Origin of the sequence: Paenibacillus typhae (assembly GCF_900099765.1) — a bacterium.
In the GTDB taxonomy this organism is placed as follows: domain Bacteria; phylum Bacillota; class Bacilli; order Paenibacillales; family Paenibacillaceae; genus Paenibacillus_AQ; species Paenibacillus_AQ typhae.
On the sequence record NZ_FNDX01000019.1, the window covers coordinates 1 to 57,211 of the forward strand.

59 protein-coding genes and 1 pseudogene (1 of these 60 cut by a window edge) are annotated in these 57,211 nt (G+C 51.8%); 52 read left to right on the forward strand and 8 right to left on the reverse strand.

Going from position 1 to position 57,211, the window contains the following annotated elements:
• The coding region (locus tag BLR64_RS16160; RefSeq protein WP_139172000.1) for an integrase core domain-containing protein at positions 1 to 260 on the forward strand (260 nt) is incomplete at its 5' end.
• Between the two features lie 335 nt (positions 261 to 595).
• Here BLR64_RS16160 and BLR64_RS16165 read toward each other — a convergent pair.
• Positions 596 to 1,966, reverse strand: a complete 1,371-nt coding sequence (locus BLR64_RS16165) for a cryptochrome/photolyase family protein (protein ID WP_090715698.1) — start codon at positions 1,964 to 1,966, stop codon at positions 596 to 598.
• Positions 1,967 to 2,057: 91 nt separating this feature from the next.
• Complete coding sequence (locus BLR64_RS16170; RefSeq protein WP_090715700.1) at positions 2,058 to 2,429, reverse strand: hypothetical protein; 372 nt, start codon at positions 2,427 to 2,429, stop codon at positions 2,058 to 2,060.
• 212 nt (positions 2,430 to 2,641) lie between these two features.
• On the opposite strand from BLR64_RS16170, the gene BLR64_RS16175 reads away from it, so the two are divergent.
• Genes BLR64_RS16175 through BLR64_RS16195 form a run of 5 tightly spaced genes read left to right on the forward strand, consistent with a single transcriptional unit; the run spans position 2,642 to position 6,164 of the window.
• A complete protein-coding gene (locus tag BLR64_RS16175; protein WP_090715702.1) occupies positions 2,642 to 3,613 on the forward strand; it encodes an ABC transporter ATP-binding protein in 972 nt (323 codons plus the stop codon).
• Complete coding sequence (locus BLR64_RS16180; RefSeq protein WP_090715704.1) at positions 3,606 to 4,355, forward strand: ABC transporter permease; 750 nt, start codon at positions 3,606 to 3,608, stop codon at positions 4,353 to 4,355. The genes BLR64_RS16175 and BLR64_RS16180 overlap by 8 nt, the downstream gene beginning before the upstream one ends.
• Positions 4,355 to 4,735, forward strand: coding sequence for a GntR family transcriptional regulator (locus tag BLR64_RS16185; protein WP_068725831.1), 381 nt, complete (start codon positions 4,355 to 4,357; stop codon positions 4,733 to 4,735). The genes BLR64_RS16180 and BLR64_RS16185 overlap by 1 nt, the downstream gene beginning before the upstream one ends.
• Positions 4,736 to 4,737: 2 nt before the next feature.
• Positions 4,738 to 5,439: an ABC transporter ATP-binding protein gene (locus tag BLR64_RS16190; RefSeq protein WP_090715706.1), complete on the forward strand. Its 702-nt coding sequence runs from the start codon at positions 4,738 to 4,740 to the stop codon at positions 5,437 to 5,439.
• Positions 5,433 to 6,164, forward strand: coding sequence for a hypothetical protein (locus BLR64_RS16195; RefSeq protein ID WP_090715708.1), 732 nt, complete (start codon positions 5,433 to 5,435; stop codon positions 6,162 to 6,164). Before BLR64_RS16190 ends, BLR64_RS16195 begins: the two co-directional genes overlap by 7 nt.
• Positions 6,165 to 6,247: 83 nt before the next feature.
• Here BLR64_RS16195 and BLR64_RS16200 read toward each other — a convergent pair whose 3' ends face one another.
• Positions 6,248 to 6,625 carry a PilZ domain-containing protein gene (locus tag BLR64_RS16200; protein WP_244157730.1) on the reverse strand — a complete coding sequence of 126 codons (378 nt, stop codon included), beginning with the start codon at positions 6,623 to 6,625 and terminating at the stop codon, positions 6,248 to 6,250.
• 125 nt (positions 6,626 to 6,750) lie between these two features.
• Between BLR64_RS16200 and BLR64_RS16205 the strand changes: the two genes are divergently transcribed.
• Positions 6,751 to 7,356 (forward strand): pentapeptide repeat-containing protein, encoded by a 606-nt coding sequence (locus tag BLR64_RS16205; protein WP_090715834.1) that lies wholly within the window; start codon positions 6,751 to 6,753, stop codon positions 7,354 to 7,356.
• A gap of 88 nt (positions 7,357 to 7,444) precedes the next feature.
• On the opposite strand, the gene BLR64_RS16210 is transcribed toward BLR64_RS16205, so the two are convergent.
• Positions 7,445 to 7,729 carry a hypothetical protein gene (locus BLR64_RS16210; protein WP_090715712.1) on the reverse strand — a complete coding sequence of 95 codons (285 nt, stop codon included), beginning with the start codon at positions 7,727 to 7,729 and terminating at the stop codon, positions 7,445 to 7,447.
• A 210-nt stretch (positions 7,730 to 7,939) separates the two neighbouring features.
• On the opposite strand from BLR64_RS16210, the gene BLR64_RS16215 reads away from it, so the two are divergent.
• The 14 genes and pseudogenes from BLR64_RS16215 to coaD all read left to right on the forward strand — a co-directional run bounded on the left by BLR64_RS16215 (position 7,940) and on the right by coaD (position 18,454).
• A complete protein-coding gene (locus BLR64_RS16215; RefSeq protein WP_090715714.1) occupies positions 7,940 to 9,571 on the forward strand; it encodes a sensor domain-containing diguanylate cyclase in 1,632 nt (543 codons plus the stop codon).
• Between the two features lie 491 nt (positions 9,572 to 10,062).
• Positions 10,063 to 10,860: a glycoside hydrolase family 73 protein gene (locus tag BLR64_RS16220; protein WP_090715716.1), complete on the forward strand. Its 798-nt coding sequence runs from the start codon at positions 10,063 to 10,065 to the stop codon at positions 10,858 to 10,860.
• A gap of 5 nt (positions 10,861 to 10,865) precedes the next feature.
• Entirely contained in the window at positions 10,866 to 11,147 is a 282-nt protein-coding gene (locus BLR64_RS16225; RefSeq protein ID WP_208607187.1) for a holin, read from the forward strand.
• Positions 11,148 to 11,262: 115 nt separating this feature from the next.
• A complete protein-coding gene (locus tag BLR64_RS16230; RefSeq protein WP_090715717.1) occupies positions 11,263 to 11,685 on the forward strand; it encodes a hypothetical protein in 423 nt (140 codons plus the stop codon).
• A gap of 493 nt (positions 11,686 to 12,178) precedes the next feature.
• The gene (locus BLR64_RS16235; protein ID WP_167360701.1) at positions 12,179 to 13,597 is read left to right on the forward strand and encodes an alpha/beta fold hydrolase; all 1,419 of its coding nucleotides are present in this window, start codon (positions 12,179 to 12,181) and stop codon (positions 13,595 to 13,597) included.
• Positions 13,533 to 13,886, forward strand: coding sequence for an alpha/beta hydrolase (locus BLR64_RS16240; protein ID WP_090715721.1), 354 nt, complete (start codon positions 13,533 to 13,535; stop codon positions 13,884 to 13,886). Before BLR64_RS16235 ends, BLR64_RS16240 begins: the two co-directional genes overlap by 65 nt.
• A 246-nt stretch (positions 13,887 to 14,132) precedes the next feature.
• On the forward strand, positions 14,133 to 14,645 hold the full coding sequence (locus BLR64_RS16245) for a hypothetical protein (protein ID WP_139172002.1): 513 nt from the start codon (positions 14,133 to 14,135) through the stop codon (positions 14,643 to 14,645).
• Complete coding sequence (locus BLR64_RS16250) at positions 14,638 to 15,198, forward strand: accessory gene regulator ArgB-like protein (protein ID WP_090715724.1); 561 nt, start codon at positions 14,638 to 14,640, stop codon at positions 15,196 to 15,198. Before BLR64_RS16245 ends, BLR64_RS16250 begins: the two co-directional genes overlap by 8 nt.
• Positions 15,140 to 15,301 carry a cyclic lactone autoinducer peptide gene (locus BLR64_RS31245; protein WP_090715725.1) on the forward strand — a complete coding sequence of 54 codons (162 nt, stop codon included), beginning with the start codon at positions 15,140 to 15,142 and terminating at the stop codon, positions 15,299 to 15,301. Before BLR64_RS16250 ends, BLR64_RS31245 begins: the two co-directional genes overlap by 59 nt.
• A 26-nt stretch (positions 15,302 to 15,327) precedes the next feature.
• The gene (locus tag BLR64_RS16260) at positions 15,328 to 15,714 is read left to right on the forward strand and encodes a LytTR family transcriptional regulator DNA-binding domain-containing protein (protein ID WP_244157734.1); all 387 of its coding nucleotides are present in this window, start codon (positions 15,328 to 15,330) and stop codon (positions 15,712 to 15,714) included.
• A gap of 277 nt (positions 15,715 to 15,991) precedes the next feature.
• Positions 15,992 to 16,387 (forward strand): hypothetical protein, encoded by a 396-nt coding sequence (locus BLR64_RS16265; protein ID WP_244157731.1) that lies wholly within the window; start codon positions 15,992 to 15,994, stop codon positions 16,385 to 16,387.
• 190 nt (positions 16,388 to 16,577) lie between these two features.
• Positions 16,578 to 16,961: a hypothetical protein gene (locus BLR64_RS16270; protein WP_090715728.1), complete on the forward strand. Its 384-nt coding sequence runs from the start codon at positions 16,578 to 16,580 to the stop codon at positions 16,959 to 16,961.
• Between the two features lie 376 nt (positions 16,962 to 17,337).
• A pseudogene (gene rsmD / locus BLR64_RS16280) lies at positions 17,338 to 17,952 on the forward strand (16S rRNA (guanine(966)-N(2))-methyltransferase RsmD); the annotation flags it as partial.
• On the forward strand, positions 17,936 to 18,454 hold the full coding sequence (gene coaD, locus BLR64_RS16285) for a pantetheine-phosphate adenylyltransferase (RefSeq protein ID WP_068725855.1): 519 nt from the start codon (positions 17,936 to 17,938) through the stop codon (positions 18,452 to 18,454). The pseudogene rsmD and the gene coaD, both read left to right, overlap by 17 nt.
• Here coaD and BLR64_RS16290 read toward each other — a convergent pair.
• On the reverse strand, positions 18,426 to 19,655 hold the full coding sequence (locus tag BLR64_RS16290) for a nucleoside recognition domain-containing protein (protein WP_090715733.1): 1,230 nt from the start codon (positions 19,653 to 19,655) through the stop codon (positions 18,426 to 18,428). The two genes, coaD and BLR64_RS16290, sit on opposite strands and share 29 nt — an antisense overlap.
• Before the next feature lie 137 nt (positions 19,656 to 19,792).
• On the opposite strand from BLR64_RS16290, the gene BLR64_RS16295 reads away from it, so the two are divergent.
• On the forward strand, positions 19,793 to 20,842 hold the full coding sequence (locus tag BLR64_RS16295; protein ID WP_090715735.1) for a SepM family pheromone-processing serine protease: 1,050 nt from the start codon (positions 19,793 to 19,795) through the stop codon (positions 20,840 to 20,842).
• On the opposite strand, the gene BLR64_RS16300 is transcribed toward BLR64_RS16295, so the two are convergent.
• On the reverse strand, positions 20,820 to 22,058 hold the full coding sequence (locus BLR64_RS16300) for a nucleotidyltransferase (RefSeq protein ID WP_090715736.1): 1,239 nt from the start codon (positions 22,056 to 22,058) through the stop codon (positions 20,820 to 20,822). The genes BLR64_RS16295 and BLR64_RS16300 overlap by 23 nt on opposite strands.
• A gap of 150 nt (positions 22,059 to 22,208) precedes the next feature.
• Between BLR64_RS16300 and BLR64_RS16305 the strand changes: the two genes are divergently transcribed.
• From BLR64_RS16305 to BLR64_RS16405, 21 genes are all read left to right on the forward strand, one after another.
• Entirely contained in the window at positions 22,209 to 22,730 is a 522-nt protein-coding gene (locus BLR64_RS16305) for a YceD family protein (RefSeq protein WP_090715738.1), read from the forward strand.
• 53 nt (positions 22,731 to 22,783) lie between these two features.
• Positions 22,784 to 22,957 carry a 50S ribosomal protein L32 gene (gene rpmF / locus BLR64_RS16310; RefSeq protein WP_019911234.1) on the forward strand — a complete coding sequence of 58 codons (174 nt, stop codon included), beginning with the start codon at positions 22,784 to 22,786 and terminating at the stop codon, positions 22,955 to 22,957.
• 1,046 nt (positions 22,958 to 24,003) lie between these two features.
• On the forward strand, positions 24,004 to 24,600 hold the full coding sequence (gene fapR / locus BLR64_RS16315) for a transcription factor FapR (RefSeq protein WP_068725862.1): 597 nt from the start codon (positions 24,004 to 24,006) through the stop codon (positions 24,598 to 24,600).
• Complete coding sequence (gene plsX, locus BLR64_RS16320) at positions 24,584 to 25,573, forward strand: phosphate acyltransferase PlsX (RefSeq protein ID WP_090715739.1); 990 nt, start codon at positions 24,584 to 24,586, stop codon at positions 25,571 to 25,573. The genes fapR and plsX overlap by 17 nt, the downstream gene beginning before the upstream one ends.
• A gap of 8 nt (positions 25,574 to 25,581) precedes the next feature.
• Complete coding sequence (locus BLR64_RS16325) at positions 25,582 to 26,571, forward strand: beta-ketoacyl-ACP synthase III (RefSeq protein ID WP_090715837.1); 990 nt, start codon at positions 25,582 to 25,584, stop codon at positions 26,569 to 26,571.
• Positions 26,572 to 26,645: 74 nt separating this feature from the next.
• The gene (gene fabD, locus BLR64_RS16330; RefSeq protein ID WP_090715741.1) at positions 26,646 to 27,569 is read left to right on the forward strand and encodes an ACP S-malonyltransferase; all 924 of its coding nucleotides are present in this window, start codon (positions 26,646 to 26,648) and stop codon (positions 27,567 to 27,569) included.
• A gap of 42 nt (positions 27,570 to 27,611) precedes the next feature.
• Positions 27,612 to 28,361, forward strand: coding sequence for a 3-oxoacyl-[acyl-carrier-protein] reductase (gene fabG, locus BLR64_RS16335; protein WP_090715742.1), 750 nt, complete (start codon positions 27,612 to 27,614; stop codon positions 28,359 to 28,361).
• 122 nt (positions 28,362 to 28,483) lie between these two features.
• Positions 28,484 to 28,717 carry an acyl carrier protein gene (locus BLR64_RS16340; RefSeq protein ID WP_019911228.1) on the forward strand — a complete coding sequence of 78 codons (234 nt, stop codon included), beginning with the start codon at positions 28,484 to 28,486 and terminating at the stop codon, positions 28,715 to 28,717.
• Positions 28,718 to 28,939: 222 nt separating this feature from the next.
• Positions 28,940 to 30,178, forward strand: a complete 1,239-nt coding sequence (fabF, locus tag BLR64_RS16345) for a beta-ketoacyl-ACP synthase II (RefSeq protein WP_082707985.1) — start codon at positions 28,940 to 28,942, stop codon at positions 30,176 to 30,178.
• A 15-nt stretch (positions 30,179 to 30,193) separates the two neighbouring features.
• A complete protein-coding gene (rnc, locus tag BLR64_RS16350) occupies positions 30,194 to 30,898 on the forward strand; it encodes a ribonuclease III (RefSeq protein WP_090715744.1) in 705 nt (234 codons plus the stop codon).
• A 205-nt stretch (positions 30,899 to 31,103) separates the two neighbouring features.
• The gene (smc, locus tag BLR64_RS16355; RefSeq protein WP_090715745.1) at positions 31,104 to 34,673 is read left to right on the forward strand and encodes a chromosome segregation protein SMC; all 3,570 of its coding nucleotides are present in this window, start codon (positions 31,104 to 31,106) and stop codon (positions 34,671 to 34,673) included.
• Positions 34,674 to 34,702: 29 nt separating this feature from the next.
• Positions 34,703 to 35,707: a signal recognition particle-docking protein FtsY gene (ftsY, locus tag BLR64_RS16360; protein WP_090715746.1), complete on the forward strand. Its 1,005-nt coding sequence runs from the start codon at positions 34,703 to 34,705 to the stop codon at positions 35,705 to 35,707.
• A 385-nt stretch (positions 35,708 to 36,092) separates the two neighbouring features.
• Positions 36,093 to 37,556 (forward strand): circularly permuted type 2 ATP-grasp protein, encoded by a 1,464-nt coding sequence (locus BLR64_RS16365; RefSeq protein ID WP_090715747.1) that lies wholly within the window; start codon positions 36,093 to 36,095, stop codon positions 37,554 to 37,556.
• 73 nt (positions 37,557 to 37,629) lie between these two features.
• Positions 37,630 to 38,583 (forward strand): alpha-E domain-containing protein, encoded by a 954-nt coding sequence (locus BLR64_RS16370; RefSeq protein ID WP_090715749.1) that lies wholly within the window; start codon positions 37,630 to 37,632, stop codon positions 38,581 to 38,583.
• Positions 38,580 to 39,446, forward strand: coding sequence for a transglutaminase family protein (locus BLR64_RS16375; protein WP_090715750.1), 867 nt, complete (start codon positions 38,580 to 38,582; stop codon positions 39,444 to 39,446). Before BLR64_RS16370 ends, BLR64_RS16375 begins: the two co-directional genes overlap by 4 nt.
• Positions 39,447 to 39,797: 351 nt before the next feature.
• Positions 39,798 to 40,607, forward strand: a complete 810-nt coding sequence (locus BLR64_RS16380; RefSeq protein WP_090715752.1) for an SDR family oxidoreductase — start codon at positions 39,798 to 39,800, stop codon at positions 40,605 to 40,607.
• A gap of 152 nt (positions 40,608 to 40,759) precedes the next feature.
• On the forward strand, positions 40,760 to 41,104 hold the full coding sequence (locus tag BLR64_RS16385) for a DUF1801 domain-containing protein (protein ID WP_090715754.1): 345 nt from the start codon (positions 40,760 to 40,762) through the stop codon (positions 41,102 to 41,104).
• Positions 41,105 to 41,131: 27 nt separating this feature from the next.
• Positions 41,132 to 41,521 (forward strand): DnaJ family domain-containing protein, encoded by a 390-nt coding sequence (locus BLR64_RS16390; RefSeq protein WP_090715755.1) that lies wholly within the window; start codon positions 41,132 to 41,134, stop codon positions 41,519 to 41,521.
• A 134-nt stretch (positions 41,522 to 41,655) separates the two neighbouring features.
• Positions 41,656 to 44,151, forward strand: a complete 2,496-nt coding sequence (gene hrpB, locus BLR64_RS16395) for an ATP-dependent helicase HrpB (RefSeq protein WP_090715757.1) — start codon at positions 41,656 to 41,658, stop codon at positions 44,149 to 44,151.
• 206 nt (positions 44,152 to 44,357) lie between these two features.
• A complete protein-coding gene (locus BLR64_RS16400; RefSeq protein WP_090715758.1) occupies positions 44,358 to 45,017 on the forward strand; it encodes a general stress protein in 660 nt (219 codons plus the stop codon).
• 714 nt (positions 45,018 to 45,731) lie between these two features.
• Positions 45,732 to 46,091, forward strand: coding sequence for a replication termination protein (locus BLR64_RS16405; RefSeq protein ID WP_068726179.1), 360 nt, complete (start codon positions 45,732 to 45,734; stop codon positions 46,089 to 46,091).
• A 2-nt stretch (positions 46,092 to 46,093) separates the two neighbouring features.
• Here BLR64_RS16405 and BLR64_RS16410 read toward each other — a convergent pair whose 3' ends face one another.
• Positions 46,094 to 46,657 carry a TraR/DksA C4-type zinc finger protein gene (locus BLR64_RS16410; RefSeq protein ID WP_090715760.1) on the reverse strand — a complete coding sequence of 188 codons (564 nt, stop codon included), beginning with the start codon at positions 46,655 to 46,657 and terminating at the stop codon, positions 46,094 to 46,096.
• 188 nt (positions 46,658 to 46,845) lie between these two features.
• Between BLR64_RS16410 and BLR64_RS16415 the strand changes: the two genes are divergently transcribed.
• The 9 genes from BLR64_RS16415 (at position 46,846) to BLR64_RS16455 (ending at position 57,036) form a co-directional block, all read left to right on the forward strand.
• Positions 46,846 to 47,229: a DivIVA domain-containing protein gene (locus BLR64_RS16415; protein WP_090715762.1), complete on the forward strand. Its 384-nt coding sequence runs from the start codon at positions 46,846 to 46,848 to the stop codon at positions 47,227 to 47,229.
• Between the two features lie 130 nt (positions 47,230 to 47,359).
• Positions 47,360 to 50,143, forward strand: a complete 2,784-nt coding sequence (locus tag BLR64_RS16420; protein WP_244157732.1) for a CHASE3 domain-containing protein — start codon at positions 47,360 to 47,362, stop codon at positions 50,141 to 50,143.
• Between the two features lie 186 nt (positions 50,144 to 50,329).
• Positions 50,330 to 51,196 carry a PRD domain-containing protein gene (locus BLR64_RS16425; protein ID WP_244157733.1) on the forward strand — a complete coding sequence of 289 codons (867 nt, stop codon included), beginning with the start codon at positions 50,330 to 50,332 and terminating at the stop codon, positions 51,194 to 51,196.
• Positions 51,197 to 51,218: 22 nt separating this feature from the next.
• Positions 51,219 to 51,725, forward strand: a complete 507-nt coding sequence (locus tag BLR64_RS16430; protein ID WP_090715764.1) for a PTS sugar transporter subunit IIA — start codon at positions 51,219 to 51,221, stop codon at positions 51,723 to 51,725.
• A 47-nt stretch (positions 51,726 to 51,772) separates the two neighbouring features.
• Complete coding sequence (gene nagE, locus BLR64_RS16435; RefSeq protein WP_090715766.1) at positions 51,773 to 53,227, forward strand: N-acetylglucosamine-specific PTS transporter subunit IIBC; 1,455 nt, start codon at positions 51,773 to 51,775, stop codon at positions 53,225 to 53,227.
• 269 nt (positions 53,228 to 53,496) lie between these two features.
• Positions 53,497 to 54,018, forward strand: a complete 522-nt coding sequence (locus BLR64_RS16440) for a sigma-70 family RNA polymerase sigma factor (protein WP_090715768.1) — start codon at positions 53,497 to 53,499, stop codon at positions 54,016 to 54,018.
• Between the two features lie 41 nt (positions 54,019 to 54,059).
• Positions 54,060 to 55,190 carry a hypothetical protein gene (locus BLR64_RS16445; protein WP_090715770.1) on the forward strand — a complete coding sequence of 377 codons (1,131 nt, stop codon included), beginning with the start codon at positions 54,060 to 54,062 and terminating at the stop codon, positions 55,188 to 55,190.
• Positions 55,187 to 56,155 (forward strand): ABC transporter ATP-binding protein, encoded by a 969-nt coding sequence (locus tag BLR64_RS16450; RefSeq protein WP_090715771.1) that lies wholly within the window; start codon positions 55,187 to 55,189, stop codon positions 56,153 to 56,155. Before BLR64_RS16445 ends, BLR64_RS16450 begins: the two co-directional genes overlap by 4 nt.
• Positions 56,152 to 57,036, forward strand: a complete 885-nt coding sequence (locus BLR64_RS16455) for an ABC transporter permease subunit (RefSeq protein ID WP_090715773.1) — start codon at positions 56,152 to 56,154, stop codon at positions 57,034 to 57,036. Before BLR64_RS16450 ends, BLR64_RS16455 begins: the two co-directional genes overlap by 4 nt.
• A gap of 96 nt (positions 57,037 to 57,132) precedes the next feature.
• On the opposite strand, the gene BLR64_RS16460 is transcribed toward BLR64_RS16455, so the two are convergent.
• Positions 57,133 to 57,211: the 3' end of a winged helix-turn-helix transcriptional regulator gene (locus BLR64_RS16460; RefSeq protein WP_090715774.1), read on the reverse strand. The gene runs 248 nt beyond the window's last position; only the last 79 of its 327 coding nucleotides appear in the window; its start codon lies beyond the right edge, outside the window; its stop codon occupies positions 57,133 to 57,135.

Sequence of the window (57,211 nt, forward strand, 5' to 3'; positions counted from 1 at the left end):
CGCCGCTTATTCATGAACGAATTCCGCCCAAAACGCCGAATATGAACGCATATATTGAGTCTTTCCACAGCATTTTAGAGCGAGATGTATACAGTAAAATGTACTTTGAAACCTTTGAAGAAGCGTACGAGAGCGTTACCGAGTATATTCGTTTTTACAACGAGCGACGGTTTCATGGCAGTTTAAAACGATTGAGCCCCAACCAATACCATGCAGCGTGGAAAGCAGGCCAATTGGAGGAAGTAAAGATTTCACTTTAAGAAACTGCGAGAAACAGAGAATTTAAGAGAATGACTCCATAATTAAGGGGCCGAACCGGTTTAAGAAATGTAGTTGGAAAAACGGCACTTAATAATCCGCTTTCTGCCCAAAATGAGGGTTGCAGCCTTAATTAAGTAGCGATTTCACAACTAATTACCGAAAAAGTTGAGCTTGAATGAGATTAAACAGCAAAAATCCAACTAAATGTTTTGGAGAATCAGCGTTATCTCCATAAGCCCGACATTGAGGAAGCTCTGACTCTCTCAACAAACTAAACAGCTGCAGCATAGGACCCCTGGAAATAAGTTTAGGGTTCTTGCTGCAGCTGTTTGATTTACCCGCTGATCACGTCTGGTGTACCTCTTAGTATTTCCTTGTAGGTCTCAATTGCCAAGGCCCGTGAACGCTTCAGGTCGACAATGGCCTCCGGGCGGGGCAGATGGATCTCTTTGTCGGACAGCCCGGACAGCTCCGGCAGCCAGGCCCGGATATAGCTGCCGTCCGGGTCATGGGTCTGTGACTGCGTGACCGGATTCATCACCCTGAAGTACGGTGAGGCATCGTATCCAAGCGAGGAGCTCCACAGCCAGCCCCCGCGGTTCAGCACATTATCGTAATCCTTCAGCTTGAGGCGGAAGTACCGTTCCCCGTAAATAAACGGACAGCCCAGGTTTTTGGTCAGGAACATGGCGGTAATCATCCGCAGCCTGTTCGGCATCCAGCCGGTCTCGTTCAGCTGGCGCATAGCTGCATCTATTACCGGAATGCCGGTATTGCCGCTGGACCAGGCTGCAAAATGATCTGTGCTAAGCGCTGACAGGTCATACACTTTTTCATAGCTGAAAAAATCCGGGTCCACCCGGGCCTGATACAGGTAGAAATCCCTCCAGCCCAGCTGCCTCAGCCAGTCTTCCCCGCTTCTGCCGTCCTCTGTCAGACGGCTGTAAATCGTCCGCACCGAGATGGCTCCGGTGTTGAGATGACGGCTGATCATGCTGGTTCCCTGCTGCGCATATTTGTCGCGTGCCACCTGGTAGTACTGCAGCTCGGTCTGCAGGAAATCATCCAGGATTAGGCCGGGACTCATGCTGCGTGCCGATAAGGTCAGCTGAGACAGCTGCCGGGTGATTTCCTCGGGAAGCCTGAATTCAGCTACGGCTTCGGCATCGAGTGATGCGGTGTCCAGCTGCTGCAGTCGGGCAGTATAAGGCGGGCGGAAGCGTTCAGCGAGAAAGCTGCGCCAGCGGCGGTAAAAGGGAGTGAATACCTTGAACGGTTCGTTCCGGCCGCTCCACTCCATAAAATCATTGTGGTCACAGAGCATACTGTCCTGGCAGGAGAGAAAGCGGATGCCAAGGCCTGCCGCTGTGTCACTCAGCAGTCTGTCTCTTTTTAGCGCATAGGGCGTATAGTCGTTATGGGTTATTACGAGATCAATCGGGTGGATCTGGGACAGCTTGCCCACAATGACCTCGGGCTCACCGTAGAGAATGTGAAGCAGCTTGCCTTCCCGGGCATACTCCTCCTGTAACCTGGCTACATGTGTAAGGAAGTTGATGCCGCTGTGTTCAAGATGGCGACCGTTGCGCAGAAGAAAAGGTTCGAGGATCAGTACATGCAGCGAACGATCTCCGGCAGCTTGAATGAGGTCAAACGCCGGCAGATCATAAGTCCGCAGATCCTTGCGGTGGATGAATAGAATCATATGGGCAGCTTCCTTTCACAGACGAACAAGTAATACTCATTATTAAACTGTGAACCGGGCAATGAACTATCGCAGCGGATAAATGATTCAGCTAGATCAGCCTGTATCCTGAAGGCAGATCGCCGGTTCTGCGGATTTCCCGGATTTGCGCGAGGGTAAGCCGCTGATTGGTTGATATAATGGATTCTACATCATTACCGCGGATGAAGTCATCCAGATCACGGATGTTAGTATTGCCGCGAAGTACCCGGAAGCTGCCTCTGAACCGGGTTCTGCTGAACAGGACCAGAGTTGCATTGCTGCTGGTAGAGAAGAAACGCAGGCTCTCAATACCATCAAGGATATTATCTGTATTGCGGATGCCCAGGTTGCCGGTATAGGTTCTTCTGCGGCCCAGGTAATTTTCTTCCTCATAGACTCTCAGGCGCGGATAGGTCTGGGATATATGAACGTCTGGCTTCATCTTCATTCCTCCTAAGGTTGTCAACTCTGATGCAATTCTATTTTATGTAGAGGCAACATTTTGGTGTGGTTGATAGACTAGTGATCCATTAATAGGGCACCAACCTGAAATAACAGAATCGGAGCCGGAATCATCCGGAAGTTGGGCTTTACTTTACCATTATCCTAGTGTACTATGTAACTAACACACCAGTACAGGGAGGTAAATCGGAAATGGAGCGGACTTCAGTTAATCAGCTACAGTCAGATGCGGCAGGCGATCTGCCGGTTCTGCAAATGAAAAGTGTTACGAAGATGATCAAAGGGAAGGCGATCGTCAACCAGCTGTCTTTTGAGATCCGTAAAGGGGAGATTGTAGGGCTGCTTGGGCCCAATGGGGCGGGCAAGACGACGGCGATCCGCCTGATGACCGGACTGATCAGAATGACTGAGGGAGACGTCCTGGTTCACGGGCACAGCATCCGTCATGATTTTCGGCAGGCTATCGCCCATATCGGGGCCATTATTGAGAATCCTGAATTTTACTCTCATATGAGCGGACTCGATAATCTGAAGCAATATGTGCGGATGAGCGACGGGATAGCGGAATCGCGGATAGCTGAGGTGGTAGAGCTGGTAGGGCTGCAGAATGCGATGGATAAAAAAGTGAAAGCTTACTCTCTCGGGATGCGTCAGCGGCTGGGGATTGCCCAGGCTCTGCTGCACTCGCCAAAGCTGCTGATACTGGATGAGCCGACCAATGGGCTTGATCCGGCGGGTATCCGGGAGATGCGTGAGTATATGCGGAAAATCGCCGAAGTGGAAGGTATTTCAATCCTGATCTCCAGCCATATGCTGGGCGAAATCGAGCAGATCTGCCATCAGGCAGTCGTCATCCAGAACGGAACACTGGTCAAAGTTACCCGGCTTGGCGCGCAGGATAGTACAGAGAATGAGGTGTCACTGAGCGTCAGGGTTGATAATCTTGCTGCGGCGGCCGCTGTGATTCAGGCGGAAGAAGGAGTCCGGCTGACAGGCACAGATGAACAGCATTCCGAGCTGATTATCAGCCTGCACGACCGTAAAGTACCTGAGCTGGTTGCTTCGTTCAGTGCAGCTAAGGTCGGCCTATACCGGATTACGGAGCATAAACAGAGCCTTGAAGATGATTTCCTGAAATGGACTGGAGGGAACCGGATTGCGTAAATTTCATTTGCTGGTTATTAATGAATGGGTGAAAATGGTAAAGAAACGCTCCTTTGTTGTACCTTATCTGATTCTTCTGCTGTTCCCGCAGCTTTTGGGATATATTATCCATTCTGTGTCTCCCGGCTCCTTTGCTTCTGCAGCGGGTTTTACGAGAGAAATGCTGCTGCCGACCGGAATGGGCCAGGTGATGACGATTCTGTCCATCATCGGAACTGCGGGGATTGTGGCCAAGGAGCATAGCCGCGGGACCATCAAGTTCCTGCTGATCCGCGCCCGCAGCCGTACAGCCATCCTGGCATCCAAATATGTGACTGTTCTGCTCTATGTTCTGAGTCTGACCGCCGTTGCGGCGGCAGGTATTCTCCTTAGCGGCATGATATGGTTTCAGACAGGAGGCGGAGACACGGGCATAGCGGATATACTGCTGGCGCTGCTGTACGGGTGCATATACTCTTTTGTATATGTGACGCTGGCCTTTATGCTAGGTGTGCTGACCCACTCGACAGGTGTTGCTATCGGTTTGTCTATGTTCCTGTTAACCATAGATAAAATGGTGATTTCCCGCAGCTTCTATAAGTATTTCCTGTTCCCGAACCTTGATTTGTCCGTATACGGAAGCGGTCAGCAGCCTCCGATGCCCGGCATGACACTCGGCTTTTCGATTGCAGTTCTGGCTGTTTATATGACCGTATTTCTGCTGGCGGGCTTTCTGGTGTTCAGACGAAGGGACGTTGCTTGATGACGATTGAATTTGACAACAACCAGCCGATTTATTTACAGATTATGAACTATCTCAAAGGCGAGATCATCACAGGCAAGCTGAAGCCCGGTGACAAAATCCCCTCCGTACGCGAGCTTGCTGCAGAACTGCAGATTAACCCGAACACGGTGCAAAGAACCTTTCAGGAACTGGAGCGTGAAGAGATCGTGGAGACGCGGCGCGGCATGGGGAGATACGTAACGGGGAGGGAAGAGACCATTATGAAGATCAAACGGGAGATGGCCCAGGACATTCTTGAGCGGTTCGTCCGCGGCATGCAAGAGCTCGGCTTCCAGAGTGAAGAGATCGTTAAGGCTGTGGCTGACAATATTGCGGCAAAAGAAAGCAGGGGGATGTAAGGGTGGACAGTATACTACAGGTTCGGCAGGTATCCAAAACATACGGCTCCAGGCAGGTGCTGCACAATGTTTCTTTTGAACTGGGCCCCGGCAAAATTGCCGGACTGCTGGGCAGCAACGGAAGCGGAAAAAGCACAATGATGAAGTTAATCGCAGGGCTTGCACAGCCTTCCGCCGGCAGCATCTCGGTGCTGGACACACCCGTAGGGGAAGAAAGCAAGCTACTTGTATCCTTCATGCCGGATCGTCCGCTGACAGAAAAATGGATGAAGGTTGGCGACGCACTGAAATTTATGAGAGACTTCTACCCTGATTTTGATCCGGAAAAAGCCCGCCGCATGCTGGACTTCATGACGCTCAGTGAAAAAAGTAAAATATCCTCGCTGTCCAAAGGGATGAACGAGCGCCTGCAGCTTACGCTTGCCCTGTCCCGAAGGGCCAGGCTGTATATGCTGGATGAGCCGATTGGCGGCGTAGATCCGGTGGCCCGGACCAAAATCCTCAATGCCCTGATGGAATTTTATGAGGAGGACAGTACGATCCTGATCTCTACCCATCTGGTATCGGATATTGAACGGATTTTTGATGAGGTGATCTTTATTAAAGAAGGGGAAATAATCTTGCATAGTGATGTTGAGGAATTGCGGCTGCAGCGCGGCAAGAGCATTGATGAGCTGTTCAGAGAGGTGTATGCAGAATGCTGAAGCTGATTTCCTATGATTTTCGGCGCAGCCGTGACCGGATCCTTGCGGCGTTTGTCATTATGGCAGTGTTTCAAATCGGGGTCTGGTTTTCTTCGGGTACCACGGTGAAAGAGACCGTCTCTATTCATTTTATCATCTACTTTATACTGGGAATCGTCTTCCTGTTCTTTGCTGTCTTCAGCTACAGCCGGAATCTTATATCGTATCCGCGCAGACTGATTCCAGTAAAAACGATATATACAGTGCTCTCGCCGCTGCTTCTGTATTGGCTGCTTCTGCTGTCTCTGCTGCTTACCGCAATGATTCATCTCGGTCTGTATGTGCTGCTTTATTCAGCTGATTTCCTGCCCGGGAACTTTTGGCCGGTGGCGGCACGCAGCGTATTGCAGTGCACCTGGTCAGCAGGCTTAGTCCTGCTGATGATCATGTTCGCCTGTACCGTGGCCAGAAGCCTTCCTATGAAGGGTAAGGTATGGATCACCCTTGCGGTGCTCTTTGCAATAGAGAATGGGGTGGCTTACCTGGAAAAGATGCTGTTTAACAACTATTTCATTGGCATAGACGATGCGTTCCGCTTTGAGGTTGTTAAAGCGTCTGAGCTTCCTAGCGGACTGGAGCTGGTGTATATCGGCTCCAACCCGTGGGCACTCGTCTTTGAAGCCGGGGTCGCTGTAATCCTGGTCTATGCGATGACCTTGCTGATTAAGAAAAGAACAGACATTTAACACAATAAGACAGTTGCAAAAGCAGAGCTGCACCGCAGCTCTGCTTTAATGTTTTCATGAGGGTTGTCGTTGTGCAAGGGAGTTCACAGCGCCGTGCGCGTATTTGTCCACAATTCCAGTTCACGCACCAGCTGCTCTTCTTCCTGTTCGTTCAGCTCAAGCCGGATTCCGTATTGGAATTGTCCTATTCCAAACATCCAGCCCCAGCGCACGCTGCCCTCAAACTGCAGATTCACTTCGGCCAGCCTGAAATGGATGATCAGCTTGGTATCGCCTGATGTAAAGCGGAGGTTCAGTGAAGTGCGCACCTTGCAGCCCGAGCGGCTGAGATCAAGCAGCACACCCTCGGTTAATTTGCCGGCGCCAGGACCGGTATTGCCTGCAGGAACTTCAAGCCAGCACTGTATAGGCTGGTTCATAACATATCGGAATGGTTCTTTTCTGCTGGAGTCGTCCATCATTTACCTCCGCCTGTTTTTTTGCTATTATAGCGGAATGACACGATGAGAACAATCTACTATAGTGCCATTTTTAAGAGAAATAATCTTTTATTTATTCAGCAGGGGATAAAAGGGGCGTGCAGGTCTTGTATCAGTATGATAATAAAAGCTTTCTGGAGCAGAAATTTGATTACGCATCTCTGCAGGACGGAGAGCTGAACGGCTGTACCTTTGAACGCTGCTCGTTCAGGGGAGCGTCGATGGAGGAGATGAACTCCAGCGGCTGCAGATTCATCGACTGCGATTTTTCAGGGGCACAGCTGAATGCATCACTGCACCAGGGAGCAGCCTTTACGAACTGCAAATTTACGGGGGCCAACCTGTTTGTTGCGAAATTTCAGGACTGTAAAATGACGGGTTCTGATTTTGCCAATGCCTCTATGGACGGTATTACACTGGACGGCGGGGACTGGTCATATACAAATCTGCGGCATATTAATCTGGCGCGCCAGGATTTGCGGGGCATCCGGTTTACAGAGGCGGATATGCTGGGCTGCAATCTGCAGAAATGTGACCTGCGCGGCGCGGATCTGAGCCGTGTACGGCTAAGCCAGTGCAAGCTAGAGGGCGCCGATCTGCGGGATGCAAAGCTGGAGGGAATTGATCTGAAGAGCCTTGATCTGAAGAACGTGCGGATTGACATCGAACAGGCTGTGCTGCTGGCCCGCTCACTGGGGGCCAAGGTTGGCTGAAGGATAGGCCGGAACAGGGCTGCAGCCCCGCTCTAATGAAGAGGCGGGGCTGCTTTTTTAGTGCGGTCTGTCATTTTCTGCTGATGGATCAGAGCTTGTAGAGCGAAGCCATGCAGTCAACAAACATTTTGTTGTACTCCGAACGGGTAAGGTCTTGAGTTGAGGCTATATCCCGGCCAAGGAACTCGAACCAGGTAATTTCAGTGCCGTCTTTTTTATAAACAAATCTCTCATGCCGGATTGAAAAGGTATCATTCTCGTAAGAGGGGACTTGCCCATAGTCAAGCTCGGTACCCTGTTTCTCGCAGACCAGGGTTGCCAGAAGAATCAGCATTTTAAAAGGATCATCATACATTTCGAATTGTTCGCTCACGGAATACCACTCCTTGGTTTGGGCATGTGCTGCTGAGCAGAGTATACTACAGCATCCTTGTTGTAGCACTAGCCCCGGAAGAACTCAGTATTATTTTGATACAACATATCAGCTTAATCAAGAAAAGCACATCATCGCAGGCTTTCTTATTATCAATACGGTTTTATCCGATATATAATTATCGACTTTCTTCGACAAGGGGACATATGTATGTCAATTAACCTGCGCACTTTTTTTTCAGGCGCATTCGCTGTCATAATTATTCTGCTTACAGCCCTGCTGATCTGGATGATCGGCAGCGAATCAACGAAATCAGTGGAAAAGAGCATTGGCGGCTCACTGGCCGGAGAAGCGAACCGGATGGCCGAGAAGCTGGATCATTTCATGTGGTCACGCTCAGGTGAAGTTCAGGTGCTCAGCAAGCTTGCCGCTTTTCAGGAGCCCTATGACAAGGCCGAAATCAGCGGTTTGCTAAATGAGCTGAAGAGCAGCCTGCCGGTGTTCACCTGGGTGGGATTTCTGGATTCGGATGGTAATGTGCTGTCGTCCACAGATAATATTCTGTCAGGCCAGAATATCAGCCAGCGTCCTGTTTTTCAGGAAGGAATGAAAGGTCTGTTCATTGGGGATGTCCACGATGCCGTGCTGTTATCCAAGCTGCTGCCGAATCCCGGCGGCGAACCGCTGCAGTTTGTTGATGTCAGCGTGCCTATATACAATAAACAAGGACAGACAACAGGGGTACTGGCAGCACATCTCAGCTGGGAGTGGTCGCGTGAGGTGGAGAGGTCGATTGTTGACCCGCTCAAAGAACGGATGAACGGTGTCGAGGTGCTGGTTATCAGCCGGAAGGATGATACCATACTGCTTGGGCCAGACAATCTTATCGGAACGAAGTTTTCAGATAAAGTGCTTCAGAAGGTAAGGGCGGGGCAGAATTCCTGGATGGTGGAGCGTGAGGGGGGGGATGACGCTTATCTTACCGGATACGCCTATGGTGACGGGTATCTGAATTATCCCGGGCTCGGCTGGTCGGTCATTATCCGCCAACCTGCGGAAATTGCCTTTGCCTCCGTTCATCAGCTGGAGCGGTTCATTATTCTGAGCGGCCTGGCTGCTGCTGTTGTGTTCGGTGTTATCGGCTGGTTCCTGGCGGGATGGATATCCCGGCCGCTGAATGCCATTTCCAAGGCAGCGGATCTGCTCAGCTCCGGCGCTTGCGTGGACATTCCTACTTCGGCCAGAATCACAGATGTGGCGGTTCTCTCCGCTTCCATGCAGAACCTGGTGGATAACCTGACCAAGACAGAGAGCAAGCTCAGCTATATGTCAGATATGGCTATGCATGATTCACTGACAGGGCTGCCTAACCGTGCGGCACTTGATGAATTTATGGCCCATGCGGTCAGCAAGACCAAGCAGAATCAGACTACACTTAGCATTCTGTATCTGGATCTGGATGGATTTAAAAGGGTGAACGATACATACGGCCATGGGACAGGCGATGTGCTGCTCCAGCAGGTTGCAGGCAGACTGCTGGAGTCCACACGTGATCACGAGATCGTTGCCCGGCTGGGAGGGGATGAATTCGTTGTCATTCTTCATACCTCGGCCGGCAAGCCGATGCAGGAGTCGGAGATCGTGGCTACACGTATCATCAACAAAATTAATCTTCCGTTCCTGATCGGCGGCGAGAGTCTTCATGTCGGCTGCAGTGTAGGTGCAGCCGTATGGTATCCGGATGCGGGGGAGCCGGCCGAAGCAATGCGGCTGGCGGATGAGGCACTTTATATTTCCAAGCGCAGCGGTAAAAACCGGATAACCTTTGAGGCGGCAAGCTGATGGTCAGCGCCTTGCCGCTTCTGAGCAGAAGAAAGCTCTTTTGGCCTGCAGCGTTCTAAACGTCCTGCAGTTCAAAAGAGCTTTATATATGTAGAAGAGTAATTAAAAGCTGCTAGAAACCATTAACGCAGTCTTTTACGCGGATTAGACCACCATTTGATCCACAGATTGTTTTCGTCGTCATGAAAGAATTTGATTCCAATCCACTTCAGAGGTGTCCACACCTCTTTAAAATAATATGAAGGCATAGTCTATTATACCCTCCTTCTAGTTAAATTTTACTATATAATACGCCTAAATTTTGGATTTAACAAGCCAATCGGAAACAAAATCTAAAATAATAAATATTAAAATTGTAGTAATGCCGCCGGAAGATTCGCTCCGGCGTTTATTTGCGCTGCAGTAAAAGGTGTATGCTGCCGGGGCCTTTAGGGATAAGCACAAGCCTTTCAGCAGAAGGTGCATTTAATATAGAGAAAGGATGTGAGAGCATGACCAATGCCGAATTTATCGCGCGGATTGTGCCCTTTGCAGTAGCGGATATGCAGCGCAGCCACATTCCCGCTTCACTTACCATAGCCCAGGCTGCACTCGAGTCCGGCTGGGGGAACAGCGGATTAACGGTAAAGGCCAATAACCTGTTCGGGATCAAAGGCAGCGGACCGGCAGGAAGCATTGCTGTCCGGACAACGGAATATATAAACGGCAAGCCGGTTCAGGTAACTGCAGCCTTTCGCGCTTATAATGACTGGGGTGAATCCGTAGCGGACCATTCTGCGCTTATCATCGGGGGCGTCTCATGGAACCGCAATCTGTACAGCAAGGTTATCGGTGTCGACGGTCAGACCGCCGCCCGGGAAATTGCTGCTGCCGGATATGCGACAGACCCTAATTATACAGCCAAGCTGATACAGATTATGGATACCTTCAATCTGTACCAATATGATGAGATCAAGGAGGATGATGAGATGTCGGCTGAAGATAGACAGAAGCTTGTGAATCTGGAAGCGGAACTTAAAGACCTGCGTGTACTGCTGGCCGGACTTACGGTCAGCCGGGATACACTCAAAACCGGAGTGCAGGAGCAGGGCCAGGCAATCAAAAATGTCACAGACCGGCTCGGCGTCATTGAAGGGCGGGCAGTTATGAATGTTCCGGCCTGGGCGGAGCCGGCGGTCAACGCCGCTGTGGCTGCCGGGCTGCTGGATACGCCGACGGGGGGGAGCTATGACTTTTACCGTCTCCTAACAGTGCTTCAACGGGCGGGACTACTGGTGACCGGGAGGTGAATGTGATGGTTAACGAGGCGCTGAGCAATGTACTCGCCTTCGCATCCGTACTCGCTGTATTTGTCATGGCGCTTGTCCAGCTGGTGAAAAACAGTGTAAATCTTCCGAAGCAGCTTGTTCCGGCGGTTGGCCTGGCAATCGGCCTTGTTGTCGGGGCGGTTTCTTATCCTTTCACCGATATGACGCTTGTGCTCCGGCTGTGGGCCGGCGGGCTGGCCGGTCTGTCAGCTACCGGACTGTTTGAGCTTGCTTTTAACAGGCGGGACGGAAATACAAAGGACAAATAGCATAGGCAGGCGACCAAGCAGCAAGGATATGCTCCTGCCTGTAGGTATTATGATCAAGCAATTGTCGGTTGCAGTTAATATGATGAAATATTAATGAAAGGAAGGAGGTGCTTTTTTGGGAACTTATCTTGATGCAAGAACCTCTCAGAATGCCAGTGCAGCGAACTCAATCGCCATTCCGATTCTGGTCGTTAACACGCCTCAGCTGTTCGGCCAGATCGGCTTGTTAAGCGAAGGGGTTACGACTAACCCGCGAGTGCTGTTAAAAGGAATAATCTCGGTACAGCTACCGCTTGCGCTGGTCGGTATAACCATTACGATTGTTAGAGGAACACTGCCAACAGACCCGGTCGTTTTTTCCGCTACATCCACCTTCAGTCTCAGTGTGCTTGCGCCTCAGGTCATTACATTTTCTGCTGACGACTTCGATCCGCCGGTAACCCCGCAGCTGACTTATACAGCCTTTGTATCCTCCAACCTGCTCGGTACGATTCGTGTAGGTCCGGAAAGCTTCGACGGTATACTGGTTTCAGACTAATGCAAGGCAAGAAGTGCATCTTGTCGTACCTGCAAGCAGGTGTGGCAAGATGCATATCTCTTTCCAGCCTAAAAAAAGTCCGTTCTGCCCAAACTGCGCCATGTATTCGTACATATTCTATTCTGTAGTCATTATCTTGAAGGAGGTTATCTCATGGGTGCAGATTGCGGATACGGCGGTAATGTTGGTGGCGCTAATGTAGGTCCTGTAGGTCCTGTAGGTCCTTGGACTTCTACTGGCGCGATTCTTGTTCTTTATATCCTGCTTGTTATTATCTTGAGTGCCTGCTTCATCTAAAGGGGGTCCCCTCAGGCGTGTTTCCGGTAAATCCGGGAGCACGCCTTTTTTGCTGCATCGGGATTAATGTTTTCTCTGTACGGAGGTAGGGCATTAGTGCAGTGTTGAGTTATAATGGAGAATAATGGATGAATTATCAGGAGGAGCTTATGATCATCAGACAAACTCAAGTGTGAAACTAAAGGAGAGATCATCTATGCGGAAAAAAATCGTAGCTGTGCTCATTTGCAGTGTCCTGCTGCTAGAAGGGGGAGGAACAACGCTGGCACCGGTATACGGGGCGGCTAATCAGCCTGCTGTTATACTGAATAATGAGACGCTCAAGCTTAACGATGAGGCACGGCCTTATCTTGACGGGAAAAGGGTGATGATGCCCGTCCGGCTGACGGGAGAAGGCCTTGGTTATGAAGTAAGCTACATAAAAGCGCAGAATAGTCTGCAGCTGTCAGGTTATGAACACACCTACGTTTTGAAGCTGGAAGAAAGCACTGTCACTGTTGACGGCAAAGACAAGCTGGCTATTGACGGCAAGGCTGTTTTGAAAAGAGACCGTATTTATGTTCCGTTAGCTTACTTCAGCGCACTTGGAATGATAACCTCGTATGATTCCGCTGCGAATCTGGCTGCTGTCAGCAGTCCGCAAAAGTATGCGGATCATGTAGCAGGCCTGCTCAACACAGGGCAATATATGGAGCTGTGGCAGTCGGTATTTAATAAAGAGGTCCAACAGGCGCTTCCGGTGTTAAAAATGCAGTCTGTCTGGGAGATGCTGGTGGGAACCTATGGCACGTTTGTCCGGCTGGAAACGGCCGCAGCATCGTCGGCAGACGGATACACTGTTATTCATGTGCCAATTGTATTTGCGCAAAGCAGCCTGAAAATGTCCGTTACGGTTGACGGCTCCGGCCGTTTGGCCGGTTTATTGTTCACGCCTATAGCGCCGGCGGATGATATGGAGCTTCCGGCTGGCCTAAAAGAAGAGGAGACGATAGTCGGTGCCGGAACTGCACATCCCTTAAAGGGAACGTTGACATTACCTGAGAATGCATCAGGCCTTCTTCCGTCGGTAGTGCTGGTACACGGATCAGGTGCGTCTGACCGGGACGAAACTGCCTTTGGTTACAAAGCCTTCCGCGATTTGGCCTGGGGGCTTGCCAAACAGGGGATTGCAGTTCTGCGGTATGACAAACGAACCTATACGTATGCGCAGCAATATGCAGGGGAAGCGTCAGCAGGCCTGACGGTCAAGGAAGAAACGGTAGAGGATGCTGTGCTGGCAGCCAACCTGCTGAAGCAGGATGCGCGTCTGGACCCTGAGCAGGTATATCTGGCCGGTCACAGCCTGGGCGGTATGCTGGCACCGCGGATTGATGCCGCGGGAGGTAATGTTGCCGGACTCATTCTGCTGGCCGGTTCTCCGCGCAAGCTATGGGAGATCGTCTATGACCAGAACATGGCGGGTATCCAGGCTATGAATGACAGTGATCCGCATAAAGCAAAGAACGCTGCTTATCGACGCCGAGCTCCAAAAGGCCAAGGCTCTGGCCTCCATGTCCGCTCAGCAGGCCGCTCAGGCAGAGACTGTATTCGGGCTGCCGGCGGCTTATCTGCTTGAAATGCAGCAGCAGGATACGGCAGAGCTCGCCGGGAAGCTGAACAAGCCGGTACTGGTGCTGCAGGGCGCGGACGATTTTCAGGTGTATGCTGATAAAGACTTTGTGCAGTGGAAAGAAGTGCTGAAGCATAATCCTTCGGCAGAGTTTAAGCTGTATCCGGGGCTGAATCACTTTTTTGTCAATTATGACGGGAAAGGCGCCGGAACCCTGGAGGAATATTATGTACCCGGGAGAGTCAGTGATCAGGTAATTACAGATATTGGGGCATGGATCGGCAGACAGAAGTAGTACATGCAGAGCTGTATTTAGATTTTAATTGTTTCAAATTTTTCACAATTATTATCTATACGAATATAGGACTAAAGTTATATTATAGAGTTGATCTTTTTAGTAATGATAATGGGCCGGGCGGTGTATCTGTTGCTGTTGGAAGTTGCAGGATTCATGTTTTTTTCAACCATTGAGGGTTTATCCCTGTATTACTTAATTATGTGTTTATTCCGGTTTAAATGGAGAGGGTATCTATGGCCCGCCATGGTTGTCATTCTGCTTAATAATATCCAGAGCTATCTGCTGCGCAATGAGCTGAATATGGATAATCTCTCCCCGCTGATAACGGTCATTGTATTTATCCTGCTGTTTGCTGCAGTTGTCCGGATGCCGGTAGTGCTGGCGGTTATGGCTACGGTGTCGGGATATGTCATATTTGCGGCCATTCAGACAGCGCTGGTCTTTATCCTGTTCGGATCACTTGAGGCTGTAAATGCGGATCTGCCCAGCGGGTATTTGCTGCAATCCGCTACTGCAGCAGTAGTAGTAACCAGCTTCTGGTTCCTCTACCGTAAAGGCAGAGGTTTCACCTTTGATCTGGACAAGCTCAGGTTCAGACTTGAGGATATTGTGCTTACTGTGACGATCATTGTATTCCTGCTGGCGATCTCTGTGGTTCTATTTTATAATAATCTTCTATTTAATATTGCGTTCTTCATCGTGATGTCAGTATTTCTACTGTACTATTCCACTAAGAAGGAGCAAGAGGATGCTTGAACGAATGGCAGGATGGGCTGCGGCCAGAATCAAACAGATTGTCCCTGAACATCCGGCATCGTATGCAGTTCTCAAGTTTGCTCTGGCAGTGATTTTTAATGTTGTACTCGTAATAAGCTGTACTCTGCTGGTTTCGCTGGCTACCGGCCATACGGCGGAAGCAGTGCTGATCCTGATTTTTTTTGCGCTGCTGCGGCAGGTCTCCGGCGGAGTCCACCTGAAGTCAGGCCTAGCCTGTGTGCTTTTTACAACAGCTTTATTTACCGCTTTATCCTATGTGCGGGCCGGGCAACTCTGCATCCAGATTATGAACGGACTAAGCCTGCTGCTCGTTCTGCTGCTTGCCCCTGCCGGAATCGACCAGCAGATCCGGATCCCGCGGCGGCACTGGCCGGGACTCAAGATCATTGCGGCTGTGCTCGTAACTGTTAATTTCTATTTGTCATCTCCGGTTATTGCGGCTGCCTTTACAGCCCAGTCCATAAGCTTGGTATTTGCTTGGAGAAAGGGGAGCGGAAATCATCAGAACATTTCAGCACAAGGCCGTTTATAAGCTGGCGTCAGTCCTGTTTACAATTGCGGCTTTTATAGCAGAGGCCGTACCTAGTGTACTTTACATCCACCAGCCGGAGATCCCGGAAGAATTACTGAAATAGTATTGGAGCTGGTTTTATTGAGCAGTATGTCAGTAACCCGTGACGCCAAGGGGGATTCCGGATTAGTTGCCCTTGAAATCACGGAAATCACGTATATGGAGTTTGAGCGCAGTCTGTACCGGATTGTGATTCATACCAAAGACGAAGTGTTTTACACAGTCGGGACCCTGAAATATTGGGTAACAACCCTGAAGAGCTCCGGCTACAAATTTGTCCTGGCAGACCGCAATACCCTGATCAATGTCACTAATATCACCCAGCTGGACAAAACCTTCCATGTCGCCTATTTCGGCGGGAACCGCAAGGGCATAGAGCAGAAGTGCTTCCTGTCCGAAAAAGGCTATAAGGAAGTCGTTAAGGAAGTCAGAATTACGCAGCCGAATATTACGTTTATTGAGCTGCCGCTTTGGTAGTTCTTTTTTTGTGCAGGAAAATATTGCATGTGGCTTGACGATTCTTTATACTCCATGATAACACTTAAAATTTGAAATACATTTGAAATACATGGAGGGAAATGAACAAGGTGAAAAAGAAAATGACAGCTGCGTTAACGGCGTTTGCTGTTCTGGGCGGGATGGGTGCAGGGGTTGCAGCCGGTGCTAACCTGTAGGCGATTAAAGCATTTCTGAATCCATCTCCGATCTGCTCGGGGTAACGGTTAATTTTGATGCTGCATCCAGCACTATTTCTTTGGGCGAGCAGCTTGAGGGCGTATCTATTGCCGCAGGTTTTGACTCCAACTATCACACTAAAGATCCTGATAAAACGGTCTATCTGGATAAGGACTACAAGGATGTTCATTTCGATAACGGCAGCGGCACACGCGGCAGCTCCTTCATGCTGTATCCGGATAAAAAATATCAGAAGCTGTACATCCAGGTGGCAGCCATCGGCGGCGACATTAAAGACTTTACCATTCAGGACAGCGATACGGATACCTTTCTGAAAAAACAGACCATTACAGCCGAGCAGGGACTCGTTACCGTTGAAGCCAACATTGCCGGAGTAAGCAAAATTTACGTAACCGGCCAGGTTGAAGACGGCACGACCGTGTTTATTCCATTGACTACTTCATATTATAAGTAAATCTAACACGATACACCTAGTTAGAGTGCTGCAGGAGGGTTTCTGCAGTATACAAACTATTATAGATGATGTATGCTTGCAATAACTTATTAGTGTAATTCATATCAATTAGGGTGTTCCAGTGCGCTTAGCGAAGGCAATAGGCGTAGGAACACCCTTCTTGCATTTCTAAGTTAGAGAGGAGTGTTAAATGAAAAATGTAGAAGAGTTGAAGAAAGACTACCAGATGATCGAAGAGAGGATTATGAGATTTATAACTGAACATTCAGCTGTTGTGTATGCAGTAGATTCCGGAGATATTGTGGAAGGCGGAACATTCACCTGGGCTGCATTAAGTTCAGACGACAGAATTCTGCAAGCTCAACTCAGGCTTGATAATATAACGGTTTCAGAACTGGCCAGACAGAGGCTGGAACAAATTCATAGCAAGTACATAGCGGATTTCGACCGGAGCCGCGGAATGGTGCTTAGATATATAAGGCAGGATTCCATTCTGTTAAAAATACTCACTTTAGAAGCAGCTGCCGAAGTTGCCAAAAATGAGCTGCATCTTCAAAAGTTTTTACTTGCTTAAATTAAATATTAATTTTAATTAACCTGCCGGGGTATGCCTGGCGGGTTTTTATTTGAATTATAGCTTTAGCACATTAGGCCTCACACAAAAAAATCGGAGCCCTATTTCTAGGGCTCCTTTCATGGGAGAGGAGAAACCGGACGAAGAGCTTATGGGGAAACGTAAGCCTGCTCCGCGGTTGTCTACGACATTTTGTGATGTCGATAGTTACATGATGTCCGGGATTGGACGGTTCTATACATGGTCTTTGATTATTTTTCCGGTTTACTCCAAACATCCACGAATAGACAAACTTTTTATTTAACCGGTTAATTGTGGTACTATAGGCTTGGACTTATGCCCCTAACGGCATAATAAACAGAGACATAGAGCAGGTGAATCGGTGAGAGTTGTATCGGGAAGTGCCAAGGGAAGACCCTTGAAAAGTGTACCGGGTAACGGGACGCGTCCAACGACCGACAAGGTGAAGGAAGCGCTGTTCAGCATGATTGGCCCTTATTTTGAAGGCGGCAGTGCGCTGGATTTGTTCGCCGGCACCGGCGGTCTTGGAATTGAAGCGCTGAGCAGAGGGATGGAACGCGCGGTGTTTGTAGACATGGAACAGAAAAGCATTGATACGGTGCGGGCCAATCTGAAGGCAGCAAAGCTGGAGGGGCAGGCAGAGGTATACCGCAACGATGCCGGACGGGCTCTTGGTGCGCTGGAGAAGCGGGGAAGGGCTTTTGATCTTGTGTTTCTGGACCCGCCTTACCGGATGAAGCACGGCGATGAGTTGATGCTGGCCTTGGCCGGCAAAGGCTTGCTTAGGCCTGATGCGGTTATAGTACTGGAACATGAATCAGGCTACGCCTACCCTGAAGAGATTCCGGGGTTCTACCGGACAAGACAGGCTATATATGGGGAGACGGCGATTTCCATCTATCAGTACGAAGCTGCTTCAGAAGAAGCTGCTGAGAGCGGCAGGGAGGGTAACGATGAGTCTGCAAATTAGAAAAGAACGTGTTGCCATCTATCCGGGAAGCTTTGATCCGGTTACGATGGGGCATATTGATATTATCCGGCGCGCTGCCAAACAGTTTGACAGGCTTATAGTTACCGTGCTGAATAATCTTAGCAAAAAACCGATGTTTACCGTAGAAGAGCGCACAGAGCTGCTGCGGCAGGCAACGGCGGACCTTCCTAATGTGGAGGTGGACAGCTTCCGGGATCTGCTGGTGAATTATCTCCGCCAAAAGAACGCACAGGTCATCGTGCGCGGAATCCGTACGGTTACCGACTTCGAATATGAGCTGCAGACTGCTTCGATCAATCACAGCCTGGACCCTGAAGTGGAAACCATCTTCATGATGACTAACCCCAAATATTCCTACCTTAGCTCAAGTGTGGTGAAGGAGCTGGCCCATTTCGGCGGGAATGTATCCGAATTTGTCACCCCCGAGGTCGAGCAGGCGATGAAGCTCAAATTCAGCCAGCTGGACGCCGGAGCCAGGTAACCATATATACAACTGCTGACAAGACAGATAATAGCAGCAAAAGAAGAGTCTGCAGGCTCAGCAGCTGTGGAAGCATATTCCAGACGGCAAGCGGTCCGGTTATTCCGGCATCGCCTGCCGTTTCTGTGCTGCTGATGACCGGAAGAACAGGGGCAGGCACATGCTTCAGCGGCTGCCAGAGCACAAAGGTCAAGACGAAAGCATACAGGCTGTGCAGCAGACGTCCGGCAGCATATGGAAGGAACCGGGCTTTGGCCTGCTTCAGGGCAGTCAGTGCCTGAAGCTGCCCACAGATTCCGCTCCACCCCAGCACTGCGGACAGGAGTGCAAGGCTGGTTACACCTATTGCTCCAAAGGTAAACGGTTCTGTAACCTGCGAAGTCAAGGCATTGGCGCCCAGATGAATCTCGAGTACACTGGCGGCAAATCCCGGCGACAGCTGCGGGAACCAGGCGGTGATAATGTTGATAACAACGGAGAACATGATCATATAACCGCCGATTACCATCAGGCTCTGCACTGCGGCAGATACAGATTCGCCCAGCAGCCTGCCGAAGCTGCGCCCGTCCTGTTCACGTGCCTCAAACATGGCCTGTCGGACCCTAGACGGCAATGATGCGGGCTTGACAGCCGGGGGTTCCGGGCTGCCGGCGATTGTACGGCTTCTGCCCGAGAACAGCGCTGCCGTGAATCCTGCGGCCAGGCCGGATACCCAGTGAATGGCTAACAGGGCATAGCCTGCTGCGGGGCTGTGCAGGAAAGCTGAACCGACTACAATTACTAGAGTTACAGGGCTGGAAAAATGGGCCAGTGAAGCGAGGCGGCCGGCATCCTTGTCCGAAATGCCGCCCTGCTTATGAAGCTGCTGTACACCGCCTGCCCCTGCGGGAAAACCGGCGGTCATGCCGAGTGCCAGCGTCCAGCCACCGGCGCCCGGCAGCCGGAACACTCGGGTCATGAGCGGCCCCAGCAATACACCGAAGCCGTGTATGAAGCCTGAGGCTGTCAGCATTTCCGAGAGGATAAGGAACGGCAGGAGCGTCGGGAAAATCAGCGTCCACCACAGCTTGAGGCCCTGCAGTGAAGCCGCCAAGGACGATTCAGGAGACGAGATGATGGCTGCTGCAAGCAGGATGGCTGCGGCTCCGGTCAGAAAAGGCGCCGATTCTGAAGTTATTCTCCGTATTTTAATGTTATTCATTTTGAGCTTCACCTCTTCATAGGTTAAGACATGGCTTACGACTGTTATCAATTTATGCAGAGCAGACAACCATCATGCCATAGCGGTCACAAGCCGCCTGAAGCAGGCAGAGAGCCGCAGGAAAGAAGGGAATAGCATTGAGGCAGCATAAACGCCGGGTAGGATTCCGCGCGATCGCCTACTTGTTTACTTTTGTGGTTATACTCTATGTTACTGTTTTTATGAATACTCCTTATATTGTGTATCAGCCGGGGAGAGCCTCTGAGGTGGCACCGATGATCAAGGTAGAGAATGCATACAAGGATGAAAAGGGCACCTTCATGATGACCACGGTATCCGCAAGCTATGCCAATGTGGCGCTGCTTATCGCCTCAGTCTTTAATTCCAACAGTGAGGTTGTGCTGAAAGAGACGCGTCTTGGAAACAAAACAGAGCAGGAATACGCGGCGGAGCAGGTATATTATATGAACAGCTCACAGTCTTTCGCCGTACAGGCCGCTTATCATGCGGCGGGTATCCCTTATGAGGACGTAGTGGACTACCTGTATGTTTTCTCTGTGCCGGGTACCGCTAACTCTAACCAGTTCCGTCCGGGAGACCGGATAGTCAGCGTAGAGGGACAGCATATCCCTGATCCGCAGGCTTTGTCTGCACTGCTGTCATCCAGAAAAATTGGAGACCGGGTGAAGGCGGTACTGCAGCGGGACGGGAAAGAAATTACAGAGCAGGTAGCATTGGTTGAGGTAATAGATCCGGATACCGGAAAAGGAAAACCGGGATTAGGTGTAGTTATCGGAGCTGTCCAGAAGGTGGAGCCCAAGGTTGCGGGCAAATCGGTCAGCTTCACGGATACCGATGTCGGCGGACCGTCAGCAGGGCTTATGTTTACTATGGAAATCTATAACCAGCTTACTCCGGGCGACTTGACCGGAGGTCACAGAATAGCCGGGACTGGTACCATTAATGCCGAAGGCACCGTGGGGGCCATCGGCGGGGTTAAGCATAAAATTGTTGCTGCGGACCGCGAGCGGGCAGAGGTGTTCTTCGTGCCAGCCAAGAACTATGATGAAGCCAAGGCGAAGGCAGACGAAATAGGCACCTCGATGAAGCTGGTGCCTGTATCAACGCTGGGCGAGGCGCTGGATTATATGGAGAAGCTGCCGGCTACAGCATCACCGGCGGCTTGAGATAGTCAGCGTACAGATCAGCCCGCCGGGGCTCATTGAAAGCCCCGGCGTAGGCGGCGGCGGCCCGGAGGTCACGTTCCAGTCCGGGATGGGTGAACTGCGCCGGTGAGAGAACAACCGGCCAGGCTGCCGTCTGCTTCATCTTCTTGAGCAGTGTGCGCCCGCTCTCGCGGAAGCCCAGCACGCGGATGTATCCGGGTCCGCCGGCTAATACGGACGGGGCCAATTCAGCCTTGCTGTGATTCAATAAGGCATGGACAAGCAGGCGCTGCAGGCGGGTATGCGTGTAGCGCTTGCTTTTTAGCGCATCCAGCAGCCCACTTACGGTGAATGGATCCAGCTGCGGCAATACCTTGAGCAGCCGGTTCTCCAGCCCTTCATTCATATCCTGGAGCTCCCGCAGCTCTTCAGCGGTCCGGGTTATGAGGATATGGCGCAGCTGGCTGCGGTAGTCCTCCAGACTTATCGGGCCTCTGCCTGCCGCATGTTCCCTCTTCAGGATGGACATGCTATATTCCGGCATGTATGCCGCCGGAGACCCCCCTTCCAGCAGCAGCCGGCGGATCGCCGTTGCGCTGGCAATGGACGACCCGCGCTGCAGCGGGTCGTGGAACCCCGCGCCGGTGCGCGGCACGGTGAAGGGCCTGATCGCGCTGCCGAGCCGGCGCAGCGCGATCAGGTAGTGCAGGCCGAGGCTGTTGTTGGGCTGCCGCAGCAGCGCCTCGGCCTCTAGAGGGCTCCCGTGCCCGGCGGGAGCCTGGGACCAGACGGCCGCCGCAGCAGCGCTGAAGGCGGCCGGGAAGCTCGCTCCGAGCGCCAGGCGGCGGCGGAGCTCTTCCTGCAGCTCGCTGCTCTCATCGGCCAGGAACTCCGCCAGCCCGAGCAGATCGCTTAAACGGCCTGCTTCGGAGCCGAAGCACAGGCTGTCCACGACTCCGGTCGCCTCCAGCAGTGCAACTGCTCCGAAGGCGAACCACTCGGCCGGCTGCAGGGCATAGCCGACCGGCAGCTCCAGCACGAGGTCGGCGCCCATATGCAGCGCCATCTCCGTGCGGGCCTGCTTGCTCACCGCCGCCGGCTCGCCGCGCTGGGTGAACGGCCCGCTCATCACGACGATGGACGTGTCCGCGCCGGTCAGTCTTTTGGCCTCGTTAAAATGATGGACATGGCCGTTATGTAAAGGATTATATTCAGCGATGATGCCGACTGTAGTCACTGGTCGTGTCACTCCAAATCGTATTTGATATATTGGGTTAATAGTTATATCATAAGTTGTCCCGGTTATCGAAACAATATAAAGGAAAAATGGTTGACAAACTTCGGTAATTCTAGGTATAATAATTTTTGTTTGTTTGGAGTGATGAATATGAAGATTCACTTTCGCAAATTGGCAAATGCCGACGAGCCTCTGCACCTCCATGAGACACTGGATGTCAGCGAGCTTGTCAAAGGGCGGAAGGATATACTTTCTGTTGCACCGCTTACAGTGAACCTTAAAGCGCTGCCCGCGGGAACCGATAGTGTGAACGTGGTAGGAACATTGGAAGGGAATGTGGACATGTTATGTGCACGTTGCCTCAGCGAGGTTAACAGCAAATTGAACATTCCTTTTGCTGAGACTTTCAAATGGCTTAAGCAGCCGCTTCTTCCAGATGACGAAGATGACGAACTCATCTACGCCACGGACGAGATTGTGGATCTTGTTCCTTATGCGGAAGAAAACTTCGTACTGCACTTACCGGATTCGGTATTGTGCAAGGCAGACTGTCTTGGTCTTTGTCAGACATGTGGACAAAATTTGAACGAAGGCACCTGCAGTTGCGACAACACAGTAGTCGATCCCCGGCTTGCTGCGTTGAAAGGATTCTTTACCAAGCAAGATGACTAAGAACAAATCCCGGGTTATAACGGGTCAACAACAAATTCAGGAGGTTGATAATCATGGCAGTACCACAACGCAGAACGTCCAAGACTCGCCGCGACAAACGTCGCACTCACTTCAAACTGGTAGTACCAGGTATGGTGAAATGTGAACAATGCGGAGAGCTGAAACTGGCTCACCACGTATGCAAAGTTTGCGGAACTTACAAAGCTAGAGAAATCATCAAACAATAGTTTGTGATAAGAGATAGCACTTCATCTTAGGGTGGGGTGCTTTTTTTTTATGGGCTTAAGAGTTTTTCCCGAGCCTGATTGGATTGTCGTCACTTTATTTCACGCATTAAACGCATTAACCGGAATTCTAGTGATTGGTTGTAAAATCGCTGCTTATTTTAGCCCGGAATCCACTTTGGGCATCAAAACAGTGGAATTAAGTGACGTTATTCCAATTAGGCTTATCTTTTATGCGTCCATTAAATCAGACAGTCAGTCTATACTTGAGTCTAACGGACACCAGCGCCTTTATTTTCACCAAAAGAGAGCGATTTCCCGTCTAACGGACCGTAGTGCGCTTATTACCTCTCATGAAGCTATTATCTAGGCCAATATCAGTATTTAACGGCGCTGGAGTCCGTTAGCCTGCTGGGAAGGGGCTCCAAGCACCAATAAGGGCTTCCCGGTCCGTTACTCTCTGCTGGAACATTGGGCGGAACTCGAGCTTGACCCTTTTCGGGAAAATCCCCACCGACCTAGCAGTTAACCTTCTCAGTTGAACTTTCAGTTAGGCATTCATTTGCCCTTTCAGTTGAGCTTGCTGCTATGCCTCCGGCGAAACTTCCGGATAACCGATGGTTTAAGCTCCCATTGAGCCCGATAAATACACTGCAACCCTGCTTGTGCGGTTTTGTCCGCTTGATCCATAAATAACTTACGTCAATTGCAGCTGGCCTTCTGCTTGCCGGAATCCCGGAAACAGGGCTGACCGCCCCGGCAGAGGATACCTTAGAAATGTAACTTTCATGTCAATGCTTTATTTTTGGCGGCTGATGCTTTATACTACATATTAGTACCTGGTTCTAAAATGAAATTTTAACCATAACGTAAGTGATCACAGCGGCCTTTCCGCGGCCGGATGCTTTGTTCAAATATAAGAATACTAAAGGCGTAACGCCATAAATCATCCTTATATTACAGGCTGTTTACGGCAAACCTTCCGCTTCCGGACGGTTGAGCAGTGAACAGCCTGAGCATGTGCCAGGAGGTGAGCCGCCATAGAGCGGATGTCCAAGAAAGAGCGCCAGCAGAAGCTGCTTCAGATCATCGACGGCAATCCGTTTGTGACAGACCGGGAGCTGACCCGGCAGCTCAAGGTGAGCATCCAGACGATCCGGCTGGACAGGCTGGAGCTGGGAATACCGGAGCTGCGCGAACGGATGAAGCAGATGGCAGAGCACTCCTATGATCAGGTGCGTTCACTGCCGCCTGATGAAGTGGTCGGTGACATTGTGGATCTGCAGCTGGACAAGAGCGGTATATCCATCTTTGAGATCCGTGAAGAGCATGTTTTCTCCAGAAACGGGATCGCCCGCGGCCATTATGTGTTTGGACAGGCGAATTCGCTGGCGGTGGCTGTAATCAACGATGAGATTGCACTGACGGCTTCCGCCGATATCCGGTTTGTGCGGATGGTGCGGCTCGGAGAGAAATGTATTGCCAAAGCGCAGGTGCGTTCACTTGCCGGCCGGGGCGGCAAGGCCGAAGTGGACGTGTTTACGTATGTCGGGGAAGAACTTGTGTTTCAGGGTCATTTCGTAGTATACCGCTCTGCAGTTGAAGAATACAGCGAAGGGGGAAACCGCAATGCTGATCGCCATTGATGCCATGGGCGGAGATAACGCACCCGAATGCAATGTGGAAGGTGCTTTGTCTGCGGCCGCAGAATGGAGCGATACCCAGCTGGTGCTGGTCGGCGACCAAGCCAGGCTTGAGCCGCTGCTGAAGAATAAGCCTTCGAACGTGACGGTGCGTCATGCGGGGGAAGTAATCGGTTCCGATGAGGAGCCTGTAAAGGCGGTCCGCCGCAAAAAGGATTCATCCATGGTCGTTGCGGGAAGGATGGTGCGCGAGGGTGAAGCCGATGCCATGATCTCTTCCGGGAATACCGGAGCGCTGATGACTACCGGGCTGCTGGTTGTGGGAAGAATGGACGGTATAGAACGCCCTGCACTGGCCCCGATGATTCCTACACTTGATGATGTCGGCGTGCTGGCGCTGGATCTTGGAGCCAATATGGACGCCAAACCGCAGCATCTGGCACAATATGCACTGATGGGCAGTATATACCGCAGCAAGGTGCATGGGATTGCGCGGCCCCGGGTCGGCCTCCTGAATGTGGGGACAGAGCCGGGTAAAGGCAATGAGCTGACCAAAGAAGCCTATCCGCTGCTTGAAGCGCTGCCGGGCATTCATTTTGTCGGAAATGTAGAAGCGCGCGATGTGCTCACAGGCGCATGTGACGTGCTTGTCTGCGACGGCTTTGCCGGAAACATTCTGCTCAAGACACTGGAGGGAACGGCCGGAGCGATGTTTTCCCTCCTCAAGGAGCAGTTCAGCAAATCCCTCAAAACGAAGCTCGGCGCAGCGATTCTGATGCCCGAGCTGAGAAGCCTCAAAGGCAAAATGGATTATAAGGAGCACGGCGGTGCCCCGCTGCTGGGCCTTGGCGGCCTGGTTGTTAAGGGCCACGGCTCTTCGGACGGCAATGCGGTGAAGAATGCGGTCAGACAGGCACGGATTGCGCTGCAGGCGGGCCTTGTGTCCAGCATATCGAAGGAAATTAGCGGGAAGTGAGTGACGAGATGAATCAGTTGCGTTCGGTAGGGATAATCGGGACAGGGAAGTATGTACCTGAGCAAATATTGACTAATAGCGATCTTGAGAAGATAGTTGAAACAAATGATGAGTGGATTGTCAGCCGCACAGGCATCCGGGAACGGCATATTGCGGCACCGCATGAGGCGACCTCGGATCTTGCCTATGAAGCTGCGCTCAAAGCGCTGGACTCTGCAGGGATGAAGGCGGAAGATCTGGAGCTGATTATTGTTGCCACCATTACTCCGGACACATCCTTCCCATCTACAGCCTGCATACTGCAGGATAAGCTGGGAGCCAAGGGAGCAGCAGCGTTTGACTTGTCTGCAGCCTGCTCCGGCTTTGTCTACAGCCTTGCTACAGCTACGAACTTTATTAAGACCGGAATGTATAACAATGCACTGGTTATCGGGGCCGACACTCTTTCACGCATTACTGATTATACCGACCGTAACACCTGCGTTCTTTTCGGCGATGGTGCGGGTGCGGTGATTCTCGGTGAGGTTCCGGAAGGACGCGGATTCCAGTCATTCGACCTTGGAGCGGAGGGCGCAGGAGGCAGCCTGCTGAAGCTTGAAGCAGGGGGCTCACGCCTGCCGGCATCCGCCCAGACTATTGAAGACAAGAAGCATTTCATTTATATGAACGGCCGTGAAGTGTTCAAGTTCGCCGTACGTGTAATGGGTACAGCTACAGAACGCGTTCTGTCCAAGGCAGGGCTCGGCAAGGAAAATATTGATCTGTTTGTTCCGCACCAGGCGAACATCCGGATCATTCAGTCGGCGATGCAGCGCCTGGATCTGCCGGAAGAGAAGGTGGTCGTCAATGTAGACCGTTATGCCAACACTTCCGCAGCTTCGATACCGCTTGCGCTGGTAGAGGCGGCAGAGGAAGGCCGGATGAAGGAAGGCGATACCGTGCTGATGGTTGGCTTCGGCGGCGGACTCACGTGGGGAGCTTCCGTATTGATCTGGTAAACGAATAATGGACCCCGCACCAGCCGCTGGATAGCGGCGGGACAGTGCACGGGTTATGTGAAGGAGTCTGTACAATGGGTAAAATTGCATTTGTCTTTCCCGGGCAGGGTGCGCAGGCAGTCGGGATGGGTAAGGATGTATATGACGCACTGCCGCAGAGCCGTGCCGTATTTGATAAAGGCGATGAGGTGCTCGGATTTTCCTTGAGCCGGCTTGTATTTGAGGGGCCGGACAGCGATCTGAAACAGACTGTAAATACGCAGCCTGCTCTTGTTACAACAAGTGTAGCGTATCTTGAAGCACTTGCCGGCAAGGGACTGGAGCCGGATTATGTTGCCGGACACAGCCTTGGCGAGTACAGCGCCCTGGTAGCCGCCGGCGTGCTTTCCTACGAGGATGCTGTGCAGCTTGTACGGCTGCGCGGACGTTTCATGGAAGAAGCGGTACCGGGCGGGCAAGGGGCAATGGCTGCAGTACTGGGGGCAGAACGCGAGGCGCTTGCCGGGCTGTGCCGCAGTATTTCCGAGGAAGGCAATACTGTAGAGCTTGCTAATGTGAACTGTCCGGGGCAGATCGTCGTTTCCGGCTCTCAGGCAGGCGTTAGCGCTGTTGTAGAACGGGTTAAGGAAGCCGGCGGTAAGCGGGCGATTCCGCTTGAAGTCAGCGGACCGTTCCACTCCTCCATGATGAAGGAGGCTGCTGAGCGTCTGGCTGCCGAGCTGCAGCGCGTAACCTTTAATGCTCCTGCAGTTCCAGTCGTAGTTAATGTAACGGCCTCGCCCGTAAGTGATCCCGAAGAGATCCGTGAGCTGCTTGTGCGTCAGGTATACTCACCGGTGCTCTGGCAGGACAGCGTAGAATGGCTGATTGCTAACGGTGTGGACACCTTTGTTGAGATCGGCTCCGGCAGCGTGCTGGCCGGCCTGATCCGCAAAATCGACAAGACGGTTAAGGTAATAGGCATTAACAGTCTGGAAAGTGTGCAGGCTGAACTGTAACTGCCAGAACTTATACGGGGCACAGGGAAAGGGGAATATAGAATGTTCTCAGCATTAAAAGGCCAGACGGCCCTGGTTACCGGCGGCTCCCGCGGAATCGGACGCAGCATTGCGCTGGCGCTGGCGGAGCATGGCGTGAAGGTAGCCGTGAACTATTCCGGAAGCGAGGCTGCAGCGCAGGAGACTGTAGCACGTATTGCCGAGCTGGGCTCTGAGGGTATCGCACTCAAGGGGAATGTAGGAAGCAGCGAACAGGCGGAGAATCTTGTCAAAGAGGTTATCAACAACTGGGGCAGAATCGACATTCTGGTTAACAACGCCGGTATTACCCGGGACAATCTGATTATGCGCATGAAGGAAGAAGAATTCGATCAGGTCATCGAAACCAATCTCAAAGGTGTGTTTAACTGCCTGAAGGCCGTTACACGTCCGATGATGAAGCAGCGCTACGGCCGGATCATCAATATTTCCTCCGTTGTGGGCGTAACCGGAAATCCCGGCCAGGTCAACTATACGGCTGCCAAGGCAGGCGTGATCGGTATGACCAAATCGGCAGCGCGGGAGCTGGCATCCCGCGGAATTACCGTGAATTGCATCGCTCCGGGGTTCATTGATACCGACATGACCCGTGAGCTGTCCGATGAAGTCCGCAGCGAGCTGCTGAAGGGGATTCCCCTTGCCCAACTTGGGCGGCCGGAGGACATTGCTAACACGGCTGTATTTTTAGCCTCGCAGGGGGCAGCTTATATGACAGGCCAGACACTTCATGTGGACGGCGGCATGTACATGTAAGCCTGAAGAAAGCTTGGAACAGCGATGGAGGGAACGGGAAGAGGCGGCCGGAAAGCGTTTTTTATGCTCTATGGTATTTTGACTTCATATCTCGTATAATACCAAAAGAGGAGGTGAACCGGATGTCCGATGTATTGGAGCGTGTAAAACGCATTGTCATCGACCGCTTGGGTGCCGATGAAGCGGAGGTAACATTAGAAGCGTCTTTCAAAGATGATTTGGGTGCTGATTCTCTTGATGTAGTAGAATTGGTTATGGAATTGGAAGATGAATTCGACATGGAAATCTCTGATGAAGATGCAGAGAAGATTACGACCGTGGGTGAAGTTGTGAAGTACATACAATCTCATACCTAGAGTCATATGATTGAGGGTCCCGCCCCCCTGGGGACGGGACTTCTCCTCATTTTACACATCATTTGAAAGACCAAAGGTGGCCACGGTGCACCTTTATCCGGAGAAAATTACAGAACCGCAGGCAGGACATGCTATTGCGGGGATTGCAGTTTATATAGAGATTTCAGAGAGCAGTGCTTCGCTAGAAATGAAGTATACAGCCTACAGATGGGGTGATTGCGTTTGAGTCATAGAGTGGTTGTTACCGGTATGGGCGTTATAACGTCCCTGGGCAAGGATTTGGATACATTCTGGGATAGCCTGATGAACGGCAAGTCCGGAGTATCAACGGTGGATTCATTTGATGTAAGTGACTACACCACCAAAATTGCAGCTTCTGTTAAGGATTTTGATGCGGAGGAGCGTTTCGGCCGCAAGGAAGCCCGCAAGATGGACCGTTTTGTGCAGTTTGCAGTAGCAGCCGGTGAGGATGCGCTGAGAGACAGCGGACTCAAGATCGGTGAAGATATTGATGCAGAGCGGATCGGCGTATCCGTCGGCTCCGGCATCGGCGGTCTGGGAACATGGGAAGACAATCACAACCTGCTGCTCGAAAAAGGGCCCAAGCGTGTGAGTCCGTTCTTTATCCCGATGATGATTGCCAATATGGGTTCCGGACAGCTGTCGATTAACCTCGGCGCCAAAGGTCCTAATACAACAACCGTTACCGCCTGTGCAACAGGAAGCCACTCCATCGGTGAATCCTTCCGGCTGATCCAGCGCGGGGATGCGGATGCGATGATCTGCGGCGGTTCCGAAGCGACAATCCGTCCGACAGGCATGGCCGGCTTCTGTGCAATGAGAGCCATGTCCACCCGTAACGACGAGCCTGAGAAGGCAAGCCGCCCGTTTGATGTAGACCGTGACGGTTTTGTAATGGGTGAAGGTGCCGGCATTCTGATTCTGGAATCGCTGGAGCATGCCGAGAAGCGCGGGGCGAAGATCTATGCCGAAGTTATCGGCTACGGCCTGAGCGCGGATGCCCACCACATGACCGACCCGGATCCTGACGGTGCAGCACGCTGCATGAAGATGGCCATCCGTGACGCCGGAATTAATCCGGAGGATATCGATTATATCAACGCGCACGGAACATCTACGCCTGCCGGCGACAAGTCCGAAACGACAGCCGTGAAGAAGGCGCTTGGAGACCATGCGTACAAGGTGGCAATCAGCTCAACGAAGTCGATGACCGGACATTTGCTGGGTGCTGCCGGCGGCGTCGAAGCGATCATCTGCGGTCTTTCCCTGCAGAAGAATATGATTGCACCAACGATAAACCTGGACAACCAGGACCCGGAATGTGACCTGGATTATGTTCCGAACGTTCCTCGTGAAGCTGATCTTAACATTGTTATGTCCAACTCGTTCGGATTCGGGGGACATAACGCTACCGTTATTCTCAAAAAATACAAACAGTAAGGGGAGAACAGAGCAGTGAAAGGAGACCTGAAGCAGTTACAAAGCCAACTTCAAATCCAATTTCACGATCCTGTACTTCTGAAGCAGGCCTTTACCCATGCATCCTATGTGAACGAACACCGTTTCAACCAGCATCAGGACAATGAGCGTCTGGAGTTTCTGGGCGATGCCGTGCTGGAGCTTACGGTTTCCGAATATTTGTACAACCTGCTGCCGGACAGGCCTGAGGGAGAATTGACCAAGCTGAGAGCCGCAATTGTCTGCGAGCCTTCTCTGGTCAAGTTTGCCGAGAGCCTGGGCTTCGGCCGGTTTGTGCTGCTGGGCAAAGGGGAAGAACTTACGGGCGGACGTACCCGCCCGGCCTTGCTGGCCGATGTGTTTGAATCCTTCGTGGGAGCGCTTTATCTCGATCAGGGCCTGGAGACAGTGCGCCGCTTTCTGGATAATCATGTTTTTCCGCTGGTGGAGACGGACGGCAAGCTGCAAATGCAGATGAGCGATTTCAAGACAGAGCTTCAGGAGCTGATACAGCATCACGGTTTAGGTACGCTGGAATATCGGATTATTGAAGAGCGTGGACCGGCGCATGAGCGTGAATTTGTTTCTGAGGTGTATATGGCCAGCCAGTCACTCGGCAGAGGCAATGGCCGTTCCAAGAAAGAGGCAGAACAGCAGGCTGCGGCAGCTGCGCTTTTGCGGCTGAAGGAAGACGGTGCTTGAAGCTGTAGTTGCAATCGTACAAGATAAGGCTACCCCAAGCAATTAGCGGAGGAGAGCAGCAATGGTCTGAATGCCGGCGTTTAGGCGGAGGTCAGACCTTTGCTGCTCTTTTTCGTTTTATGGTACAGCATCCATTATAGGCCCCACTTTGTGGGGTTATTTCAGAAACGCTATGTTATAATAGGTCAGAGGTGATAGGCGAGTTATGTTTTTGAAACGGATCGAATTGGCTGGCTTTAAATCTTTTGCCGACAAAACCGAAATGGAGTTTGTTCGCGGCATCACCGCTGTAGTAGGGCCAAACGGCAGCGGCAAAAGCAATATATCCGACGGGATCCGCTGGGTGCTTGGTGAACAGAGCGCCAAATCACTGCGCGGCGGCAAGATGGAGGATATTATCTTTGCCGGCAGCGATGCCCGCAAAGCGGTGAACTATGGCGAGGTTTCGCTGACTCTGGATAATGAAGATCACGTGCTGCCGCTGGATTTCAGCGAGGTTACAGTGACCCGGAGAGTGCACCGCAGCGGTGAAAGTGAATATCTGATCAATAAGCAATCGTGTCGGCTGAAGGATATTACAGAGCTGTTTATGGATACCGGTATCGGGCGTGAAGCGTATTCCATTATCGGCCAGGGCCGCATTGAGGAAATTCTCAGTACCCGTTCCGAGGACCGGCGCGGGATTTTTGAAGAGGCATCAGGGATTGTTAAATATAAATCGCGCAAAAAAGACGCAGGACGCAAGCTGGATGAGACGGAGCAGAACCTGCTGCGTATTCATGATCTGCTCAGTGAGCTGGAGGACCAGATTGGTCCGCTGAAGGAGCAGTCCGAGAAGGCGATCCGGTATAAAGAGCTGCGGGAAGCGCTCAAACAGCAGGAAATATCGGTCTATGTTCATCAGATCGAAGGGATTCATACGGCCTGGAAGGAAGGCAATGCACGGCTTGAGGTACTGAATAAGGAACAGCTGGAGCTGTCTACCATTGTATCTGCCCATGATGCCAAGCTGGAAAGCGGACGGGCTGAGCTGCGGACATTAGAGGAGCAGGTAGAGAAGCTGCAGGAGCAGCTGCTCCGTTACAGTGAAGCTTATGAAAAGAGCGAAGGCTATGGCGAAGTGCTCAAGGAGCGCAAAAAGAATCTGGAAGCCAACCGTGAACAGCTGCTGTCCACGCTCGGTTCCGTAGGTGAGCGTTCGGCAGACCGGCAGCGTGAGCTGGCCGAGCTGGAGCTGAAGCTGCAGCAGGCCCGTCAGGCGCTGGAGGGTCTCCGGAGGCAGATTGCCGAGGAAGAGAGCAGGCTGGAAGGCGTCGCCGGCGGCATCAGCCAAAGTAAGGAAGAGCAGCTCAAAAGTGCATTGCTTGAACTGATGAACCTGATGGCCCAGGCCCGCAATGAAATCCGCTATGCGGACCAGCAAAAAGAAAGCCTGGAGCGGCGGATGAGCCGGAGCAGGGAAGAAAGCGGCAAATGGACTGCGCGTCTGGAGGAACTGTCCCTATCCCAAAAAACGCTGAAGGACAAAATTGCGCAGCTTGGCAACGAGATCTCCAAGCTGCGCAACAGCTATATTTCGGAAAGCGAGCAGACCAACAAACGGCATAAGCTGATTGAAGAGACCCAGTCAGGCCTGCGCAAATGGGAGCAGAAGCGTGAGGCGCAGGTGTCCAGGCATGAGACGATGAAAGAAATGCAGGACGACTACGACGGCTTCATGCTAGGCGTCAAGGAAGTGCTGAAGGGGGCCCGCAAAGGCCAGCTTAGCGGTGTTCACGGCGCTGTGGCAGAGCTCATTTCCGTACCGGAGCGGCTGGAAATGGCAGTGGAAACTGCACTGGGTGCTTCGGTGCAGCATGTAGTTATGGAGAACGAAGCAGTGTCGCGCCAGGCAATAGCCTTCCTCAAGCAGCGTCAGCTGGGACGGGCTACCTTCCTTCCGCTGGATGTCATCCGGCCGCGCCAGATCACCGGCAGTGACCGCAGCATGATTGAAGGGGCGGACGGCTTTGTCGGCATCGGCGCCGAGCTGGTTGGCTTCGAGGACAAATACAGCAGTATCGTAGGAAGCTTGCTGGGCAACGTAGTCATCGCTGAGAATCTGGAGCAGGCCAATAAGATTGCAGCCAGATGCCAATACCGCTACCGGGTTGTAACCCTCGAAGGGGATGTCGTTAATGCCGGCGGCTCGATGACCGGAGGCAGCCAGCACAAGAAGAACAACAGTCTGCTGAGCCGCAAACGGCAGATGGATCAGCTGTTCGGAGAGATTGAGGAGAGCGAGCGACAGATCGCCAAGCTGAAGCAGGGCATCGGCCGGCTGAAGGAGGAGCAGGAGAGTGCTTCACGCAAGCTGGAGCAGCTTCGCCATGACGGGGATGAGAAGCGTCTGGAGGAGCAGCGGGTTGCCGGCGATCTGAAGCAGCTTGAGCAGGAGCTGCGCCACGTGCAGGAGCAGGTGGATGGGGCCGGTGCGGAGCGCAGCGGCTTTGAAGCTGAAGTGAAGGCGCTGGAGGAAAGCCGGGTACAAGCGGTAGCTGAGCTGACACGGCTGGAGCAGGAAGAGCAGGCAGCCCATGAGGCGATCCGCAGTGCCGAGTCGGAACGCAAAGCGAGCGAATCGGTCAAGGAGGAGCTGCAGAGCAAACTGACCGGCATGAAGGTAACGGAAGGCAAGCTGGACCAGGAGATTTTCTCACTGGAAGAGCAGCTGCGCCGGATGCGCCAGGATGCCGGATCACAGGACAAAGAGCTGCGCCAGAGCCGCAGCCTTCTCATTACTATGGAGCAGGATCTGGAAGAGAACGTCCGTGAAGCAGTGAAGCAGCAGGAGAACCTGAACAGCTACCGGCTGAAGCGGGATGAAAGCGCGGCAGCGCTTGATCTTGCCCGCGCAGACCGCACTGCGCTGACACGCAGGCTTGAGCTTGCCGAAGGAGAGACCAAAGACCAGAGGCAGGCGCTTCGCGCTGTTGAGGACAAGCTTCGCACAACCGAGGTGTCCGTTGGACGGCTTGATGTGGAGCTGGACAATATATTGCGCAAGCTTAGTGAGGATTACGAGCTGAGCTATGAGCTGGCCAAACAGCGTTATCCGGTACCGGAGGATGTGCCGGCAGCCCAAATGGAGGTTCAGCGGCTGAAGCGCAGTATTTCCGCACTCGGTGAAGTCAGTCTGGGTGCCATTGAGGAATATCAGCGTGTGCATGAACGTTATACCTTCCTCAGCAGCCAGAAGGATGACCTGGTTGAAGCCAAAACAACCCTGTACCATGTTATCCATGAGATGGAAGAAGAGATGTCCAAACGCTTCAAACAGACCTTTGACGCTATCCGCCGTGAATTCGGAACGGTGTTCTCAAAGCTGTTCGGCGGCGGCCGGGCCGATCTGCAGCTGCTTGATCCGGAGAATATGCTGGAGACAGGCATCGATATTGTTGCACAGCCGCCCGGCAAAAAGCTGCAGAATCTGCAGCTGCTCTCCGGCGGGGAACGCGCTCTGACGGCAATGGCGCTGCTGTTTGCCATTCTGCAGGTGAAGCCGGTGCCGTTCTGCGTACTGGATGAGGTTGAGGCCGCGCTGGATGAGGCCAACGTTGTCCGGTTTGCCCAATACCTGCGCGAATTCTCGGAGCAGACCCAGTTCATCGTCGTTACCCACCGCAAGGGCACGATGGAGGAAGCGGATGTGCTGTACGGTGTCACCATGGAGGAGGGCGGCGTGTCCAAGCTCGTCTCCGTGAAGCTGGAGGATGAGGAAGCGATAATCGCATAGTATAGAACCAAACTTAGAGGGGGACCATAATGAGCTTTTTCAAGAAATTAAAAGAAAGCATTTCCGGCAAAACGGAAAGTGTAACCAAAAGCTTCCGTGACGGGCTGGAGAAAACGCGTAAAGGCTTCGTTGAGAAGGTCTCTGACCTGATTATCCGCCGCAAAAAGATCGATGAGGAATTCTATGAGGAACTGGAAGAAATCCTGATCGGCGCTGACGTAGGCGTTAACACAGTTATGACGCTGGTTGAGGAGCTGCGCGGTGAAGTGAAGCAGAAGCGTATTGAGGATGCTTCGGAGCTGCAGCCGATTCTCTCCCGCAAGCTGATGGAGCTGCTGCGCGGCGATGATGACAACAGCCTGAAGGAGAACCCGGACGGCATAACCGTCATTCTGTTTGTCGGAGTCAACGGGGTCGGGAAGACTACGACAATCGGCAAGCTGGCTCACCGCTACAAGCAGGAAGGCAAAAAGGTGCTCCTGGCTGCGGGGGATACCTTCCGTGCCGGAGCGATCGAGCAGCTTGAGGTATGGGGTCAACGGGCTGGAGTGGATGTAATCAAGCAGCAGGCGGGCTCTGATCCTGCAGCGGTAATGTTCGACGCCGTACAGGCAGCGAAGCAGCGGAATGTGGATGTGCTGATCTGTGATACAGCAGGTCGTCTGCAGAATAAGACGAACCTGATGGAAGAGCTGAATAAGATCTTCCGGGTCATTCAGCGTGAGATTCCAAGCGCGCCGCACGAAGTGCTGATGGTGCTTGATGCAACGACCGGTCAGAATGCGCTGAGCCAGGCCAAGCTGTTCGGTGAAAAGAGCGGTGTTACCGGACTTGTGTTGACCAAGCTTGACGGTACAGCAAAGGGCGGTATCGTTGTGGCAATCCGCCAGGAAATGAATCTGCCGGTGAAGCTGGTCGGCCTTGGGGAAAAGATGGAGGATCTGCAGACCTTTGATTCCAGCCAGTTCGTCCATGCCCTGTTTGCCGGAATGATCAGCGAGGAAGCGGCTGAGGCCGGAGAAGAGCAGGAATAAGAATTTAATAGATTCTGACTTAATAAAATCGGAAAGAACCCGTTTACCGGCAGAGGCTGGAGAACGGGTTCTTTTTTTACGGACATTATATCTAAATAACAACATATGAAAAATTCATAATAGTACTGCTTGTCAGCGCTCCCGCATACAATTCATTATATCCTTAACGTTACAGCACCCGGAAAATACACTCAGGAGAAAGGAAGCGATTCCATTTATGCGGAATGGTTCATAAACTCCATTTTGCTGTTATATATATTGACATCAAGAATATCATTTACGTATTATGAGAGTAGAATCAAAGTTTTTCGTGATTAAATCTATAAATTTTAAGCTTTCCGTCAACAAACATAACACATCTGAATATCCGAAAGGAGTCGGGCTCATGTCCAAATTAGATCCTTTGCCCGGTATTTCTCCGTATCCGCTGGAGCATTTTTACGATGAAATGTATGCTGATGAACGGAGTATCCGGCCTCATTACAGACATGTGAGCCGCATGTTTTCCGGGATGAGCCCCGAAGAGCTGCATGCCAAGCAGAAATTGATGCAGCGCAGGATGATGGAAGAAGGAATTACCTTTACACTGTATAATCCGGCCCAGGATCAGCCGATGGAGCGGACGATTCCCTTCGATATGATTCCGCGGATTATCCCGAAGGGAGAATGGGAGCGGCTGGAGGCCGGGATCATCCAGCGGATTACCGCACTGAACTTATTCATTCATGACATCTACCATGAACAATACATTGTAAAGGACGGGATTGTACCCCGGCGGATGATCATCAGCAATGTCTATTTCCGTCCCGAAATGTCGGGGCTCCGTGTCCCCGGCGGGGCGTACGTGACTACTTCGGGTATTGACCTGATCCGGCATCATGACGGGGAGTATTATGTTCTGGAAGATAATCTTCGCACTCCATCCGGCTTTTCGTATCTGTTCAAGGGACGGTCCCTGATGAACCAGCTCTTCCCTGAACTGGCCTTTGCCAGCCGGGTCCGGGATGTGGATCACAGTCTCAACCGGTTTCTGTCGGTACTCCGCAGCCTGTCTCCGTCGAGGACAAAAGATCCGGTAATAGCCCTGCTGACCCCAGGGCAATACAATTCTGCTTATTACGAACATGCTTTTCTGGCGCAGCAAATGGGCATTCATCTGGTTGAAGGACGGGATCTTGTGGCTCAGGACCACAAAATTTATTTGCGGGAAATGAACAGCCTGCGCAGGGTCGATGTGCTGTATCGCCGCCTGGACGATGATTATATTGATCCGCTCGCGTTTCAGCCGAATTCACTGCTGGGCGTTGCCGGTCTGATGAATGCTTACCGGGCCGGCAATATCGCAATCGCCAATGCTCCCGGAACCGGAGTGGCTGATGATAAAGCCATGTATGTCTATGTTCCGGATATGATCCGTTATTACCTGAACGAAGAGCCGATCCTCGGCAATGTGCCGACCTATCTGCTCTCACGGCCGCAGGAACGCCAGTATGTGCTGGATCATTTACCGGAAATGGTAGTCAAGGAAACATCGCTTTCCGGCGGCTACGGGATGCTGATCGGTAGCGAAGCGACGAAGGAAGAGCTAATGGACTTCAGGCTTAAGATTCTTGCCGACCCGGCCCGTTATATAGCCCAGCCTATCATGTCCCTGTCACGGGCGCCGGTATTATCCGGTGCAGAAATGGTACCGCGCCATATCGACCTGCGCGCATTTGTGCTGATGGGAGCGGACCGCAAGCCGCATGTTATCCCCGGCGGGCTGACCCGGGTAGCAATGAAAGAAAACTCTCTCGTCGTAAACTCATCACAGGGCGGCGGAGTAAAGGATACCTGGGTTATGGCCTGATTGCGTAACAAGGCAGCAGGCTTTAGAAAGACAAAGTGCGGCATCAAAATGTGGGAGCGGAGGAGTGATAACGATGCTGAATCGCAACGCGGAGGCTTTGTTTTGGATCGGACGATATATTGAACGGGCGGAGAACCATGCACGGCTGATCGATGTCCATTATCATATTCAGCAGGAGGAGGATTTTCAGTCGGAAGGGCATAAATGGTCAAGACTGATTGATGCATTAGGGGTCAGAAATGAGTATCTCAAGCAGTTTGAGAGCTTTTCCGAGCAGGATGTGCTGTCCTTTATCACACTGGATCTGGGCAATTCCAATTCTTTATTCTCGTGTGTGCATCAGGCGAGGAATAACCTGCGCACACTGCGCCAGCATCTGCCCAGCGAGCTGTGGGACATCGTTAACGGCTTTAATCTCTGGCTTGGGGAGCAATCCGTAGCGGATATTATGAGCGGTCCGCATCAGTTCTACCAGCAAGTCAAAGAGCGTGCGGCTATGTTTCTCGGCGCGGAGCAGTCCGTAATGCTGCGGGGAAACGAATGGCATTTTATCGAAAGCGGACGGTTTCTGGAACGGGCCGAGAATACAACACGGATTCTGCAGGCCGTCACAGAGTCATGCAAATCTAAAGAGAACAGCACCATCTATACCCAGCTCCAGGCTGTGCTGAAATCGGTAAGCGGCTATCAGGCCTTCCGCCGTTATTATGCCGATGATATGTCACCGGAGTGCATCCTGGAATTCTTGATCGTTAATGCACGTTTCCCGCGTTCGGTGCGCTTCTCGTTCCACAAGCTGGAGGAGCATCTGGCCAGACTGGAGCTGGATTCTTCAGAAAAGGGCTCAGGACATGAGAAGGTGATCCGTCAGGCGGGCAAGATTAAGGCCGAGCTGGATTATATGGAAAAAGAGGAGATGTCCGGCGATCTCGCCCTTGATGTCCTGCATTCCCTGATGATCTCCTGCCAGCGGCTGGGGAGAACGATGGAGGGCGCCTTTTTTCGCCGTGAAGGAGCCTATGTATGAAAATTCAAATCAACCACACAACCACCTACTCGTATCCGGAGCCGGTTACGGACAGTGTCAATGAAATCCGTCTGACGCCGCGCACCAACTACCGGCAGTCCTGCTATCACCATGAGGTCGAGGTGATTCCGGCGGCTAACCTTTTGACATATGAGGACTTTTTCGGTAACCGGGTGCACGCTTATTCCGTGAACAAGCCGCATACAGAGATGGTGATTCATACGAAGGCGACTGTCGTGACACTTGATAAAGCACAAGGTGCCGACCTGCCGCATATCCCGCTTGAAGATCAGGTTAAGCTGCTGAATGATGATAAGTTCCAGAACCGGTACATCGAATTCATTCTGCCGACCCGTTACACGGAGGTTACGCCGGAGCTGGTGGAGTTTGCATCTCAGCACCCTTTTGATGCAGCGGATGATATGTATGCCTGGACCAAAAAGCTGTCCTCGACGATCTATGAGCAGTTTACCTATGATCCCGAAGCGACGAGTGTAAATACTACGGTAAAAAAAGCGCTCAAGCTCAAGCGCGGCGTCTGTCAGGACTATGCGCATCTGATGATCGCCGTCTGCCGGAGTGTCGGACTTCCTTCACGGTATGTCAGCGGATACCATTTTGTCGGCGATCTGCAGGGCGGTAATGCCGATTTCGAGCAGGCCTCGCATGCCTGGGTCGAAACGCATATACCCGGAACAGGCTGGCTTGGCTTTGATCCGACCAATAATGCAGAAGTGAACTGGCGCTACATCAAGCTGGGCCATGGCCGGGATTATAAGGATATTGTACCGGTAAAAGGTGTTTACCGCGGCGGAGCCGGGACACTTAGCGTTAAGGTGGATGTACGTAAGCTGGACAGCTGAGGGAATGGAGCTGGCAAGCAGCAGATCATAGAAGTCCCCCCTGATATGGTTAAGCCCAAAAGCCCCACGTTGTGGGGTTTTTATGTTTATACTGGCGGCAGGGATGTAACGTACATGGGGCCGGGAGAAGTGAAATAGGCGGAATGAGGTGCAAAATTGCCTATGAAATAGCCGGAGCAGACCTTAACAGCCTGTATATAAAAGGGCATAAAGCCGGCTTCAGGCACCTGCTTTGGCACAGTTGCACAATGTTTGTGCAAAATTTGCACAAGGGTGATTATAATTGAGCCGCAATTGGGTAATCTTGAAACAGAATCACGAATATGGATGATGTGGAAGGAGAGTGTGCATATGAGCCCAAATATAGCTAAAAAACAGCGGTTTATCGGTAAAACAGCCATAATTACAGGTGCGGGCTCCGGGATCGGCAGAGCGGCAGCGATCCAGATGGCGCGCGAAGGCGCCAATGTAGCTCTTTTTGACCTGGTTAATGAACGCACATCGGTGCTGGAACAGAAGCTGAACAAGCTGCGCAAGGATTGTGCGCTGGCTATTGATGTCGATACCTCTGATGCTGAACGGATGGAGGAAGCGGTACGCAGAACGATTGAGCATTTCGGCAGCCTGGATATTGTTTTTGCCAACGCGGGAATTAACGGTGTGGTCGGGCCGATCGAGGAGCTGAGCCTCATGGATTGGCAGAATACGATCAACGTCAACCTGACAGGAACGTTCCTGACACTCAAATATACGATTCCGCATCTCAAGACAAAAGGCAAGGGCAGTATCATTATTACAAGCTCGATTAACGGAAATACCCGGTTTACGAGCTTTGGCTGGTCACCGTACAGCACGACCAAGGCGGGGCAGGTGGCTTTTGCCAAAATGGCTGCGCTGGAGCTGGCCAAATTCAAAATCCGTGTCAACGTTATCTGTCCGGGTGCGATCTCTACCAATATTGATGAATCAACCGAATTCAATGAAGACGTAGAAGAAATCATCATCCCGATCGAATTCCCGGAAGGAGCCCAGCCACTGGCCGATGGCCCGGGTAAGCCGGAGAATGTAGCCGATCTTGTCTCCTTCCTCGCTTCCGATGAATCCATTCATATTACCGGGGCGCAGATTGTCATTGATGGTGCAGAGTCACTGTTAAGCTAAGGTAGTAAAGCAAGTAGTGAAATATAAGAATTAAGCGACAGCCATACTTCGGGCAGATCTTACCGGGGTAGGGCTGTTTGTGATGCGCAGGGTTGTAAAGTGAGCAGGGTATGGTAAAATCTGTGCATACTATGAATCTGGAGGAGGAGCCTATGAATCAGGAAGTTACTGATTTTATCAATGGTGTAAAACAGCCTTGGCAATTAGATATCTGCAACAGGCTGCGTCAGCTCGTTCATGATTCTATTCCGGATGTGCAGGAACGTATACAGTACGGCAAACCGCATTTTCTCAAAAACGGCAAATATGCAGCGGTTATAACAACTGCGAAGGGATGGGTTACCTTTACTGTTTTTAACGCAGCAGGACTTGAAGTGCCGGAAGGTGTGTTCGAGCCCGGCAAGCCGGAACGGTTAACAGCTAAGCTGCTGGAAGGGAAGCCGGTTAATTATGAGCTGTTTGCTGACCTGCTGAAGCAGGCTTCTGCTGAACTGTAAGTAAACAATGGGAGAGGGGATGGGCCAATGCTGTCATGGCTGGCGGAGCAACGGATTCAGGAGGCAATGAGAAACGGGGAATTTGCAGATTTGCCGGGGCATGGCAAGCCGCTGGAGCTCGAAGACCTGTCAGGCGTTCCCGAAGAGCTGCGGATGTCGTTTAAGATTATGAAAAATGCCGGGATTTTGCCGGAAGAGCTGACTTTGCGGGCGGAATGCGTGACTTTGGAAGAATTACTGGCAGCCTGCCGTAACAGCGGCAATGCAAACTCATCGGAGCAGAAATCCCTTGAATCCAAATTGTCATTAAAAAGATTGCGCCTGCAGCAGCTGCTCCGTGAGCGCGGTCTCGAAAACAGCAGCATTTTTACGGAATACGGTGATCAGATCCGTCAACGGCTGTCGGGTCAGGAATAATAGCTGCATTCAGTGCGCACCAAGATTTCCTCAGGAACCGCTTGAAATCCCGGACCGTTTCGCCCATGCTATAAGAGGCGCCTGGTGATTCAATCAGAGTGCACATAAGACAGACACAGTTATGGAGATACAGAATGAAACAGCTTCCGATTATGCAGGTGCTTCCTGACCTGAAAAAAATATTATCCGCCAGCACAGCTGCTGTGCTTATCGCTGAACCCGGTGCAGGGAAGACGACGGGAACGCCGCCGGCTTTTCTGGATGAGCCGTGGATGGCGGGCAAAACGATATTAATGCTGGAGCCGAGAAGACTGGCGGCGCGTTCGGCCGCTCTATACATGGCTGCCTGCCTTGGGGAGCAAGTGGGGCAGACCGTCGGTTACCGGATGCGGATGGACAGCAAAGTAAGCAGACATACACGTATTACAGTCGTTACTGAAGGCGTCCTGACACGAATGCTGCAAAGTGATCCTTCACTTGGCGATGTCGGTCTGGTCATATTTGACGAGTTCCATGAGCGCAGCCTCCATGCTGATCTTGGCCTGGCGCTTGCGCTAGAGGCGCAGTCCGTGCTGCGCGAAGATTTGCGGATTCTGATCATGTCGGCTACTCTGGATGCAGAACGGGTTTCAGCTCTGCTCGGCGGTGCAGCCATCGTCGATTGTCCCGGGCGGACGTTCCCGGTGGAGACCATCTATGCACCCGCCGGTAATGACGCTGTACTTGAACAATCTGCAGCTGCCGCTGTACGCCGCGCCCTGGCGGAACAGCCTGGCGATGTGCTGGTGTTCCTCCCCGGTGAGCGGGAGATCCGCCGGACGCAGCGCGAGCTTGCCGGCGGCAGCCTTCCTGCGGGCACGGTTCTGCGGCCGCTATTCGGCCAGCTTCCGCAGGCGCAGCAGGATGCTGCGGTGGCTGCAGCGTTGCCAGGCGAGCGCAAGGTGGTGCTGGCGACCTCAATCGCCGAGACGAGCCTGACAATCGAAGGGGTGCGCACGGTAATTGATACCGGCCTGCGGCGCACCCAGGTGTTTTCGCCGCGCACCGGAATGCCGCGGCTCACTACCGTGCCGGTATCCAAGGCATCGGCCGACCAGCGGCGCGGCCGGGCAGGCCGGACGGCACCCGGAGTCTGCTACAGGCTCTGGAGCAGGGAGGAGCATGCCCGGCTTCCGGAGGACAACGTGCCGGAAATGCTTGAGACCGACCTGGCGCAGCTCGCCCTGGAGCTGGCGCTGTGGGGCGTGCCGGGTCCTGCCGCGCTGCCCTGGCTGGACCCGCCGCCCGCTGCGCCTTACGCGCAGGGCGCGGCGCTCTTGCGCCAGCTCGGCGCGCTGGACGCCGGCGGCGCCATTACGCCGCACGGCCGCAGCATGGCCGCGCTCGGCGCACACCCGCGCGCCGCGCATATGCTGCTGCGCGCGGCGGCGCTTGACGAAGCGCCGCTAGCCTGCCGGCTGGCGGCGCTGCTGCAGGAGCGGGACCTGTTCAAGGGTCCCGCGGATCAGGGCAGCGACATCACGCTCCGCGTGGAGGCGCTGCTTGCTTTTGAGCGCTCCGGCGCAAGCGGGAGCGCGGACCCGGCGGCTCTGCGCGCGGTGCAGCGCGAGAGCCGGGGGCTACTGGCGCAGCTGAAGGTTGCGCCGGAGACAATGCCCGGCGACCTCAGCCGCATAGGCCTGCTGTTGTCGTTCGCCTACCCCGACCGGGTAGGCCAGAAACGCGGTGACGGCGCGTTTCTGCTGTCCGGCGGCCGGGGGGCAGCGATGCGCGAGGGGCAGCCGCTGGCCCGCTCGGCCTACATCGCTGCCGCCGGCGTGGATGACCGCGCCGGGCAGGGACGGATACTGCTGGCTGCGGAGCTTGCTGAAGCAGATCTGCTCTTGCACCATGCAGACAGCCTGACCGAGGAACGGGCTGTCTTCTGGGACAAAGAGAGCGGAAGCGTGAAAGCGCACCGGCGGACGATGTTTGGCGCACTGGTATTAAAGGAAACGACGCATGAGCGCCCGGATGCAGAGGAGATTGAGGAGGTACTGCTGTCCGTAATTGCTGAAGAAGGCTTGGATATGCTGCCGTGGGACAAAGGTACGGCCCAGCTGCGTCAGCGGATGGCTTTTATGCATACGGTCAGAAAAGACTGGCCTGATGTCTCAGATGAAGCTTTGTTAAATACATTAGGGGACTGGCTTCGCCCCTATCTGCAGGGCATGCGTAATTTGCGGGATCTGCAGCGTCTGCAGCTGTCCAGAGCGCTTGAAGGGATGCTGGACTGGAACAGCCGGCAGACGCTCGACCGGGAAGCACCCACTCACATAACGGTGCCCAGCGGGTCACGTGTGCCGCTTGATTACAGCAACCCGGGTGCTCCTGTTCTGGCGGTTAGGCTGCAGGAAATGTTCGGCCAGGTAGATACGCCGCGGATCGGGATGGGACAGGTTCCAGTGCTGCTGCATCTGCTCTCGCCGGCAAGGCGGCCGATGCAGGTAACCGCTGATCTGGGGAGCTTTTGGCGCAGTACTTACTTCGAAGTGAAAAAGGACTTGAAGGGACGTTATCCCAAGCACTATTGGCCGGATGATCCGCTGCAGGCGGTGGCTACCAGCCGGACCCGGCCGGGCAATAAATGATCTGTATAGGTTCCTAAGCAATAGCTTCTGCCGACTTCTGCTGCAATCAGCTGTGATGCTAAGTGCAAATTCGTCATCTAATTATCTGAGTAATCCTGTTAGGTGTCTGTTCCTCTTTCAAATTGTCATCCATCCCTATACACTGTTTGATTGAACGATAATAGGGTAATAATGTAGCGAACGACAATTACGAAGGAGGGCTTCAAGTGACTACCAAAAAAATCGTAGGCATCTTTGATACGGAACAAGAAGCAACCAGAGCAATTGAAGATCTGCAGAGCAAAGGCATCAGAAACGACGAAATATCCATCATTACCAGAGACCGTGATGAATTACAAAGTATTTCTGAAGATACAGGCACCATGGCGCCGGAAGGTGTAGCAACCGGAGCAGCCACAGGCGGTGTAGTCGGCGGGGTTGCCGGACTGCTTGCCGGAATCGGGGCGCTTGCCATACCGGGCATCGGGCCGATTCTCGCAGCCGGACCGATTGTGGCTACACTGACAGGTGCAGCTATCGGTGCAGGCGCGGGCGGACTTGTCGGCGGCCTGATTGGCCTGGGCATTCCGGAGGACGAAGCGCGTGAATATGAAGGTTATGTCGACAGCGGGAAAATCCTGGTTCTTGTCGATGACAACGGAAGAGGGAATGCAATCCATGATGTCTTCCGCGGCAACCGGTCATTGAACTCCAGCCGGTATGACTCTATTTACAATTCGGATACTACCACAGATACGCTGGCTGACAGAGGGGCTACCAACCCTGACCTTACTCCGGATGATACCACAGTAGGGAATACGCTGGGCAACAGAGGTTCCATGAATGCCGGCAGTGATCCGGATCTCTACAACCGTAACCGGATGTAACCGGGATCTCGCCTGAATGGTGAGATCAGACCGGAATAACTATTCCGGTAAAATGAATATGAGATAATCAAGACTGCATCTTTCGGAGCCTATCCGGAGGTGCAGTTTTTCATTTTTAAGCCCCTGTTGCCCAGTGCAACAGATATACCGGCTATACCGTTTTTATAATCTATTTACGTAATTTAAACATATGAAAAATTCACAATAAGCATACTAGGCACACTAAACAGACATTAGGAAATAAAAATCAAAAAACATAAGATACGAACTGGATTCAATGACTCCAAGGCGGGAAGCTGCTCGGAAATATCATATTGAAAAATTTAGCTATCTAAATGATTTAGCGCGAATTAATGGGCATGATGCTTTAGATTATAACCCTATGTATTCTAATTATTATTGTCAATATTACAACATATGAAAAATTCACAATAACAACATTAAAAAAAATAACCTCCTCCCTACACCAACGAACCATATCCAATACTCTCGTCTCACCCTAGAAACATCAAAGCCGGAAAAAGTGAACCCGCATCACTCAAATGGTATACCGTCATTCGTGAAGAGGGGGACAATGTCGTTTTTAATACCGTGAGATTTCATCCAACAATATGATTCTTTCGAATTATGAAATTAGATAAATAGGCGCTATACTAGAGTTAATATTTTCCGTTGACGGGTACCGGCTGGCGGGAGATGAACAGGAGGGATAACATGGCTTTTATGATTGCCCAGCGGGCATTTATCAAGGTGTATCTGATTACGATGGTTGAGCAGCATAAGGGATATGGTTATCAGATGCTGGAGGATTTGCGGAGGGATTTCAAAGCCTATGGCTATTCACCTCCCCAGAGTGAGGTATACCGCGCCCTGCACGAGCTGGTGCAGCAAGGAATACTGTACCGCACCAAGCAGCTGAAGGGGAATGATCCCAAGGTCGATTTTCAGGAAATCGTCCTTTATCATTTCACGGCTGACGGGGAGGAGAAAGCCCGGCTGTACAAAAAACAGGTAAAAACTGATTTAGACCGCTGCCTGGGTATCCTTAACAAAGCGGTCTCAGATAATTATTAACGTCAGGAATCCTGATCATCCGAGTCATGGCCGGGAAGCGGAACGGGTGAGCTTGCGCTTCCGTAATCCTCTACAGAATCCCAGGCGTCAGCATCATCAAATCGGCCGCTATGCTCCTGGCGGGTCTGGCCTGCCCCGGAAGGAGGCGGGGTCATTACCTGTTCTTCAACAGGGCGTTCATCCGCAGATTCCCGGCCGGGCACATGCTCAACTGCATAAGGTGTATAAGGAATGGCCTCAAGGCGTTCATACGGGATCTCCTCCTTACTGATGACACAGATCCCATAGGTGCCTTCTTCCATCCGCTGCAGGGCAGCTTCAATATCTTCCAGCTCATCTCTGAGCGCATTATTAATGCCGAGATCCCGGCTTCGTTCAAAGGTTTCGGTGCCTGCATCCGCCGGATGATTGTCTACCGTTGACAATTCACCGGTTGATACCCGGAGCGATTCGCCGAGCAGGCTGTTTTCTTCATCATTATCTTTGAAATGCTGCTCCAGCTCCTGTCTGCGTTCTTCCAGCGCATTCTTTAGTGCAGCCAGCTGCTGATCTGTTAAGTGACTCATGGTTCCATCTTCCTTTCGGCGTTTAGAGTAGTGTTATTGTGTAATCTTCCTTACCCTATTCACTAGGCAGGCAATCAGCTGGAGAAATAGAGCAGAAACTGCAACTTTAGTGATATTTTCATACCGCTTTCAGCCTGCTATAATAATTACTGCCATAAGAACATAGACAAAGCATGGAGGTCACAGCAATGGACGAACATATGAAACGCAGACTGGATAAACAAAGAAAGCTGTTCAGCCAGCTTGGTATTACGCTCGATGCACTCACCATACATGAAAAGGAATTCAGCATGAAGCTGCGCGGTTACGATGCTGAAGAGGTGGACACTTTTTTAGATAGTGTGATCAAGGACTACGAACGGTTTTATGCAACCATCGCTGATTTGATGGATAAATGGCAGGAGCAGCAGCTGGAGCTGCGCGATTTGAAGGAGCAGAGCAAGGCTGCAGCAGCAACGCCACCAGTCATCCGGGGAATTGATCCGCAGGATCTCGAAGATATTGTGGCCAGACTTGAGGGCAACCTCCGCCAGTTAAAGGACAAACTCCCCCGCACAGAGAAATACTTGTAACCGCCGTATTTTCACATACAATCCTTAGGATCCAATACCGGCGTCAGCAGGCGTTAGCTTGTTTGACGCTGCTTCCGGCGTAAACTTAAAGGTAGAGAGATTTATATCCTGCAAGATGGAGGTTGAACTCTTGCTTACCAAGCAGACTAGGAGTTTAAATATCCGCGGAAAAATAGCCCTCGGTTATACAGTGATTCTTGTAATGCTGGGTCTGTTCCTTGTGATTGTTTCCGGCCGGATCACCGATCTGGAACAGGAGACCGTTTATTTAAGTGATCATGATATTGAAGTACACGAGCTTACATACCGGATTGAAAAAAATGTGCTGGATATGGAAACGGGACAAAGAGGCTTTGCACTCACAGGGAACTCCACCTATCTGGAGCCTTTTAACAGCGGGCTGTCCGAATGGACTGTAAATTATTCAAGGCTTAAAGCCCTTATAACCGATAACCCAAGCCAGATAGAAAACCTCGAAATGATTAAACGCGATATTGAAAAATGGATTCAGGAATCCGGGCAATATGTGGTACATCTGAAGCAGTCCGGCCGCAATGATGAAGTTGCGGAATATTTTCAGAATGATCCTGGCAAGTTGGTGGTTGATTCTATACGAATCCAGTCGGACTATTTCAGAGATAATGAGCGAACGCTGACCAATGAACGGATTGATAGGCTTAAAGACAGTAACCACAAGCTCATTACAACCATGTATATTTTATGGGGACTTGTGGTGCTGCTTGCCTTACTTATAACCTACCTGCTCTCCGTGAGTATCGTGAGGCCGCTGCAGCATGTCATTCAGGCTATCAACAGTATCGCTGACGGAGGGAATATGTCCGAGAGGCTCAAAGTCAAAACCATGGATGAAGTCTACGACCTTGGAGAGGCTACGAACAGGCTGCTCGACAAGGTACAGGTTGACCAATGGTGTACGGAGCAGATTGCTTCAACCTCTATCATTCTGCAGGAAACAACAGACCTTTCAGTTATGAGCAGAACCTTTGTCAACAAACTGGCAACGACCTTTGAGATTCAGTACGGGGCCATTTATATCCTGAATAATGAGAAGGAAAACAAGAGGGCGGTTTACAAACGGATGTACTCCTATGCGGGAAGTGCAGATACGGACATCCCTTACGGAGCTGTGCAGATAGAGGCCGGTGAAGGACTTATCGGACAGTGCGCTGTAGACAGGGAGGTTATGTTCATTGGGGATCTTCCTGAGGACTATATCAGTATAAACTCCGGGCTGGGCCGGACTGCACCAAGATTTGCATTGATTGCCCCGGTTGTTTTTGAGAATAAGACGCTTGCCGTAGTAGAGTTCGCTTCCTTGACCAAATGGGCTTCCTACCATGTGGAGCTGTTGTATGAGCTGCTGAGCGCACTGGGGGTATCGCTGAATTCCGTTATGACCCGAATGGAAATACAGAAGCTATACCAGGATTCCCAGAGTATGAATGAGGAGCTTCAAGTGCAGTCGGAGGAGCTTCAGATGCAATCGGAGGAGCTTCAGGTACAGACAGAGGAACTGCAGAATCACACCAGCGAACTGATGGATCTCAACAGAGAGCTGGAAAACCAGAAATCTGTAGCCGAGAATGCTGCCGTTGATCTGGAAAAATACACCAAGCAGCTGGAGCTCAGTTCGCGTTACAAAAGTGAATTTCTGGCCAATATGTCCCACGAGCTTCGCACGCCGCTTAACAGTATGCTGATCCTGTCCCAGCTGCTCGTTGAGAACCGCAACAATTCTTTAACGGAGGAGGAGCTGGAATATGCTTCGGTTATCCATTCCTCCGGCAGTGATCTGCTGGCCTTGATCAACGATATTCTTGACCTTTCCAAGGTGGAGGCAGGTAAAATGATGGTTGAAATGGATGCTGTCAATCTTACTGAACTGCCCGCGCTCCTTACCGCTTATTTTGAAAAAACGGCAGCCCAGCATCAGCTGGAGTTTGCGGTGAATCTGGATGACAACGTACCCGATCTGTTTTTTACGGATGAAATGCGCATGCATCAGATTCTGCGGAACCTGCTCTCCAATGCCTTCAAATTCACAGAGCAGGGCTTTGTCCGGGTAGACATCAGCTGTTCCGAATACCAGCCTGATGAGCCGGACAGCAGGCCGGTGGAGATGTTGGCCTTCGCGGTTACCGACAGCGGGATCGGAATTTCGGAAGCTAACCGCGAGCTTATCTTCGAAGCATTCAGGCAAGCGGACGGCACTACTGCACGAAGGTTCGGAGGCACGGGACTGGGCCTATCCATTTCCCTTCAGCTCGCTAAGCTGCTTGGCGGATATATAACTCTGCAGAGTGAGGAAGGGAAGGGCAGCACATTTACCCTGTATCTTCCATACCTTCAGGAGGAGTCTGATATTGTACCCATACCGCTAGAAGCATGGTATCCCGCTGCAGCCGCGAGTGAGGGGAATACAGCAGCCGATTCCCGCGAACAGGAGCAGGCTCTGAATGACAGCATGTTATTTGAAAGAGAATATGAGAAGCTGCATGGACGGACGGTGCTGATCGTCGATGATGATCTGCGTAATATTTATGCCCTTGAGAATGGCCTGCTTCCATATGAGATGAACATCCTGACGGCACACAACGGCTATGAATGCCTGCAGATCGTCAGGGAACTGCCTGAGGTCGATATGGTTCTGCTGGATATTATGATGCCGAACCTCGATGGCTATGATACGATGTCCATTATCCGTGAGGAGCTGCGGCTCAGGGAGCTTCCGATCATAGCGGTTTCGGCCAAAACCTTGAAGGAAGACCGGGAGAGATGCCTTGCAGCAGGAGCATCCGATTTCATAAGCAAGCCTGTTTTGATACAGGATGTTGTCACACGGATGTGCAGGCTGATTAAGCCCCGGGATATACAGCCCGGCAGCCCCGCTTGACTTTTCTAAAATTACCATTGACGGAATATGGACTATGATTTATGATTAGCTCATAAATGATCATTTATAACAAACGGCGTGTTACCTTTTAAGGGCATGAGCCAAGGATTGTCTTCATTGTATATGAGGCGGTTCTTGGCTTTTTTTGTTGCCAAATTTCTGAAGATTAGGGGAAGGAGGGAGAACTTGTCGCGGGAAATCGAAACCTTTCAAGTGCAGCGGGTCATCGGGAACAATGTTGTTATGGTGCAGGGAAGCAAGAACGGCAAGGAATATGTCATTATCGGCAAAGGCATCGGTTTCGCAGTCAAGGATACCGGAGCGATTGAGGTTAATGATCAGCGGATTGAGAAGCTGTTCCGTCTGGAAGACCGGGAGGAATGGAGCCAGTATCAGATTTTGCTGGAAGATATCGATCCGAAAGTTATGAAGATCACCGATGAGATTATCGGAGATATCACCAGTCAGTTTCCCGGCAAGTTAAACGACAAGATTTATTTGGCGCTCCCGAGCCATATCCAGTTTACCATCTACCGTCTGCGCAGCGGTATGGATATCATCAATCCCTTCTTGCAGGAAACCAAAATGACGTTCCCCAAGGAATTTGAGATCGCTTTCAAGGCGGCGGATAAAATCAGTGCCGAATTCAATGTACAGATTCCGGAGGATGAGGTCGGCTTTCTGACTTATCATGTCTATTCAGCGGTAAGCAATGTACCGGTCGGACAGCTGGTGAAGGTATCGAATATGGTCAATGAGCTGCTGGATCAGATCAGGACCGAACAGAAAATCACCTTTGAGCACGGCAGCATGAATCATGTGCGGCTGATGATCCATCTGCGGTTTTCCCTGGAACGGATCCTGCAGGGCTCGTTAATTGACAATCCGTTCGTCAAGCACATTAAGAAAGAATACAAAACGGAATACAAGCTGGCGCAAAAGCTGGGGAAAGTTATCCAGAGCAGGCTGGAAGTACAGGTTCCTGAGGAGGAGCTATGCTTCCTGGCGATGCACCTGCACCGGCTGTTCCAGACCATAGAGAAAAATAAATAACAGCATGAGAGGAGTGGTGCGGATGTTTTCCAGATGGAAATCCAAAAAAGAAGAGCAGCGTACTGTGCAATTCATAGAAATTAATGCCCCGCTGAGCGGGCAGGCGGTTGACCTCAGTCAGGTACCGGATGATACCTTTGCAGGCGGACATATGGGCAGCGGGATTGCGATTGAGCCTGCAGAAGGCAAGCTGTATGCACCTTTTGACGGAAAGATTGCCCATATCGTGAAATCCGGGCATGCGCTGATTATTGAACACGCTTCCGGTCTGCAGCTGCTGCTACATATCGGAATTGATACGGTCAGCCTCAAGGGCAGCGGTTTTCAGAGTCATGCTGCTACAGGCGACCATGTAAAGGCCGGACAATTATTAATCGAGTTTGATCTTGAAGCGATCCGTGCAGCCGGCCTTGCTACGATTTCTCCGGTAATTGTCACCAGCATGGAGGAGACACCGCCGGCAGTAGAGTGCCTGCACGGACAGGTTACAGCGGGGAAAGACCTGATTTTGAAAGTAGCAGCACAGTAACGACATATAGAGCAATACCAACTATGATCTAAGGGGATGATTGTATTATGTTGGCTTTTCTACAGAAGTTAGGCAAGTCTCTGATGCTTCCGGTTGCGACCATGCCGGCGGCTGCGATTCTGCAGGGGTTCGGGCTGATTAATTATGAAAAGGATCTGCCGTTTGGCAGTGTCGTCGGAGGGTTTTTAAACCAGTATGTAGCCCCCTTCCTGAACGCCGGCGCTGGTGCGATTTTCGGTAATCTGGCGCTTATCTTTGCTATCGGGGTTGCCATTGGTTTTGCCGGTGATGCTGTTGCTGCGCTGTCGGCATTGATTGCTTATATGGTCCTTACCAAGGTGCTGGCTATTGTTCCTTTGCAGTTCTCCTTCATTAATGATGATGTCGTATTGAATATGGGTGTGCTGGGCGGGATTTTTGCCGGTGCATGGGCTGCCTTCCTGTACAAGAGATATCATAATGTAAAAATGCCTGATTGGCTTGGCTTCTTCGCCGGCAAGCGTTTTGTACCGATCATCACTGCGGCCTCTACGATGGTGCTTGCTGTATTCATCGGTATGATCTGGAGCCCGGTTCAGGATGTAATCAGTGATTTCGGGAACTGGGTAGTCAGCCTGGGGGCAATTGGCGCATTCGTCTTCGGTACAGCGAACCGGCTGCTGATCCCAATCGGACTGCATCATGTCATTAATACCATTGCCTGGTTCCAGATCGGAGACTTCACCAACGCGGCAGGGGAAATTGTGCATGGTGATCTTACCCGCTTCTTTGCCGGAGACAAAACAGCCGGAATGTTCATGACAGGCTTCTTCCCGATTATGATGTTCGCCCTTCCGGGTGCGGCTTTAGCCTTCATCCATACAGCTAAACCTGAAAAACGCAAGGTGGTTGCATCCATCTTTATCGGTTCGGCAATCGCATCCTTCCTGACAGGGATTACTGAGCCGCTTGAATTCTCATTTATGTTCGTTGCACCGGTATTGTATGTAGTGCATGCTGTACTTACCGGTCTCGCCGGACTTCTGATGTATGTGCTCGACGTTAAGCTGGGCTTCGGTTTCTCCGCCGGTCTGATCGATTACCTGGTGAATATGAAGCAGTCAACGAACGCTTGGATTCTGATTCCGGTAGGGCTTGCCTTCTTCGTGCTCTATTATGTCCTGTTCCGCTTCATCATTGTGAAGTTTAACCTGAAGACACCGGGACGCGAAGATGATCTGGAGGATGATCTGCAAGAGGTTACTGTCGGAAGCGGTACTGTATCGGCATCTTCCAGGGCTGCAAAGATTCTGGAGAATATCGGCGGACCATCCAACATCCGTACAATCGATGCTTGCATTACCCGGCTGCGGCTGAATGTGAATGATGACAAGGCCGTGAAAGATGCAGCCCTGAAACAGCTGGGAGCCTCAGGGGTAATGCGGCTCGGCCAGGGTGCGGTACAGATTGTATTCGGTCCGCAATCCGAGCAGATTAAGGATGATATTAAAAAGCTGATGTAATAAAAGTACAACAGGGAAGATAAATATAATACCGGACCTGCTGTTTCCGGGGCCATAGAATAACCCGTCAGGCTTATGCCCGGCGGGTTATTATTATCTGATCCGATGTGGTCACCAATATGAATATTTGAAGCGGCTTCCTTGTATTTAGGGGGCTGCTTTTTGTGTTGTTGATCAAGGCTGATAAAATATTTTTCAGGTGAGTGATATAAAATAGTCCCGGCGGCCGTCTTACTTATAGCTGCAGCTGATAAGGAGGAAATAATACAATGGATATTCCGGAATCAACTGATAAGTTTAAAGAATTGTTCTATGAGCATTATACCGTAGTGCGGCGAAAGCTGGCTGCTCTGGTTCGTGATGAATCGGCAGCAGACGATCTGGCGCAGGAGGTTTTTCTCAAGCTGTACCGTAACCCGCCGGATGATCCGCAGGCGGTTGGTGCGTGGCTGCATCGTGTACTTACCCGGACCGGTTACGATTATCTGAACAAAAAAGCAAGAGAGAGGCTGTTGCAGGAAAGGCAGGAGATTTTCTATGATGCAGGGGCCGCCCCGCCGTCGGGCGAAGAGGCGGTGCTCAGCAAGCTGGAGCAGGAGGATGTCCGCCAGTGGCTTGACGAGCTGCCGGACAGGGACCGTCAGGTATTACTGCTGCGCTACTCAGGCTATAGCTATGCGGAAATTGCCGGGAAGCTGGGAGTGAGGCCGCCGGTTGTGGGAACTCTTCTGAGCCGGGCCACCCAAAAGCTGAAGCAGCAGGCGGCGGAGGCACTGCCGCAAACGGAATAAGCATACGTGTAAACAAGTTATTATATAGGAGGAATAAAATAATGACGAACCCAGAGATCAAATCTTCCAATAAATCCGGATCCGAAACTACAGATGCGGCCTGGTTGAAAATGCAGAAGCTGCTGGCTGATGAGCCGGTGAATCCGGTATGGGACAGCTGGGGCCAGGCCGGGTCTTACAACGCTGAAGAGGAAGAAGCCAACCGTAGAATAAGCAGCTCTGCCCTTCATAATGCCGGCGGACTGCCGGAACGTGAGGCTCCGGCTACAGGAGCCGTCAAGCCGTCAAAAGCCTCATCCCGCCGCAAAACGCGGATGACCCGCAGCCGTAAATGGGCTGCAGCCGCTGCTGCAGCTGCTCTCACTGCTGTAGTTCTGGCTACACCAGTCGGGAATACGGCAATGGCGGCGATCCTCAACCAGTTCAGGATGCAGGATGTTACTGTTGTGAATGAAAGTGAAATTCGCGAGCTGTTCAATCAGATAAATGAAGGTGAAGCAGTTAGCGAGGCCGTGAACAAGTTCGGTAGCTTTAAGACTACTTACGGAACTTATTATGACTCGCTCTTATTAGACCAGCTGCAGTCCGTTGTCGGGTACCCTGCCATGAACACAGCTATACTGGAAGACATTCATTCCGTTCAAGTGACAGAATCCCGTGATGCTACAATGACGCTGAAGGTTGACGCAGTCAATGAGGCGCTCAAACGGCTGGGTGCGAAGCAATTGTTGCCAGAATCGGTTGACGGGAAGCCGATCACCCTTCATCTGCCGGAGACCGTGATTTATGATCTGTCCACGGCAGACGGCCAATGGGCCAGCCTGTCACAAATGGATACCCCAAGTATTAAAATGGACTCGTCGATCGAGGTGGACGAAGCGCTGCAGGCTGTACTAAACTTACCGATTTTGCCGGAGCATTGGAAAACGAGCCTGCAGCAGAGCCGGGTACTCGCCGGTGAATTACCAATGCCACTGATTAAAGGGGATTCAGCCAAGGAAATAACGGTAGCCGGTACACCAGTAATCCTCCAGGAGTTCGATTACAGCCAGGATCCCGTTTTTAATGCAACCTGGATTCGTGAGGGACAGATGTTTGAATTATCCGGCGGCAGCCGGTATCCCGATAAAGATGAATTTATCGCTAAGCTGCAGGAGCTGATTACTGAATGAGAGAAGCGGCAATAGAAACGCAGTTATTGTCCAAAGAATACGGGAATGGACGCGGCTGCCGCGATGTAACGATAACGGTGGGAAAAGGGGAAGCCTTCGGCTTCCTCGGTCCCAACGGGGCCGGTAAAAGTACCTTTGTGAAAATGCTGGTAGGGCTCATAGCTCCTTCAAGCGGGCAGGCAAGTATCTTCGGGCACAGAATCGGGTCTATGGAGGCAAACGCATGCATCGGTTATTTGCCGGAGCTGTACCGTTGTCAGGAATGGCTGACCGGCTTAGAGGTGCTGCAGCTGCACGCTCGTTTATGCAGGATGGATAAGACAGCTGCCCAGCGGAGAATACCCGAGCTGCTGGAGGAGGTCGGGCTTGGACAGCGCGGCAAAGACCGCGTCAAGCATTACTCCAAGGGAATGCAGCAGCGGCTTGGCTTAGCCTGTGCGCTGATAAATAAGCCGCAGGTTGTTTTTTTGGATGAGCCGTCTTCAGCGCTTGATCCGGTTGGCAGGGCAGAGGTACGGAGTATTCTGGAGCGGCTGAAGGCGAAGGGAGTTACCATTTTTCTCAACTCACACCTTCTTGGCGATGTAGAGGCACTCTGTGACAGGATGGCACTGCTGAATGACGGTGTAATCCTGCGGCATGGCACAGCAGCGGAATTGCTCAGCAAGCGAAGCACCTGGCTTTTTAAAGTCGGCGGCTGTTCGCCTTTTTTATTATCCTGGCTGAATGAGCAGACGGGCTTTCAGCTCCATGAAACAGTGAATCAGGAGGCTGCATCACCGGAGGACGAAAGTGTTGTCTGGCTGGAAGCAGAGCTGGATAATGAGGAGCAGGCCGGCTGGCTGAATTTTCTGATTATTGAGCAGGGAATGATTTTATATGAAGCAACACGCAAAAAGGAACGTCTCGAGGGCTGGTTCATGGATGCCGTATCAGGCCTTAGTCACAGGGGGGAGAAGGAATGAGGATCATTGCCGGCATGACCTGGAAGGAATTGCTCCGCAAAAAAGTAATGCTGCTTACCCTGCTGTTGACTGTTGTTTTCCTGCTGGCTTTCTGGTTTGTTGCACAGACAATTGGTAAAAATGATGTCTTTGACGGAAACGGAATGATCAGCTTCAGCACCATGATTGCCCGGTTCACAAACGGGGCCTTTATTCTGATGCTTGGCTTTTTCTTCGGTTCCTTTGTCATTGCTTTTCTGGCAATATTCAGTTCCTTTTCAGCTGTATCAGGGGAGGCAGAGCAAGGAATCATGCAGGCGATGCTGCCTCGTCCGCTGCCGCGCTGGAAATGGTACTTTGGCCGCTGGCTTGGATATGTCTCGCTTGGGGTTATCTATGCAGGCGTACTGTTCGCTTCTATCCTGCTTATTACCCGGTACCATGCGGCGATTCCGCAGAACCCTGCAGCGCTGCTCAGAGCCTTTCTGCTGTTTGTGTCCACTGTTCCGTTACTGGTGAGCCTGGCGATGCTCGGCTCAGGCATTTTCTCTGCACTCGGCAACGGTGTCCTTATGACGATGCTCTATGGTGCAGGCTGGCTTGGAGGCATGCTGGATAAGCTAAGCGGATCACTGCGGCTTGAGCCTGACGGATTGGTGATGCTGCATAATCTCACCGGGCTCATCTCTATGGCTATGCCTGCAGATAGCCTGCAGCGCAGAATGACAACTGAACTGCTTAGCATTAAGGAGCTCAGTGGCATAGTAGATATAACAAGCGGCAGCTTTAGTATGCTTAGCGGGGGTACTGGTCCATCGGATACCTTCATTATTTATGCTATAGGGTATACCCTTGTCGCACTGCTAATTGGACTATATCGCTTTCAACGTAGAGATTTATAAAGATGTCCAGGTTAACCCGCATATTTACACAAACAAGCGCCCTTTTGAGCCGGAATCCGGTTCAAAAAGGGCGCTTATCTGCTTCAAGCGCGGGGCTCACTGCTTGACTCCAAGCTCAATCCATTCAGAGGACCAGCTGCTGATTTCTCCCAGAATCGGAGCCAGGGCATTGCCC

Coding starts and splice junctions, on each gene's coding strand:
- BLR64_RS16215 (WP_090715714.1), top strand. CDS start 7,940: ATGTCAATTAACCTGCGCACTTTTTTTTCAGGCGCATTCGCTGTCATA.
- BLR64_RS16340 (WP_019911228.1), top strand. CDS start 28,484: ATGTCCGATGTATTGGAGCGTGTAAAACGCATTGTCATCGACCGCTTG.
- coaD (WP_068725855.1), top strand. CDS start 17,936: ATGAGTCTGCAAATTAGAAAAGAACGTGTTGCCATCTATCCGGGAAGC.
- BLR64_RS16430 (WP_090715764.1), top strand. CDS start 51,219: ATGTTTTCCAGATGGAAATCCAAAAAAGAAGAGCAGCGTACTGTGCAA.
- BLR64_RS16240 (WP_090715721.1), top strand. CDS start 13,533: ATGTCCGCTCAGCAGGCCGCTCAGGCAGAGACTGTATTCGGGCTGCCG.
- BLR64_RS16170 (WP_090715700.1), bottom strand. CDS start 2,429: ATGAAGCCAGACGTTCATATATCCCAGACCTATCCGCGCCTGAGAGTC.
- BLR64_RS16260 (WP_244157734.1), top strand. CDS start 15,328: ATGTCAGTAACCCGTGACGCCAAGGGGGATTCCGGATTAGTTGCCCTT.
- BLR64_RS16450 (WP_090715771.1), top strand. CDS start 55,187: ATGAGAGAAGCGGCAATAGAAACGCAGTTATTGTCCAAAGAATACGGG.
- BLR64_RS16455 (WP_090715773.1), top strand. CDS start 56,152: ATGAGGATCATTGCCGGCATGACCTGGAAGGAATTGCTCCGCAAAAAA.
- rpmF (WP_019911234.1), top strand. CDS start 22,784: ATGGCAGTACCACAACGCAGAACGTCCAAGACTCGCCGCGACAAACGT.
- hrpB (WP_090715757.1), top strand. CDS start 41,656: ATGAAACAGCTTCCGATTATGCAGGTGCTTCCTGACCTGAAAAAAATA.
- BLR64_RS16415 (WP_090715762.1), top strand. CDS start 46,846: ATGGACGAACATATGAAACGCAGACTGGATAAACAAAGAAAGCTGTTC.
- BLR64_RS16375 (WP_090715750.1), top strand. CDS start 38,580: ATGAAAATTCAAATCAACCACACAACCACCTACTCGTATCCGGAGCCG.
- BLR64_RS16405 (WP_068726179.1), top strand. CDS start 45,732: ATGGCTTTTATGATTGCCCAGCGGGCATTTATCAAGGTGTATCTGATT.
- smc (WP_090715745.1), top strand. CDS start 31,104: ATGTTTTTGAAACGGATCGAATTGGCTGGCTTTAAATCTTTTGCCGAC.
- BLR64_RS16440 (WP_090715768.1), top strand. CDS start 53,497: ATGGATATTCCGGAATCAACTGATAAGTTTAAAGAATTGTTCTATGAG.
- BLR64_RS16195 (WP_090715708.1), top strand. CDS start 5,433: ATGCTGAAGCTGATTTCCTATGATTTTCGGCGCAGCCGTGACCGGATC.
- fabG (WP_090715742.1), top strand. CDS start 27,612: ATGTTCTCAGCATTAAAAGGCCAGACGGCCCTGGTTACCGGCGGCTCC.
- BLR64_RS16385 (WP_090715754.1), top strand. CDS start 40,760: ATGAATCAGGAAGTTACTGATTTTATCAATGGTGTAAAACAGCCTTGG.
- BLR64_RS16365 (WP_090715747.1), top strand. CDS start 36,093: ATGTCCAAATTAGATCCTTTGCCCGGTATTTCTCCGTATCCGCTGGAG.
- BLR64_RS16225 (WP_208607187.1), top strand. CDS start 10,866: ATGGTTAACGAGGCGCTGAGCAATGTACTCGCCTTCGCATCCGTACTC.
- BLR64_RS16250 (WP_090715724.1), top strand. CDS start 14,638: ATGCTTGAACGAATGGCAGGATGGGCTGCGGCCAGAATCAAACAGATT.
- BLR64_RS16235 (WP_167360701.1), top strand. CDS start 12,179: ATGCGGAAAAAAATCGTAGCTGTGCTCATTTGCAGTGTCCTGCTGCTA.
- BLR64_RS16410 (WP_090715760.1), bottom strand. CDS start 46,657: ATGAGTCACTTAACAGATCAGCAGCTGGCTGCACTAAAGAATGCGCTG.
- BLR64_RS16380 (WP_090715752.1), top strand. CDS start 39,798: ATGAGCCCAAATATAGCTAAAAAACAGCGGTTTATCGGTAAAACAGCC.
- BLR64_RS16305 (WP_090715738.1), top strand. CDS start 22,209: ATGAAGATTCACTTTCGCAAATTGGCAAATGCCGACGAGCCTCTGCAC.
- nagE (WP_090715766.1), top strand. CDS start 51,773: ATGTTGGCTTTTCTACAGAAGTTAGGCAAGTCTCTGATGCTTCCGGTT.
- fapR (WP_068725862.1), top strand. CDS start 24,004: ATGTCCAAGAAAGAGCGCCAGCAGAAGCTGCTTCAGATCATCGACGGC.
- fabD (WP_090715741.1), top strand. CDS start 26,646: ATGGGTAAAATTGCATTTGTCTTTCCCGGGCAGGGTGCGCAGGCAGTC.
- BLR64_RS16175 (WP_090715702.1), top strand. CDS start 2,642: ATGGAGCGGACTTCAGTTAATCAGCTACAGTCAGATGCGGCAGGCGAT.
- BLR64_RS16445 (WP_090715770.1), top strand. CDS start 54,060: ATGACGAACCCAGAGATCAAATCTTCCAATAAATCCGGATCCGAAACT.
- BLR64_RS16245 (WP_139172002.1), top strand. CDS start 14,133: ATGGTTGTCATTCTGCTTAATAATATCCAGAGCTATCTGCTGCGCAAT.
- BLR64_RS16185 (WP_068725831.1), top strand. CDS start 4,355: ATGACGATTGAATTTGACAACAACCAGCCGATTTATTTACAGATTATG.
- BLR64_RS16370 (WP_090715749.1), top strand. CDS start 37,630: ATGCTGAATCGCAACGCGGAGGCTTTGTTTTGGATCGGACGATATATT.
- BLR64_RS16390 (WP_090715755.1), top strand. CDS start 41,132: ATGCTGTCATGGCTGGCGGAGCAACGGATTCAGGAGGCAATGAGAAAC.
- BLR64_RS16290 (WP_090715733.1), bottom strand. CDS start 19,655: ATGAATAACATTAAAATACGGAGAATAACTTCAGAATCGGCGCCTTTT.
- ftsY (WP_090715746.1), top strand. CDS start 34,703: ATGAGCTTTTTCAAGAAATTAAAAGAAAGCATTTCCGGCAAAACGGAA.
- BLR64_RS16325 (WP_090715837.1), top strand. CDS start 25,582: ATGAATCAGTTGCGTTCGGTAGGGATAATCGGGACAGGGAAGTATGTA.
- plsX (WP_090715739.1), top strand. CDS start 24,584: ATGCTGATCGCCATTGATGCCATGGGCGGAGATAACGCACCCGAATGC.
- BLR64_RS16165 (WP_090715698.1), bottom strand. CDS start 1,966: ATGATTCTATTCATCCACCGCAAGGATCTGCGGACTTATGATCTGCCG.
- BLR64_RS16270 (WP_090715728.1), top strand. CDS start 16,578: ATGAAAAATGTAGAAGAGTTGAAGAAAGACTACCAGATGATCGAAGAG.
- BLR64_RS16220 (WP_090715716.1), top strand. CDS start 10,063: ATGACCAATGCCGAATTTATCGCGCGGATTGTGCCCTTTGCAGTAGCG.
- BLR64_RS16200 (WP_244157730.1), bottom strand. CDS start 6,625: ATGATGGACGACTCCAGCAGAAAAGAACCATTCCGATATGTTATGAAC.